Origin of the sequence: Brucella thiophenivorans (assembly GCF_002252445.1) — a bacterium.
Taxonomy (GTDB): domain Bacteria; phylum Pseudomonadota; class Alphaproteobacteria; order Rhizobiales; family Rhizobiaceae; genus Brucella; species Brucella thiophenivorans.
The window spans coordinates 115,343-161,443 of the sequence record NZ_NNRJ01000018.1 but is presented as its reverse complement, the minus strand read 5'-3'; the positions used below and the strand labels follow the sequence as shown (position 1 = coordinate 161,443).

Sequence of the window (46,101 nt, the reverse complement as noted above, 5' to 3'; positions counted from 1 at the left end):
CAATTTGAAAACCCAGTTTATGAGTGTGCGACCTAGTAAGATGAGCCCAGCTTGAGGCTCGCGAATTCCGGGGAATCCAGCAGATCCTGATGATGAGCGCGGGCAACATCGGGATGCGAACGCAGACGGCTCTTCAAATTATTCTGGCCGACTTCGCGAAAAAGCGTATTGAGCGGATCAACACTCACACCGCGTTCCTTCGTCTTCAATTCTTCTGGCAGATCAATAACAGGGATTGTCGCGTCATAACGTGCACCAAGGAAGAAGGCGACAGAGAAGCGTTCAGTTCCGGCTGGGGGCGCGGTAACGCCATGAACATCGGCACGCACGAAGCCATTGGTTGCAAGTTCAAGAAGCTCGCCGGTATTGATGACGAACGTTCCCGGCACAGGCGGCGCATCGATCCAGACGCCGTCTTCACGCTGAACACGCAGACCCGGCACAACGTCCTGAAGCAGGACAGTTACGAAACCACCGTCCTTATGCGCGCCGACGCCCTGCTCGCTTTCAGCCACATCACGACCGGGATAGCGAATGATTTTGAGAAGCTGCGAAGGACGTGGCTCGTAGATTTGTGCGAAGAAGTCTTCGCTCTGTCCGAGAGCCTGCGCAATAGCTTTGAGCACGTCAATACCGACACGCGTAACTTCAGCCTGATAGGCGAGCAGCAGAGGCTTTAGTTCCGGCAAAGCCTCCGGCCACTGGTTCGGTCCGATCAAACGCTTCCAAGCCGGGCTATCTGGACCAATTTCGATGGGCTCTAACTCGGTATTGATGTCGAGCTGTTCTCGCCAATCCTGCTCTCCCCGCGTGCGCTCCAGACCCGCACGATTATAGCCACGGAAATTCGATGTTTTGATCATCTCAATCTTGAGTTTTTCTTCGCTCGGCAGAGCGAAGAACCGCTTGGCTGTAGCGACAACATCTGCGATCAGCTGAGGGTCGACGCCATGTCCCGTAAGATAGAAAAAGCCATGATCATGAAGTGTTTGGCGTAGCTCATTAATAAAGCTTATCCGCTCTTCAAGCGTGCCATTATAGCGGGATATATCGAGCAGCGGCAAATTGATAGGATGTGTATGGAAAGTCATAGAAAATCTCCTTGGAGCGCCAACTTGAGTGATCGCCCGCTGAATCCCGATTATTCCATCAAAATCTACGGCTTATAGAACCTGCGAACAAAATAATAACGTGCTGATCTGCGTCACGTTTAGGAATTATTTTCTATTGAATGACATATGTAGAATAATTTTCGTTTTTTGCTTAAAAACCGTTATAAAACAGCGTGACGCGTGCGCCAGAGTTCCTCGGCTTTCTTGTGAAACTGACCATAACTTTCATTGTCAGCCCCGAGCACGGTCATCAGTGCCATAGCTGCTGACGCAATAATTGTAAGTTCGGCACGTTCATCAATAGCGGCACCCGACCAGACCGCAAGCCAATATTCAAAAGTGGTTAGACTTGCATGCTTATCCGTTCCGGCTTTTGATAAGGTGGGGAGTGTCAGGTCAGATTTCTGACCATCAACCCATCTGTAAATCGTATGTGCGTGAAATGGTACAAGCTCCGCCACATCGCGGCTTGTCGAAACTGCGGATACCGATTGCCAATCCAACAGTGCCGCCGTGTCACGATGCAATTCGCGATAGGCAGGCTGGGTTACACCGAGAAATGATGCAGAAAGCTGCATTGGATTGAGCAGATGCGCGAGGCTGTTGATTGATGATCGGGAATGAAACAGCGGGTAAAGTGCAAGCAAAGCATGAACTTGCGGCGAAAACCCCGCCAATGGTAGAAAGCAGATACCATGCGCGTTCAAGGCCTCTTCACCAAGCGACAATGAACCGCCAATCGGTATTTTGACCGCCTCTGCCGCGAGTTCCAGCTTGCCAGAGAGTTCGCCCATGCCACAACTGCCGTGCAACACGACTGGATAACCAGCGCGCGCGACAAGTATCGCAGCCAGCATGAACCATGGCGATTGATGCGAATTGGGCGAAAGATAAGCAGGCCAATCAAGAGCTGGCGTGCGTATTTTGGCATTCATGGAATAATATTTCTTTGCCGCCTGCGCCATGCCAGCAAGTTCAGGAGCCGTTTCGCCACGATAATGAATAAGCCGCAATAAGGCACTGATTTGCATGGGATCGGCTTCGCCCGCAAATATTGTCGTAAAAGCATCTTCGGCTTCATACATTTCCAGCGGGCGGGTATGCCCTATCTTACGCCCCGTTATGCCTATATATTTTGCAAGCCGTCGAACCGGGTCATTCTCATCCTGAATGTTGGCAAATTGTGCTGCAAGTTGTTCAGGCGTCGGATGGTTTTCCAGCTCCACAACCTTGCGGATACCAAGCGGTGGCGGTGCCGCGATAGCACTTGCCCGTTCCCAGCCATGACCTCTTTTACAATGAGTTTCGACGGCATTGATGCTGTCGAAACTCATCAAGGCTTCAGTCTCATTGGCCAAACGGCGCAGACGCCCGCGCAGTGCTTCTGCCTTAGGTGTCGCGATCATATTGCGACCAGAGCGCACAAAAATCGGATCGTTGAATTTTTCTCGAATCTGGCTAAGCAAGCGGCTCATGGCGGCAGTGCTCAGCCCCATTTGTTTGGCAGCTCCGCCAACACTGCCTTCCACAAGCAGTGCATCAAGCGCTATCAACAGGCGCAATTGACCAAGCCTGAGGCTTTCACCTTCCACGTCTGTCTGCGTTTTCATACGCTTGCCGGTCATTGCTGCATCATCCGTTCAGTTGCGTTTTCTGAAACTTGGAACTGTTATAAATCATGTCGATTGACGTCACGTTCTTGCCATACATAAGGAGAGCTGAAAACTCAACTTTAATGGTGATGAAAAATGACCAGCTTGTTTCGGGGATTGCGTACCCTTGGTTCGCAGAACAGGCAATTGGCCAGCAAATCGCTTTTTGCCAAAGCGATCCTAGCGGGTACATGCCTTTCGACTGCACTTCTTTTAAGTGGAACCGTTGCGCTCGCGCAGACGGCAACTACGGCAGAAGAGGACGCGGCAAAGAAGAAACAGGCCGCAGAGCAGGTGAATGCAGAAGGTGGAATCACGCTGAACCAGATCGTGATAAGCGCGACTGGTTTTGAACAAAATATCACCGATGCACCTGCAAGCATTTCGGTTGTTCCGGGTGAATCGCTTGAAAGAGGCGCTTATCGCGATCTTGGCGACGCGCTTCGCGATGTTCAGGGCGTTGCCGTGACGGGTGCTGCTGCGGAACGCGACATTTTCATTCGTGGCCTGCCGGGCACCTATACGCTCATTCTTGTTGACGGAAAGCGTCAGAGCACACGTGATGCCCGCACCAATGGCAATTCCGGTTTTGAGCAAAGCTTCCTGCCGCCAGCCAATGCGATTGAACGCATCGAAATCATCCGTGGCCCGATGTCTTCGCTTTACGGCTCAGACGCGATGGGTGGCGTTATCAACGTCATTACCAAGAAAGTTGCAGACACTTGGAGCGGATCGGTCAGCGTCGATACGACAGTGCAGCAGCATTCAAAATATGGGAATTCATATCAGGGTTCTTATTACATAACCGGCCCGCTCGTGCCCAACCTTGTTGGTGTGCAGCTGTGGGGACGCGGTATGAAGCGACAGGAAGACCAGATTATCAATGGTACTCCTGAGCAAAAGGACATCGATATTACCGGTCGTGTCACCCTCACGCCCAACGCCGATCACGATATTCAGATCGAAGCTGGCAAAACACGCCTGCGTCGTGATTCAACTGTTGGCAACAACATCAATCCAGTTCCGACAAGTGGCACTGCACCGATTGATGCTTATAATTACAATGATCGCAATCACTGGTCGATAAGCCATACAGGTCGTTGGGGGCCAACCACGTCTGATTTCTCGTTCTTGCAGGAAACCGCTGAAAGAACCAATTTTAGCTGGAACAAGGCCCGGGGAGAATTCGTCGAAAATCTTCGCTCGCCACACATTCGCAACTCCACGCTCGACGGAAAATTTACAACACCGTTTGAGCTTTATGGTAATCATACGCTAGTGACCGGTGGGCAATTTATCGAAGGCACCCTCACCGACCAGAATCCAGGTCGACGTACTGGGCTAGATGAACAGTTCACAATCAAGCAATGGGCGCTTTTTGCGGAAGATGAGTGGTGGCTGACGCCTGACTTCGCTTTGACCGCTGGCCTGCGTATGGACCATCACGAAATTTATGGCGCACATTGGAGCCCGCGTGGCTATGCCGTCTGGCACGCCACTGAGCAACTCACAATCAAAGGCGGTATTTCAACCGGCTTCCGCGCACCGGAAATTCGCACGATTGCGCCCGGATACGCTTATACGACCGGCGGCGGAAACTGTAGCTATGGCCCGAGCGGCACCTGTGGTGTCATCATTGGCGATCCAAATTTGCAGCCGGAAAAGAGCACGAGCTATGAAGCAAGTGCACTCTGGGATAACCAGCAGGGCCTGCGTTTAGGTGCAACCTACTTCTACACCGACTTTAAGGACAAGATTGCCAGCAATATTCAGTACGACCCAAATACAGGTCTGCCACTGCGTTGGGATCAGGATCCAAATTACGTGCTTTATTACAGCTACAACATTGATGATGCTGTGATTCAGGGAGTAGAACTGACTGCGGATTGGGAAGCGACGGATACGATTAAACTCCGTGCAAACTACACCTATACCCATTCCGAACAGAAAACCGGTGAATATGCCGGTCTGCCGCTGGCCCGCACACCAAAGCACATGGCCAGCATCCGCGCTGACTGGGAAACGCCTGTCGAGGGCTTAACGGCTTGGACCGCGGGTAACTATCATGGCGAGGAAATCAATGCAGGCTTGCGCATTGGTACAGTCGGCGAACCCTATGCATACAACAGCAGAGGTCAGGTGATTGCTCGTAAATACGCAGGCTATGCGACGCTTGATTTCGGTGGCTCTTATGAATTCAGTGAGAACGTGACGCTGAATGCCGCCGTCTACAACATCTTCGACAAAAAGGTGACCGTCGACGAAACAAACAATGTCGTCGAAGGCCGTCGTCTCTGGCTCGGTATGACATCACGCTTCTAAGACTATGTTTGACGCCAGCCTCACATGGCTGGCGTCATTTTTATGGAATGGGTGCTCCTGTGAGCAAAATCAATAACGCAATTCTGAAAGTCTGCCTTATGCTTGGAAGCCTTCTCCTGAACGCGACCGCGCAGGCAGAGCAGCCTATGGTCGGTTCTTTCGACATGCAGGCGAATGGCAGCGACTATCGGATTTTCACAGCTGCACCCGCAGAAAAAGCACCCTCTGAAGGCTTTCCCGTCATCTATATGACCGACGGCAATCGAATGTTGCCCATTGCGGCAAAGCTAATGGCGGAAAATCCGAAACTTAAAGCTGTTTTTGTCGGCATTGGTTATCCCACAGACGATAAGGATGAAATTGTTCGTCTACGCTATTTCGATCTGACACCGCCCACGCCTGACGAGCTGATCCCCGTTCAGACCAATATCCCCAAGACTGGCGGCCGCGATGCGTTCTTCAACTTTCTAAACCATCAGGTTAAAGCGGAAATTGAAGGACGTTTTCCCATTGATCCCAACAGACAGGCCTTGTTCGGCCATTCGCTTGGTGGGCTTTTCACGCTCTATGCACTCTTCAATCACACGGATTCTTTTCAAACATACAGCGCTGGCGACCCATCGATCTGGTGGAACAATCGAGCTGTCCTTGCTGATAAGGATCGGTTCTTGGAGGCGTTCAAAGCCAATCCAAAGCCGCTTCGCCTGTTAATCGAAAACTCAGGCAAGCGCGGTGAACGCCCGCAACAGTCCAAGCAGGAAACCGAGCGTCTCAAGACGCTGCGTGGCGGACCGTCCGGCGCGGACATTCACGATGAACTCAAGCAGTTATCGGGCTTTAAAGTCGCGTATCGGAAATTCGACGATGAAAGTCATGGCTCAATGATCCCGTTAAATGTCGAGGACAGCCTGAATTTCATCCTTCTCAACCAGATCCCAACAACCCAAAAAAACTGAAATTCATTGTTCGGGCTTTCACTGGAATAAAACCGGACTATAAAGCACAAGATTGACGAAAGGATTGAACGCCATGTTAAACTTTTCCCGTCTATGCGGCGCAGCACTTGTTGCAACCGCACTTGCGTCTGGCGCGAACGCAGCCGATATCGCGGTTAAGCATGCGCAGGGCGAAACGAGCGTTGCAGCCAGTCCGGCAAAAGTCGTGGTGTTTGATTTTGCCACGCTCGATAATCTCGACCGCCTTGGCGTCAAAATCATCGGCGTTCCCGGCAGCATCGCATTTCCCGAGTATCTCAAGAAATATGACAGCGCTGATTATGCAAAAGTCGGCACGCTTTTCGAGCCTGATTATGAAGCGGTCAATGCCGCAGAGCCGGATCTGATCATTGTCGGCGGTCGTTCGGCTGCAAAATACGGCGAGCTTGCAAAGATTGCTCCAACCATCGACCTGACAGTTCCTGCAAAGGGATTTATTTCAGGCACTGAAGCCAATATCGAAAAGCTTGGCGAGATTTTTGGCAGGCAATCGGAAGCCAAAGCAGAAGTTGACAAGCTCAACAGCGAATTGGCTGCACTGAACGAAAAGACGAAGGGCAAAGGCAAGGGGCTGATGATCCTGACCTCTGGTGGCAAGATCAGTGCCTATGGTCCTGGCTCGCGCTTTGGCGTGTTGCATGACAGTTTTGGTATCGAGCCAGCAGCAGCAGACCTTTCGGTCGGCAATCATGGTCAGCCGGTCAGCTCAGAATTTATTCTTGAAACCAATCCGGATTGGCTTTTCGTACTCGACCGTGATGCAGCCATCGGTCGTGAAGGCACATCTGCCAAGCAACTGCTTGACAACGAACTCGTGCGCCAGACCAACGCGTGGAAAAAAGATCAGGTCGTCTATCTCAACGGTCAGAACTGGTATCTCGTCGGAGGCGGTCTTGGTGCGTTGCACAACACGATTAAGCAGCTTTCCGAAGCCTTTGATAAAACTGAGTAATAAAGTCTTACCCAGTCAGCCGGCAAAAACCGGCTGACAAGGCAAAAATACAGGAATTCAGCGTGAAGGCACTTGCCGCAGCCATAATCACTGTCGTCATACTGGCTTTCATCAGCCTATTTATCGGCGTCAGCGATGTGTCACTCAGCACGCTTTTTGGCGCAAACAGCACTGATCGCGCCACGGAAGTGCTGCTGATCAGCCGCATACCGCGCACGCTCGCCATCATCCTCGCAGGCATGTCTATGGCCGTTGCTGGCATGATCATGCAGATGCTGACCCGCAATCGTTTTGTCGAGCCTTCAACGGCGGGAACCGTTGAATCGGCAAGCCTCGGGATTCTACTGGTTATTCTTTTTGCACCCGACACGCCGGTTTTCGGCAAGATGCTGGTGGCTTCGGTCACTGCCCTTGCAGGCACAGCGCTTTTCCTGCGTATCCTGCGCAGCATTCCCTTGCGTTCGATACTTGTGGTGCCGCTTGTTGGCATAATGCTGGGTGGCGTGATCAGTGCGGTAACAACCTTCATCGCCTATCGTTTTGATCTCCTGCAATCGCTCAACTCATGGACCACAGGCGACTTTTCCGGCGTTCTGCGCGGACGCTACGAACTACTCTATCTTTCGTTCTTTCTCACGGTGATTGCCTATATTGCCGCCGACCGATTTACGGTCGCAGGCATGGGCGAAGATTTCACCACCAATCTTGGCCTCAATTATCGCCGCGTGGTAACGCTCGGGCTGGTGATTGTATCAATGGTCAGTGCATCGGTGGTGGTTACGGTCGGCATGATCCCGTTTCTGGGGCTTATCGTGCCCAATGTGGTAAGCATGTTCATTGGCGATAATGTGCGCCGCGCCGTGCCTTGGGTGGCCGTGTTAGGTGCCGGGCTGGTTCTCGCCTGCGATATTATCGGCCGATTGATCCGCTTTCCTTATGAAATCCCAATCGGCACAATGATGGGCGTGGTTGGCAGCGCGATCTTCCTCTATTTGCTTTTGCGTCGGGGATCGCGCCTTGCTTAAACGTTCGAACCTTATCATCACATGTCTGTCGATTCTGGTCCTCATTTCCTGTGTCGCCTTCATGACACTGGGCGCAAAGGGAAGCTGGTCATTCATATTGAGCTTTCGTGGCACAAAACTCGCGGCCATGGTGCTCGTTGCCTATTCGATTGCTGTCTCGACAGTGCTTTTCCAAACCGTCACCAATAACCGCATTCTCACGCCATCCATCATGGGCTTTGATGCGCTTTATATCCTGATCCAGACATTGGCCGTATTTGCCTTTGGCGCAATTCATATCAACGGTCTTGGCCCCAATGTTCGCTTTTTTGCTGAAACCGCAATCATGGTAGTTTTTGCAAGCACACTTTATGCGTGGTTGTTTTCGGGTGCCGCACGCGGACTGCATCTCGTCATGCTGGTTGGTATTGTGTTCGGCGTTTTTTTCAGAAGCCTCTCGAACCTCATGCAGCGCATGATTGATCCGAATGAATTTGCAGTGCTTCAGGACCGCTTTTTTGCAAGCTTCAACAGCGTCAATGCCGATATTCTGCTGCTTGCCGCAATCATCGTGGCAGCTGTCACACTTTATGGCCTGCGCTTTGTAAACGTCTTCGATGTTTTGTCGCTGGGTCGTGATCCTGCTATCAATCTTGGTGTCGATCATAAACGCGTGGTGCATCGCATTCTGCTGATTGTCACGATCCTTGTTTCCGTATCAACTGCGCTTGTCGGTCCAATTACTTTCTTCGGCCTGCTTGTCGCCAATCTCGCCTATATGATTGCCGGGTCGTCCAAGCATCGCACCGTATTGCACATCGCGGTTCTGTTGGCGATCCTTTGCATTGTCGGCGGACAAACCATTCTTGAACGTGTTTTTTCGTTCAATACGGCACTAAGCGTCATCATCGAGTTTTTAGGCGGACTCGTCTTTATTATCCTTCTCGTCAGGGGAAATGCACGTTGATTGAAATAAGCCAGGTCAGCAAATCCTATAGCGATACGATTGTTGTCGATGATGTGACGCTGCAATTGCCTGCACGCGGCATTACCTCGATCATCGGACCCAATGGTGCCGGAAAATCGACGCTGCTTTCGATGGTCAGCCGCTTGCTGCCGATGGATAAAGGTCGCGTCACAGTCGACGGTCTCGATGTTTCCGCGACATCGGGCGATGTGCTTGCAAAACGGCTTTCCATTCTGCGACAGGATAATGCGATTAACTCGCGCCTCACCGTGCGCGATCTGGTGACTTTCGGGCGGTATCCGCATTCTAAGGGCCGCCCGACCCACGAAGACCTCAACCATGTGGATCAGGCAATCAGCTATCTCGGTCTTGAAGAACTTGGCGAGCGATTTCTGGATGAACTGTCCGGTGGACAGCGCCAGCGCGCTTTTGTGGCGATGGTTTTATGCCAGAATACCGATTATGTGCTTCTCGACGAGCCGCTTAACAATCTCGACATGAAGCATTCAGCATCAATGATGAAGCTGCTCAGGCGCGCAGCCGATGAACTGGGCAAGACGGTTGTTCTGGTGCTGCACGACATCAATTTTGCGTCGTGCTATTCCGACCATATCGTTGCCATGCGCAAGGGCAAGGTCGTGCATCAGGGACCGCCGGAAGTGCTTATTCGCCCGGATATTCTGCGCGATATTTACGAGATGGAGATTGCCGTCGAAATGATCGGCGGCAATCGCATTGGCATTTATTATCTCTGATTAGAGCACCGTGCACCCTCTTGGGCGAACAAAGGTCGCTCTAACACTTTAAAATTTGAGCATAATTTTAACTCAAACTGATCAAAGTTTAAGGAATTATGCTCTAGGCAACCGGCTCACCTGGAAAAAGCACCTGCAAGGCATCATAAGCCGAGAGAACCGTTTCCATCTGCGCCGTATGACCTTTGACGAAAGCATCGCCATAGATGGTTTCGTCCGGATATTCGGTGATCAGTGTCAACGGTACGGTGTGGCGATCATCGACACCCACAAGACATGGGAAGCCGTTGATAATGCGGAAACCTGTTTCGCCTGCATGTTGCTCAAAAAGCCTGATCTGCGCATCGTTGTACTCAAGAAGGCCATCAATGGCGCCAAGATGCCTGGTCACATGATCCATCAGCTGTTCCGCTTCTTTCTCCCATGACGCATGATGGCGAATAATCAGGAAGAAGCCCTTTGGCAGCGTCCACATGGCAAAGGAACGCGGCACATAACCCGACAGCGGTCGCGTCCATTCATGTGATGGATAGCCATGCAAATTGACATGCAGCTTCGCATCGGTGCGCGCCTCTGCCTCTACACGGATCGCTTTCTCATACAGCCCCTCGCCGGTGCGATATTCGAGATCATCGCCCAAAGCAGTGTATCGCGCCGCATGATGCATATGATGTGGCTGCAAAACGCACAGACGCTTATGGATTTCATATCCGTCGGGGTTTTCTTGCGGGGAGATTGTAAAATGTCCGCCATCGCGCGCGGCAAGTCGGCTGGCTGCCCGCAATGCACCGACGATGCCCGTTGTCTCATTGGCATGTTGACCGGCGCTGATCATCATCGGCGTCTCATAGCCCGAAACATAAGTCGCATGTACCGTTCGGCCTGAGCGGGTTTTGGCTTGAAAAGCCTCGCCGCCGAGCTTTGCGATTTCACGGCGGATCTGGTCAGCCGAAAGTGGCGCCTGCGCTTTTTCCAGAACCTGCTCGGCAGTCAGCGCATCGGCGGTTGCAAGCGGACGCGTTTCCACTTTCACAAAAGGTTTGGCATCGCGGAAGCGGACTTCGGGCACGATCTGGCCCGGCTGCAATCCCCGATCCCCGACCGGGCGATCTGACTTTTTCTGGAAGACTTCAAGCAGCGAGAAATAGATATCCTCGTGCAGAGCCTCAGTCAGGCTCAGTGCTTCCTCATCAAAAGGAAGGCGACGATCTGTAATCGGCAGGCTGACCGAAATGTTCAGCTCTTCGAAATAAGGTTCGCCCCTGCCCCAGTCATGGGTGGCAATGGTCAAAATCGTATCGTGAAACAGCTTTTCATAAGCAGTCTCAAAGCGTACGCTTTCGACATGACCTTCATGTTCGACGATCAGCCAGCCGGTTGGTGAGACAAGCGTTTCGCCAATGAAATCCTCATGCACCCGATTAGGTGCGAAGACGCGGTGGCTTTCATTGCGACCATCGGCAAATGTGAGATCGACTTCATAGAAAAAATCATCCTTGCCGGATGCACTGAAGCTGATCTTCGCCTCAGGCAGAAGTGCTGACAGCGGATAGGTTTCCAGCAAAAAGCGGTTCTCGACGCAATTATCATGGCGCGGATAGCGAATGGTTGCAGCCTTGAGTGCAGCACCGTCCACCTCTTCAAGGAAGAAGTGTAGAAGCGGCTTATAGGCCGAACGCAGATGCGCATCGATGCCCGCTTCACGTAGCTTCACTTCCGCAGCATAGCGGCTTGGCTGATCATCGAACAGCCAGGCTTCTAATTTCGCGCCACGCATTTCTGGCTTTGAGAAGCGATCAATGATGACTTCGATTGAACGCGGATATGTCTTTTCAAAAACCAAGCTCATCGCGAAGTCCTGCCAGTTGGATCAAGGCTGTCGCGCAGCCAGTCACCGAGAAGATTGAGACCAAGTACAGTGAAAAGGATAGCAAGACCTGGGAAAAGGCTGACCCACCATGCAGTCTGGAGGTAGGTGCGGCCATCAGCCAGCATTCCGCCCCAGCTTGGAATGGTTGAATCGATACCAAATCCAAGGAAGGTCAGACTGGATTCAAGCAGAATGTTGTTGGCAACATTCAGCGTCATCAAAACGATGACTGGCCCCATCAGGTTCGGCAACAGATGCTGGAAGATAATACGCCAGTCTTTAACGCCGATCGAGCGAGCTGAGAGGATAAACTCGCGCTCACGCAGCGAAAGCACAGAGCCCCGCACCAGTCGCGCATATTGCACGCATTGCGACACGATCAGCAGGATGATCGTGTTGACCAGTCCACCACCAAGAATAGCCATGAAGGTAATCGCAAGCAGAATGAACGGCATTGCAAGCTGCACATCGACAAAGCGCATCAGCGCCATGTCCCAGAAGCCGCGATAATAGCCTGCCACCAATCCCATAATTGTTCCGATAACCACCGAACCTATGACCGAAACAAAGCCGACGAAAAGCGAAATCTTACCGCCGATAATGACCCGAGCCAGCACATCGCGGCCGAGCGGATCAGTACCGAAAATATGTGCCGGATTAACGAATGGCGGCGTCAGTCGCGCCAGAAGATCGACCTTGTTCGCACCTGCGGGGAAGAGATAACCGGAGAAGATGACCGCAAAGCAAATACCGCCTGTCAGCAAAAATCCGACAATGAATTCCATGCTTGCAAAGCGTGAAAGCCGGAGGCTCGAAGTCTTTTTAATCGCTTGTGTAGCCATTGTTCTACTCCGTCCGGATACGCGGATCGACAAGGCCATAGGCAATGTCTACCAGAAGATTGACGCCGATAATCAGCATGGAAAGAATAGCGATTGTAGCCTGAAGAACCGGGTAATCACGACCACCGACAGCATCAAAAGCAAGCGTACCCATGCCCGGCCAGTTAAACACCTTTTCAATGACTACGATGCCGCCCAGAAGCCCGCCAAACTGAAGGCCAATAAAGGTAATCAGCGGAATGGCACAATTGCGCAGAGCGTGCTTGTAGAGCACCTTGTTTTCGCTGAGCCCCTTGGCGCGCGCGACCATAATATATTGGGACTGTAGCGTTTCGAGCATCGAAGTGCGCACCAGACGCACATTAGTTGCTGTCAGGATAATGCCCATCGTCATGGCGGGCATGATGAAGCTTGTAAAGCCACTCATGCCGCTTGGCGGCAGCCATTGCAATGAAATACCAAAAAGCAGGACCAGCATGGTCGCCAGCCAGAAATTCGGAAAAGACAGACCGACCAGCGAGCAGACGCGGATCAGCTGATCCGCCCATTTGCCACGGGAAACCGCAGCTTTGATGCCAAGCGGCACAGAAATCACAATTGAGATAAACAGCGAAGCGAAAGCGAGCATCAGAGTTGCAGGGAGCGCCTTACCAACCAAAACGGAAACCGGTGTGCCGCCAAGGAAGCTGCGCCCCAAATCAAGCGTAAACAGCCCTTTGAGGAACTGCCAATACTGAACGAGGAAAGGCTGATTGAGGCCAAGACCTTCGCGGATACGCTCAAGATCAGCTTCCGTGATACTGCCTGCACCCTGCGTCAGCATCAGTGCCGGATCGCCCGTCAGGCGGATCGCATATGCGACGAGCAACGTCATCGCAATCAGCACGAACAACGCTTGCAAAATTCGTTTTATAAGAAATCCGGCCACCAGAGCGCCTCCGAAATGCAGCGGCAAGCCGTTGACCGGCTTGCCGTATCAGTTTTGACTATTCTACAGTTACGTCTGTGAAGCGCAGGCGGTTATCCGGTGCAGGCACAAAGTTTTTAACGCGCTTGTTCATGCCATAAATCGCCTTGGAGCTGTAAAGCGGCATTTCATAGGCTTTATCAGCCGCGTACTTTGCAATTTCCTGTAGCAGCTTCTCGCGTTCACCACGGTCGAGAACAGAACGCTGAGCTTCGAGCATCTTGTCGAGCTGTTCGTCTTTTTCATACGGGTTCCACTTCTCACCCGAATGATACATCGAGTAAGCGGTGTTGTCGTAATCGAACGTCCAGCCGCCCCATTTCTGCTGGAACATAGCGCCGGTTTTACCCTGTGGAATGACATCGTTCAGGAGCACGTTCACGTCATATGGCTTGATGGTTGCATTGATGCCGACCATCTGCAGGAAGCTTGCAACAGCCTGTGTCACTTCATTGAAGGTCGCATCATTACCACGAACGTCAATCTGCACCGTTGCGCCGGGCTGAACACCTGCTTCTTCGAGGAGCTTCTTGGCCTGTTCCGGGTCATAAGGCAGTGGCTTGAGTTCAGGATCATAGCCAAATGACAAAGCGCCCTGGAAGCTGGCAATTGGCTCCGCCTGACCGGCGAGGATCGACTGGATGATCGCGTCGCGATCAACAGCCATAATCAGCGCTCTGCGTACGCGCTCATCCTTTGTGATGCCATCGCGCGTGTTAAAGCGCAACGCATCGACAGTTGGACCCGCCGTTGTAACCAACTCCAGATTTGCATCGCTTTCAATCGTAGGGATCATGCCGATTGGAATGGTGGGCGGAATGACGAGATCAACACGGCCAGCCTGAAGTTCAGCAACCGCAGTAGAAGGCTCTGTGATAAAGCGATATTCGAGTTCCGAAATCTTCGGTGCGCCACCCCAGTGATCAGCAAAAGCTTCAAGCTGAATATTGACCTTTGGCTCATATGAAACAAATTTGAACGGGCCGGTGCCAACCGGGTGCGTGTTGAAATAATCCTCGCCTTTCTCAGCGAGATATTTCGGCGGCACAATCATTGCGCCATAGCCTGCAAGCTTAGTGATCAATACCGGATCAGGCGTCTTCAAGTGAAAATCGACCGTCTTGTCATCAATGACTTCGACCTTCTCAATGGCGATATAGTTGGAACGCTGCGGACCTTTCGCGCCTTCCTCACCCAGCAAACGGTCAAAGGTGAACTTCACGGCTTCTGCATTGAATGGCTCACCATCGTGGAACTTCACGCCTTCACGCAGGTTGAAGCGAATACGCTTGCCTTCATCCAGTTCCTCCCACGAAGTAGCCAGTGCTGGAGCGATTTTCAGATCAGGGCCACGATAGACCAAACCGTCAAAAATATTGGTTGCGACTGAAGCCCAGTTGACGAGGAACGTATCTATCGGGTCCCAGCTTCCTGGATCCTGTGGCGACGAAACGGTAAGCTTTCCAGCGGCGAAAGCCGGAGCCGACGCAATTACAGCCGCCGAAAGAGCGGAAGCCAAAAGAGCGGCTTTCAGTGCTTTCTTTATCATTATTTTCCCCTTTGGGTTTCATTTAAGTTTAAGAAATCAGGCGCTTTCGGCAACGAAATGGCCTGATGAAATCTCGCGGTGATTGTAGATGATTGGCTTGTCATCGATCCGGCGTGTCGTGCTCGGAATTTCACCTTCGAGCGCTGTGCGCTCAGTCCGCGCCGATGGATCGGCAACCGGCACAGCTGACAACAAGCGCTGCGTATAGGGATGCGACGGCGTTTCAAACACCTGCCGACGCGAACCGAGTTCCATGATCTGACCAAGATAAAGTACCGCGACGCGATGGCTCATCTTTTCAACCACAGCCATATCATGGCTAATGAAGAGATAGGCTAGGCCCTGCTCTTTCTGAAGATCCATAAACAGGTTGATTACCTGCGCTTGAATGGAAACATCCAGCGCCGACAACGCCTCATCGGCGATAATCAGTTTCGGTTTTGAAGCAAGCGCGCGTGCAATGCAGATGCGCTGGCGCTGACCGCCCGAAAACTCATGCGGATAACGCGAAGCATGTTCCGGGCCAAGGCCCACACGCTCAAGCAGTTCTGCCACACGCGCATTGATCGCTTTGTTGTTGTCAAGAAGACCATGGGTACGGATCGGTTCTGCAATGGAGAAGCCGACAGTCTTACGCGGGTCAAGCGAGGCAAACGGGTCCTGAAAGATATATTGCACTTCGCGGCGCATCTTATAGCGCTCGGAAGAACTCATCTGCGAATAGGCTTTGCCGTTAAAGCGAATATCGCCGGAAAGCGGCGATTGAAGCTGTTGGATCGTACGGCCAATGGTCGATTTACCTGAGCCGGATTCACCTACTAGCGCCAGCGTTTCACCCGGATAAATGTCAAATGCGACCTTCGAGACTGCATTGCAGACATGGGTGACTTTGCCAAAAATATTCTTCTTGATTGGAAAGCGCACATAAAGATCATCGACCGCAAGCAGCGGTTTTTCACTATAACATGCTGTATCCTGAATGCGTTCTTCCCCGGAGAGAACCGGCACGCCATCGCGCATCATCATAACCGGCATGCGCTTGGGGAAAGCCTCTCCCGTCATACTGCCGAGTTTAGGGACCGATGACAAAAGAGTCTGCGTATAAGGATGCTGTGGTGCCTCGAAAATACGACCAACCGGGCCTTCTTCTACCTTTTTGCCCTTCCACATGACGACGACATCATCCGCCATTTCTGCCACCACGCCCATATCATGCGTGATGAAAATCACAGCCATTTCAAGCTCTTTCTGCAAATCCTTAATAATGTGAAGGATCTGCGCTTGAATGGTTACGTCGAGTGCAGTCGTTGGCTCGTCGGCGATCAGAAGTTTTGGACGGCAGGCAAGTGCCATGGCAATCATCACCCGCTGGCGCATACCGCCCGAAAGCTGGTGCGGATAACGCTTAAGCAGTCCTTCGGCATCCGGCAGACGCACCATTTCTAAAAGGCGCTTGCCCTCTGCAAGTGAAGCCGTTTTCGACAAGCCTTCATGCAGCATCAGGACTTCTGAAAGCTGATTGCCGATGGTGAAGACCGGATTGAGCGATGTCATCGGCTCCTGAAAGATCATCGCAATGTCTTTGCCGCGAATGCCGCGCATGGTTTTCTGATCAGCCTTCAGCAGATCACGCTCACCGTCAGGGCCGTTGAACAGAATGCGTCCGGTGGGAAATTTTGCACCACTCACATCAGCAAGACGCATGATCGAAAGCGACGTGATCGACTTTCCTGAGCCGGATTCACCGACAACCGCCAGCGTACGACCCGGCGACACGGAGAAACTCAGATCATCGACAACGCGATTGGAACCGAATTCAACACTCAGATTCTCGATATTCAGAAGAGGCTTTCGCACCGTTCCACTCAAACTTCTAACTCTCTTACAGGGTAATGGCAGACCGCGTGGCCTGATTGAATGCACCGGACATGAAGCGCAGCAATGCAGCAACTTCCGAAAGCGTTTCTTCTGAAGGGCGTGCATTCGCCGTGGATTCGACAAGCAGCCGTTCGCGAATTTCACGATAACGCGCGCAAGCCTCTGCACCCTTCTCGGTGATTTTGACCGTCTTTTCCTTGGACGCCTTACCTGTCGTCAGAAGCCCGGCTTTTTCCAGCTTGCGAATAGCATATGTGGCGATATGCGTGTCTTCGATGTCAAGCACCAGACAAATGTCGGCAAGCTTCTTTTCGCGATCACGATGCCGGATGGAATGCAGAATTAGAACTTCGATTGGTGAAAGTCCCGGCAAACCTGCCGCTGCCATGCAACGCACCATCCAGCGTGAAAAAGCATGTGATGCCAGAATAAGACCGTATTCGACCTCCGACATGCCGGGAGACCCACCTTCAGCGAGATGGGCAGAGGATACGATGGGACCAAGAGATGCGACAGAGCGCAGATGCTTTGGCAAGGTGACGTCATCGAAGCCCTGCTCCTGCACATCTGCTAGCGTTTCCGCCATTAGCTCCATATCTCTGTTATTCCCCATTTAGATTGCCCCCATTTTTTGTGTGTATTTTATGTCATCATCTTATCGACAATTTGTCAATAAAGTGGGGGTATAAAATCTGTGCTGGTTCGCTTTGTTGAAAGTGCGCCAGATACGGCAGAGCTGGAAACCAAAAATGAATGTGGCTGCGATTTTAGAACCAGAAATTGCCAATTTCCGCTATACGGATTCAGATTGCTTTTAAATACACAAAAACAGAAAAATTTTCTCAAACATTCATCATGCTGGCTATTTTCGACGCTTCATTAGAATGAAATTCCTGTATCTTGCGTTTCATCGAATAATTTTACAGGTGGCCTTAAAATGAAGTTCGCAAAAATCCTCGCTACAGTCGGTGTTCTCCAGGCTGCCCTGCTCTCATCCGCTTTTGCAGGCGAAAATCTCGACGCCATCAAGGCAGCCGGCGTCATCAAAATCGGCACAGAAGGCACCTATGCGCCATTCACCTATCACGACAAGGACAACAAGCTTGTTGGTTTCGATGTGGAAATCGGTGAAGCTGTCGCTCAGAAGCTCGGCGTAAAGCCGGAATTCGTTGAAGGCAAATGGGATGGCCTGATTGCTGGCCTCGATTCCAATCGGTATGACGCCGTTATCAATCAGGTTGGCATTACCGAAGAACGCCAGAAAAAGTTCAACTTCTCAAACCCTTACATCGTTTCCAAAGTCGTGCTGATCGTCAGCGACAAGGACGATACGATCAAAGATTTTGCTGATCTTAAAGACAAGAAGTCCGCGCAGTCGCTGACCAGCAATTACGGCAAACTTGCCAAGGACGCCGGTGCGGAATTGGTGGCAACGGACGGTTTTGATCAGTCGATCCAGCTTGTCCTGACAGGCCGCGCTGACGCTACGCTCAATGATAGCCTGTCTTTCCTTGACTTCAAGAAGCAGAAGCCAGACGCACTTGTGAAAGTTGTCGCTGAAAAGGAAAATGCCGATGCATCAGGCATTATCGTTCGCAAGGGCGATGACGATCTGGTCGCAGCACTCAATAAGGCTCTCGACGAAATCAAGGCTGACGGCACCTACGACAAGATTTCGCACAAATATTTCGGTCAGGACGTTTCCAAGTAAGTTTCAGATCTTTGTCTCAAAGAAGCCGGAACATGTTTCCGGCTTCCTTTCGTTGTGCATATATAGAAACCTCGTCATATCTACTTTCTGAATTTGATATTTAAGGACCGAAAACGTGCCCGATTGGCTTCAACTCATGGCGGATTCACTGCCGACCCTGCTCTGGGCCGGGCTCAAGTTCACCATCCCTCTGACAATTCTGTCGTTCATTTTCGGACTGTCACTCGGATTGCTGACCGCATTGGTGCGCCTATTTTCGCCAGTCTGGGTGTCTTTTATTGCGCGTTTTTACGTATGGATATTCCGCGGCACGCCTATGCTCGTGCAACTCTTCGTCATCTTTTACGGCTTGCCAAGCGCAGGTATCTATCTTGATGCGTTTACCGCAGCAGTCATCGGCTTTTCGCTCAATGTCGGCGCTTATAGTTCCGAAGTCATCCGCGCAGTTATCTCTTCGGTGCCGAAAGGTCAGTGGGAAGCCGCCTATTCCATCGGTATGAGCTGGCGTCAGGCACTGATCCGCACAATTCTACCCCAGGCGACCCGCACAGCAGTCCCACCGCTGTCGAATACCTTCATCTCTTTGGTAAAAGACACCTCGCTCGCTGCCGCTATCACCGTGCCAGAGCTTTTCCAGTCGGCACAGCGCATTGTTGCAACAACCTATGAACCGCTGATCCTTTATATCGAAGCTGCCCTTATCTATCTGGCACTCAGCACAATTCTTTCCAACCTTCAGGCAAGGCTTGAAAAGCGCTTCCGACGCTATGGTGGAACGCTGGAGACAAACGCATGATCGAGCTGAAAAACATCGTAAAAAGCTTCGATAACGTCGTGATCCTCAACGATATTAACGTGAAGATCGCCGAAGGTACTGTGACTGCTCTGGTAGGGCCATCGGGCGGCGGGAAAAGCACATTGCTGCGCTGCATCAACCTGCTCGAAATTCCGACTTCCGGTACGCTCATTCTGGGCGGTCAGAGCATCACGCTTGATCCAGATCGCAAACCAAGCTGGCAGTCGATCCAGTCAATCCGTCGCCAGACCGGCATGGTGTTCCAGAATTTCCAGCTTTTCCCGCATCAGACGGCACTTCAGAATGTCATGGAAAGTCTTTTAACCGTCCTGAAATGGCCAAAAGAAAAAGCCAGAGAACGCGCGATGGAACTGCTGACCAAAGTCGGCATGGCCCATAAGGCCGATGCATGGCCAGCAACGCTCTCCGGTGGTCAGCAGCAGCGTATCGCGATTGCACGTGCGCTTGCGCCCTCGCCGCGTGTTCTACTTTGCGACGAGCCGACGTCGGCACTCGATCCCGAACTTGCCTCGGAAGTGGTTGATGTTTTGAGCAAGCTTGCCAAAGAAGGCACGACAATGGTGATTGCTACGCATGATTTGCGCCTAGCTTCTAAACTCGCGCAGAATGTTGTCTTTCTGGAATCAGGCAATATTGTCGAAACGGGCAGTGCGCATGATGTTTTCGTTAATCCTGCACATCAACGCACAAAGCAATTTGTGGCGACGATCAACGCAGCACACAGCTACGACATTTGATTTTAGCCTGGGTTTCCATTCACGAAAGCCCAGGCTCATATGCGCATTTCCAAATTCATTCATGGTTTTATCAATTTTCCCAAGGCTCTTCTCTGACTGCCCCTTGGTAAATGCCCAAAGCGCTGTTACATTAAGGGCAACGTAAAAATTGAAGCGCCATGCTTGCGTCCTTTCAGGTTCGCGCGGCGCTATAAGGATAAAAACCTTGAAAAACCCCGAGGAGCGCCCGCAAGGAATGGCGCAACAAGGGGCGTCCGGCGGACAAACGGGCAATCCACAGACCCGAAATCCGTCCGAGAACGGCAAGCGCCAATCGCGCAAGCAAGCCGTTCCAGATGTCGGCAAGGCAACCAACGCCTCCGAACAAGGACGCTCAGACACCGAGAACAAGGGCTCACAAAGCCCGCGCAAACGTGCGCGTCGTCGCAATCGCGGCAAGGCATCGCGTGATGGTGAAGCTCGTCCGCAAAAGCCTTTAATTGCTGCTGCGCAAGCTGCAGACGCAAAATCAGCCGAAGGTAAGCCAGCCGGGAAATTATCGAATCGCCGCCGCCGTGCGCGTAAGAAAAAGCAGGCGCGGCAGCAGGTTGGTACGCCCCCCCATGCGGACAATGGAGCAAAGGCACAAAACGCCGCTCCGCGTTCCGATAGCACTCCGGCCCAGCCACCCAAGCGCTATAGCAGTGCGCCACAACATGTGCGCGCAAATGCACAGGAAGCGCCGCTTTATGCAGCGCTTGACCTTGGCACAAACAATTGCCGTTTGCTGATCGCATCGCCTACCCGTCCCGGCCAGTTTCGCGTTGTGGATGCTTTTTCGCGCATTGTTCGTCTTGGTGAAGGACTGAGTTCAACGGGACGCCTTAGCGAAAATGCGATGCAGCGTGCCATTGATGCACTCAAAATTTGTCACGATAAGCTTGCTGCCCGTAAAATCAGACGCGCACGTCTGATCGCAACTGAGGCTTGCCGCATAGCTGAAAATGGCGAGGAATTTCTCGTCCGTGTTCGTGAGGAAACAGGACTTGAACTTGAAATCGTTGATCGCCAGACAGAAGCTCGCCTGGCTGTTTCTGGCTGCGGAACGCTCATAACCCGCGAAACCGATGCGGTCGTGCTGTTCGACATAGGCGGTGGTTCATCAGAAATAGCGCTGATCGATGTTTCGCAACGTCGGTCGCCACGTCTTGCCGAACACATCATGGCCTGGACTTCGCTGCCTGTGGGCGTCGTCACACTCGCTGAGCGTTTTGGCGGACGAGATGTAACGCCAGAAAGTTTTGATGCAATGGTCGGCCACGTGACAGAGCTTCTGTCGGGATTTGCCGAGCGCCATTGTCTTGGCAATCTTGCAAAAAGCGCTCATTTTCATCTGCTCGGCACATCCGGCACCGTGACTACACTTGCGGGAATTCATCTTGGCCTGGAGCGCTATGATCGGCGCCGGGTCGATGGTATGTGGATGGGATCTGACGAAGTTACACAAATGACAAGCCGTCTGCTGTCTTGGGATTTTGAAGCACGTGTTGCCAATCCTTGCATTGGTGCTGATCGCGCTGATCTTGTGCTTGCAGGTTGCGCTATTCTTGATGCCATACGCAATGTATGGCCTAGCGAAAAACTTCTCGTTGCCGATCGCGGTTTGCGTGAAGGCATATTGACCGAACTCATGTCGCGTGACGGTGCCTGGCGCCATAACCGCGCCCAGACCGCCAAAACTGGCGGTAAAACCGACTTAAGAAACAGGCATTGAAGATGAGCAAATCAGGCGGAAAAGGCGGCGTTAAGACAGGCGGTCGCGGTGGTGCAGGAACGAGTAATCTTCGCGTCCGCGTAAAAAAGAAAGCCGGAACGATCAAGGAATCGTCACGCCGATGGCTGCTGCGCCATCTCAACGATCCCTATGTTCATCAATCAAAGAAAGATGGCTATCGCTCACGCGCTGCCTATAAGCTGATCGAAATCAATGATCGCTATGACCTTCTCAAAAAAGGCCAAAAGATCATCGATTTGGGTGCAGCTCCCGGCGGCTGGTCGCAAATTGCAGCCAAGATTGTCGGCTCAACGGATGAAAATCCGCAAGTGGTCGGCATTGACTATCTCCACGTCGATCCACTCGCTGGCGTCATTCTGCTTGAAATGGATTTCCTTGATGATGCTGCGCCTGAAAAACTCATAGAATCGCTTGGCGACAAACCGGATCTCGTTATTTCTGATATGGCGGCTCCTACCACTGGCCACCGCCGTACGGATCACTTGCGCACCGTGCATCTTTGTGAAGTTGCAGCAGACTTTGCTGTATCGGTGCTGAAGCCGGGTGGACACTTCCTGACAAAGACATTTCAGGGCGGCACCGAAACCGAACTGCTGGCGATGCTTAAACAGAAGTTCAAATCCGTGCATCATATCAAGCCACCAGCTTCTCGCGCGGAATCTGTCGAGCTTTATCTGCTAGCGCGCGATTTCAAAGGCTGATTTAGAACGCATTTTGCCAGAAGAATAATCTTATCGATCCTCGTTACACTCCGGTCGGATTATGCTCTATTTCCCCGCAGTGCTGTCTGCAGCTTCGGCTGCAACGGCTTCTCGCGTCTTTTTTCTGCTTGTTACGGGCGTGGATAATTCATGGCCTGCATCGGGCGCAAGCTTAGCAAACCAGAAAAATGCCGTTGCTGAAACAGCAGCGACTACAAAAAAGCCGATATGGAAATCCGAAAGCTGCAAAGACGTGCCGCGCAAACCAGTGCTTATTTCGAGAATGCCGCCCGCCAGGGCAACACCGAGCGCAATCGAAACCTGCTGCGCCACTGCTGTGATGGGCGTTGCCTGACTGGTTTTTTCATCCGGGATTTCCGCAAAAGCCAGCGCATTGACGCCTGTAAAGAACAACGAACGGAAAAACCCACCAATCAAAAGAAGCGCGATAATCAGGCCATAGGGCGTTTCGGGAAAAAAGAAGCCATTGGCAGCAATGAACCCTGCCGAGATCAGTGAGCCATACATCAGGGTACGACGAAATCCAAACAGATTGAAAACCCGCTTGGCACCAAATTTCATACTGATTGCACCGATTGCTGACACAAATGTCATCATGCCGGATTGAAACGGCGTCATGCCGAAACCGAGCTGAAACATTAATGGCAGCAGAAACGGAATTGCACCAATCCCAAGACGGAAAACGCTGCCACCAAATACGGCCGAACGAAATACCTGATTGTCGAAAAGCTTCAGATTGAGAAGCGCATACTCGTTGCCCCGCGCATGAATTATATAGGCAACCGCACAAGCCAATCCGATAGCAACGATGACAATGCCGACTATCGGAGGCAAGGCTGGCAAACTGACAACGGAAAGACCAAAAACCACACCTGACATTGCAATTCCTGACAGGAAGAATCCGGGCCAGTCGAGTGGCTTTAAAATACGCTCGTCATTGTCAGGCAAAAAGCGGGTTGCAAACCAGATACCTAAGATGCCGATCGGTACATTTATCAGGAATATCCAATGCCATGAGAAAAACGTTGTGATGAACCCGCCAACTGGCGGCCCGACCAACGGACCGACCATTGCCGGAATAGTCAGCCATGCCATGGCCGACACAAGTTCGCTTCTCGGAGTGGAGCGAATGAGAACCAATCGACCGACAGGTGTCATCATCGCGCCGCCCATGCCTTGCAAAAAGCGTGAGACCACAAATGACGAAAGCGAGTTTGAAGCGGCACATGCAACGGAGCCAACCACGAAGATCGCAATCGCTGCTCTGAAAACCTGTTTTGCGCCGAATCGATCTGCCATCCACCCACTGACGGGGATGAAAACCGCAAGCGAAACAAGATAAGCCGTCAATGCGAGCTTTAAAGCGATAGGGCTTGTTCCAATGTCGGCGGCAATAGCGGGAAGCGATGTGGAAATGACATTCGAATCCATCTGCTCCATGAAAAGAGCGATTGCCAGCACGAGAGGGACGATGCGGTTCACGATGAAAATCCGAATAAAAGCAGTCAATTAAGTGCTGCTATGAAAATATGTCTTCGGTTTCCTTATTTATCGCTAACTCAAAAATTTCCAAGCAATCTTGCGTCACAATACGGTGAGTGCCGCGTAATTGGTGGCATGACGGCGCAACTAGTAGCGCCTCACGCATCGTTACATTCGTTCACATTTCTGTAATATGGGTTGCGCACCCCGTAACAGGCTGTTACATTTCGTTATAGTTATCGAACTTTAGAATCCGATGTGGAGGCGTCGCGGTTCAAGGAGGTAGAAAATGAATGACATTACAAGAACAGCGCTCGTCTATGGAATGATGATCATTTCGCTAAACACAGCGCTAGCTATTGGTCTTCTTGGGTTGGATTTCCTGCGTTAAAGCATGTCATCTCGTAAGTGGACCTTGCTTTCGCGAGACAATCAGTCGACTGGATTGATTTGCAGTCCCGCCGTCATAAGTTAAAGACCTGCGCGAAATATAGCGCTGAGCCAAAGAATTGAATTTTGCCCTCCAGGCAAGCATAAAAAAGGTGCGCCCAACTTGGGCGCACCTTTTTCGTTTGACTATGAGAGCATAACCGAACCGAAGCGAGGATCGATAATATTGTGCTTCCAGTATTCCAGTAAGAGACTTTAGAACGCCAATACGAATCAATCAGATCGAAACGTGCTCTAACGAATACGCTGCTGGGTCTTCGGATCAAAAAACACCGACTTGTCGAGGTTAAACGCAAGGCGTGAGCGCTGTCCGGCGGCAATCCGCGCATCGGCACGTAAACGCGCGACAACCTGTTTTCCACCAATACGGGTGACGGCAAATGTATCGGACCCTGCAGGCTCCACCACATCAATCAGGCAATCCCCTTCGACAACCGATTGCGCATTACGGTCAGCGCCGTCAGGATCAGTCAGTGCCTCGGGGCGAATACCGAACATAATCTCTTGGCCGACACAATCTGCTAGACCTTGCGGCGCATGTTTGAGCGGCAGCTTCAGGGCTTCACCCTCACCTTGCGCAAGTACGATCGCAAGTTCCGAGCCATTCTTCTCGATGACTGCATGAAGCAGGTTCATAGCAGGAGAACCCATGAAATCGGCAACGAACATATTGGCCGGGTTGTTATAGATTTCTGCGGGTGTGCCAAATTGCTGCAAGATGCCATCTTTCAGAACTGCGATCTTGGTCGCAAGCGTCATAGCCTCAATCTGGTCATGCGTGACGTAAACAATCGTCGTCTTCATGCGATGATGCAGACGCTTGATTTCGGTGCGCATATCCACGCGCAGCTTTGCATCGAGGTTTGACAATGGTTCGTCAAAAAGGAAAACCTGCGGATTGCGCACCAGAGCGCGGCCCATGGCAACGCGCTGACGTTGGCCACCCGAAAGCTGGCTTGGCTTGCGGTCAAGAAGATGGCCAATTTGCAGAATGTCGGCTACTTCCTGAATGGCTTTTTCGCGTTCGGCCTTCGGCACTTTGCGGATTTCCATGCCGAAAGCGATATTTCCGCCAACTGTCATATTCGGATAAAGTGCATAGGACTGGAACACCATCGCAATATCGCGCTGCGATGGATGTAGGCCTGCAACGGATCGTCCATTGATCGAGATTTCGCCGGAGGTGATTGGCTCAAGTCCGGCAATCGTATTGAGCAAGGTGGATTTACCGCAGCCCGAAGGGCCAACCAGTACAAGAAACCCACCTTCTTCAATCTCAATATTGATGTCCTTCAGGACCGAGACGCTGCCGTAGGATTTATAGAGATCAGAAATTTTCAGAAATGACATGTGAGACTTATCCCTTAACAGCACCGGACATCAGACCGCGCACGAAGTAGCGCCCGGAAACGATGTAAACGATCAGCGTTGGCAGAGCGGCCAGAATAGCGCCTGCAAAGTGGACGTTGTATTCCTTGACGCCTGTGGAGGAGGAAACGAGGTTGTTGAGTGCGACCGTCATCGGCGTCGAATGCGCCCCTGAGAAAGAAGCACCGAACAGGAAGTCGTTCCAGATATTGGTAAACTGCCAGATGACCGAAACTACAATGATCGGACCGGATGATGGCAGAAGAATGCGCCAGAAAATCTGAAAGAAACTTGCGCCATCGATCTGCGCCGCCCGCACCAGTTCAGTCGGAAACGCCTCATAATAATTACGAAAATAAAGCGTCGTAAAGCCGATACCATAGACCACATGAACGAGGATCAGCCCCCATATTGTGCCTGCAATGCCGAGCATGCCGAGAACACGCGCCATTGGGATCAGAACGATCTGGAACGGCATGAAGCACGACAACAGCAACAATCCGAAGAAGATATTGGAACCGCGAAAGCGCCACTTCGTCAGTACATAACCATTGAGAGCGCCGACAATAGTCGAGATCGCAACCGCAGGCACAACCATCAGGATCGAATTGATAAAGAATGGCTTGAGGCCAGTTGGCTGCACGCCAATTTGTGCGGTTGACCATGCCGAAAGCCATGGCTCAATCGTCCATTGCTGCGGCAGGCTCAACATGCCGCCCTGACGAATTTCATCCAGCGGTTTGAACGAGTTCACCAGCATTACATATAGCGGTAGCAGATAATAGAAAGCGAAGAGCAGCAGCGCAGAATAGATTAACACGCGTGTCAGCTTACCACTGTTGATCGCATTTTCCTGGGTCTGGACACTCATGAGCGTGAGCCTCCGCGAAGTTCGGAATATAGGTATGGAATGATTATCGAGAAAATCATAACCAGCATAATGATTGCCGACGAGGCACCAATCCCCATCTGATTGCGGGTAAAAGTGTAGGAATACATGAAGGTCGCAGGCAGTTCTGTCGCCTGCCCCGGTCCGCCGCCAGTCAAAGCAATTACAAGATCATAGGCCTTGATCGCAAGATGCGCGAGCACCACGAAAGCCGACAGGAACACCGGGCGCATCAGCGGAATGATGATCCGGCGATAAATGGTCGTCGTTGAAGCGCCGTCGATCTGCGCCGCCTTAATGATTTCATTATCGACACCGCGCAAGCCAGCAAGGAACATCGCCATCACGAAACCCGACGACTGCCAGACCGCCGCAATCACAAGGCAATAAATGGCCATTGTGTTGCTCTTGATCCAGTTGAATGTAAAACCTTCCCAGCCCCAAACCCGCATCGTGTGTTCAAGGCCGATACCCGGATCGAGGAACCATTTCCAAGCCGTTCCTGTAACGATGAAGGAAAGCGCCATCGGATAGAGATAGATGGGGCGTAAGAAACCTTCGCCACGGATTTTCTGATCGAGCAAAATGGCCAGAAACAGGCCGATCACCGAACAGATAATGATATAAAGCGATGCAAAAATCGCGAGATTGGTGACAGCTCGCCACCAATGCGGCAAGGCCCACAGCTTTTCGTAATTCGACAGTCCGACAAAACCGTAAGACGGCAACATGCGGCTGTTTGTGAGCGAGAGAACGCCCGTATAGACGATAAAACCATATACAAAGACCAGAACGATCAAAAAGCTCGGCGCCAGAACCAGCTTGGGCACCAGTTCCTGTAGTCGGCTGTTACGCTTCATATTTGCGCCACCCATTTCTGCGCTGCGCACCCCGCTGCCGTTCATGGCGGCGCGCGTGATGCGGAGAATTGTTATAACGGCATCGTTGTCTGCCGTTCACTCTAATGAATATATATATCAGGCGAATAATGCGCCTTAATTTCAATGACTTATCAGATGCAAGAGATGTGCGCCCGGAGCAATTCCGAGCGCACTGAATGCTTACTTCGCGCCTTCAACAGCGGTAACAAGTTCCTTGACCGCGTCGTCAGACGAAAGCTGTCCGTTGAACTGACGGGTCACCACGTCATAGATCGCGTTCTTGACAGAGGCCGGATTTGCATAGCCGTGAGCCATAGAGCCGAGCATCGTGCCCTTCTCCGCAGCTTCCTTCACGTCAGCAATCGCCTTCTTTCCGCAAGCATCGAAAGCGGTATCCGGCACATCAGTGCGTGCTGGAGCCGATCCCTTTACAACGTTGAAAGCCGACTGGAATGCTGGGCTTTCAATTGCAGAAGCCATTTCAAGCTGTGCTGGCACCTTATCATCGGCAACTTTAAACATGGCAAACATGTCGGAGTTGAAGGTTACTGCACCCTGGGTTTGCGGATAACGTATGCAGACGAAATCTTCGCCCGGCTTCTTGCCCGCCTTTACAAACTCACCCTTTGCCCAGTCGCCCATGAACTGAACGCCAGCCTTGCCTTCGATAACCATGGACGATGCAAGGTTCCAGTCGCGGCCTGAGAAGTTGTCATCCACATAGGAACGAAGCTTGGTCATGCGGTCGAATGCCTGCTTCATCGTATCGCTGCCGAGAGCTTCCGGATCGAGATCGACAAAGGCTTTTTTGTAAAAATCGGGTCCGAATGAAAGCACGACCGCATCAAAAATCGTCGCATCCTGCCATGGCTGACCACCATGGGCGATGGGCGTGATGCCTTGCTCTTTGAAATTATCGAGCATTGCTACAAGTTCGTCCCAATTGGTTGGCTCTTTGCCACCAGCCTTGTCGAGAGCGGCTTTGTTGATCCACATCCAGTTGGTGGAGTGAATATTAACGGGCGCTGCAATCCAGTGGCCGTCATATTTTGCAAATTCCTGCAACGGCGCAGGGATAACCTTGTCCCAGCCTTCCTTACCTGCAATTTCATCGAGATTGCCGAGAGACCCCTGCTCAGACCAATCGCGAATATCAAAGCCAAGCATTTGAACGGCAGTTGGAGCATTGCCCGAAGTAACGCGGGCGCGAAGCACTGTCATGGCTTCCGTACCGCCGCCGCCTGCCACTGGCATATCTGTCCAGCTGATGCCTTTGCTCTCAAGGTCCTTTTTCAGAACGTCGAGTGCTGCGGCTTCACCGCCAGATGTCCACCAGTGCAGAACCTCAACATTCTGCTTGTCCTGTGCATTGGCAACAGGTGCCATTGCGGCGAGCATTGCGCATGCAGCCGTGCCCATTGCGGCCATTTTAAAAAATTTATGCATATGTCTACCTCCCGTAGAACTCTACAAAACAAAAATTCACCGGATGCTTTCGGCAAACTAGGCCGCTCATCCGCAAGAGCATTCAATCTGCTTTGAGACCTCCATCCCGCTATAATTCTCGCAGCTCCTCCTGCGATTGACAACGTTGTCTTTTTTAGCCGAAAAAACCGACCGAAACAACATATGCCCCTAGCATAGGCTCAAACACCGGATATGTGTCAATATGATTTCCGCAACGTAGGGTTAATAACAAAAGCTTGGCGTGAAAGAATCGACCCAAAACCATTGAAATATGAGAGGCTTAACCTCTCGAAAATATTTCTGGCGACAAAGTTTCACCTCGTTTAGAAAATGAGGAAAAAATCGATACTAGCATGCTTGACCGACAGCATAAATTTCCCGTGAAGTGACTGGACATTCCCTATCAGAATGCATAATTTCCACTCACTCGCACAATGGTGTGCGGGTTTGTTCTCGGGGCGGGGTGCAACTCCCCACCGGCGGTATGAAGAGAGATCTTTGAGCCCGCGAGCGCCTGAAATTAAAGGTCAATTCGACCATCAATTTCAGGGTCAGCAGATCCGGTGAGATGCCGGAGCCGACGGTTAAAGTCCGGATGGAAGAGAGTAAAAGAATGTTTGGCAGCGCTCAATCTGGCGCTGCTCGCGTTCCTTTGTGCGCCCTGATTCTAGTTTCGTGAGGAACCTATGAACCAGAGCTATCCGAACAAGACATCCTTCAAAATTGCCTTCATTCAGGCACGCTGGCATGCGGACATTGTCGATGAAGCACGCAAAAGCTTCATAGCAGAACTTGCCGAAAAGACCGGCAGCAATGTGGAAGTCGAAGTCTTCGACGTTCCCGGCGCTTATGAAATTCCACTTCATGCAAAAACGCTTGCAAAGACGGGCCGCTATGCTGCTATCGTCGGTGCTGCATTCGTGATCGATGGCGGTATTTATCGCCATGATTTCGTTGCCACTGCAGTCATTAATGGCATGATGCAGGTACAGCTCGAAACAGAAGTTCCGGTATTGAGCGTCTCGCTGACGCCGCATCACTACCATGACAGCAAAGAGCATCACGACTTTTTCTTTAACCATTTCAAGGTGAAAGGTGTTGAAGCTGCACATGCCGCCTTGCAGATCGTGAGCGAACGCGCGCGCATCGAAGCATTGGTTTAAGGACTCAGCCGGGCTAGAGCGGTTCCTATTGAAACGGAATCGTAAGAACCGCTCTATCTCTTTGTTTTTACGAATTTTCTGGTGCATCGAAGCAGGATCAAAAGTTAGTCCAGTGAACTGATTTCCCTGCGCAGACGCTTCGCACTTTTGCTGAAAATGCTCTTGCAAATGCAAGGTTGGCTATTCAATGATGATACGCTCTGGGTGGGTGTAGATGTCGAATTCATCCCCGCGCACAAGTGCAACGAGCGTCAGATTGGCCTCCTCGGCCGTGCGAATGGCAAGCGCTGTGGGTGCCGAAATCGCGGCCAACAGTGGCACACCAAGAATAACTGCCTTCTGCACCATCTCCACTGAAACACGGCTTGTGAGCACCACCAAACCGCTGGTTGCAGGAATGTTTGCTTGCGCCAATGCACCGATAAGCTTGTCGAGTGCGTTGTGCCGCCCAACATCTTCGCGAACCGTCAAAAGCCCCTCGCCCGGCACATAAAACCCTGTGCCATGCACCGCATGGGTCTGCGCATTCAATTGCTGCGCACTACCAAGGGCTACAATCGCGGTAATGATCGACCCCGCTTTAAATTGCGTCTTATCTGGCTTGATAGAGACAAGCGGACGGATAGCCTGATCAATTGAATCGATACCGCACAAGCCGCAACCGACAGGCCCGGCCATAAACCTGCGCCGCGCCGTGAGCATCTCGCTACGTTCATCGACAAGCCGCATCTGAACATCAATGCCCTTTTCGAGCACTTCTATGTTCAGAACTTCGATTTCCGAAATATGACTTATGATGCCTTCGGTCAGGCTGAAACCAACAGCAAAATCTTGCAAATCAGCGGGTGTAGCCATCATGACTGCATGTGTCGTGCCGTTATAGCTCATCGCCACCGGCACTTCCTCGGGAACCTCACGCGAACTTTCACGATAATCCGCATGACGGCGTATCAGGCGCGGTATATTCTGGCTGATCTTATGCATTGTCATTTATCTCGCCGCTAACTCATCCAAGATAACGACCTGTCTAATCATTTACGGGCCACAGCTCAATGTCTTTAGAGCGACAATGAGCGCCAAACCCTTGCGATAGGCCTCGCAAACAAGCTATATCAGCTAACCTCAAAAGGTCTTAGAAGACGAAGTTTAGCTTTAGGTGGAAATTAATGGACATTCGCCAGATCGACGACAATTATTCAGTCACAGGCCAAATTTCGCCGGATGACGTGCGGGATATTGCGGCTGAAGGCTTTCAGACGATCATTTGCAATCGCCCGGATGGCGAAGGCGGCGAAGAGCAGCCTTCTTTTGCCGAAGTTGCCAAGGTTGCCGAGAAGGCTGGCATCAAGACATATTACATTCCGGTGATCGGTGGACAGCTCACGCAAGAAAATGTCGATGAGATGGCCTCAGCACTTGCCGAGGCCGAAGGCCCTATTTTGGGATATTGCCGCTCTGGGACGCGCTCAACGAATATTTACGGGATCGTGCAGAACCAAAAGCGCGCATAAAGAACGAACGCAAACTATGCGGACGGTGCTGGCGCAAAGGCATTTGAACAGTCTTTGCAAACATAGCTATCACCGTCCGGAAGCGCGCGGGCCAGAAAAGCGCGCGTTTGTGAACTTTGTACGGCGACCATTATGCGCCGAATACTGGCGATAATAGCTCATGCCGGTGCGAACGGCGGTGGCAACGACACCGCCCGCTACCATCATCCAGCCAATGATTTGCGGCCAGTTGAAGCTTTCGATTCCGCTACTCAGAGCGACGATGACGACACCGGCCCAGAGAATTGCAGCAGTGCGACGCCAGAAGACGGGGTTGAGTTCATCAAAGACCGCCTTCCACAAAGAGTGCACAAGGCAGGCGAAGAAAACGGCGGCAGCCAAACCAATATTCAGCAACTCGACCGGGAGCCAGTGTTGCGTATCCAGCATTGTTTTCATCATCCAAGTCATGCCGGGATTTTATAAGACAAGCCCGAACGGCTATTGTGTCTAAATCCCTAGCGTTGTTTCCATGTGGCCATTCAGCTTCCGCTTTGTGGCGTCAGCGTGGTAAAAGCATGGAAACCCCGTTTAAATACAGTCACATATTATTGCGATCACGCGAAATATCGTGTTGAAATCATTGATTTATCTGAGTTGAACACTGCAATCACCCACGTCAAAACCCTTGATAGGCTTAGGTTTTACGGTTTTTGGAACTCGGGAAACAGGCAAGTATTTCCGTGTTAAAGCCACGTTACATAACAACTCTGTAACAATTTGATATTGCAGAACTTCCGTAGTTAGCGGCGAACACCGCTCAGACGGCGCCCGACGCGCGCAAGTAGAATGACAGGCAATATGCCCACCGCTACAATCGCCAGCGCTGCAACAGATGCTTCTTCATAAGTGCCACGCGCCGCTTCGCCATAAAGGTGCGTGGCGAATGTCTCGATGTTAAGCGGACGCAACAGGAGCGTTGCAGGCAATTCTTTCACACAATCCACAAAGACCAGCAGCCCGGCTGCAACAATTGCCGTTTTGGAGAGCGGAAGATGCACATGGCAGAATGTGGCGGTTACACCGCGCCCGAGCGTGCGGGATGCCTGATCAAGCGATTGTGGAATACGTTCCAGCCCCGCATCGACCCCCCCGGCAGAGATTGCCAGAAATCGCGCCACATAAGCATAGATAATTGCAGCACCCGAACCGATCAGCAACAATCCGGTTGATATTCCGAACAGTGCGCCGAACACCTGATCGAACAACCGATCAACCGTGCCCGAGACAATCATGATGCCAATGGCAATCACTGTACCGGGTGCCGCATAGCCCATGGTGGAAAAGCGGTAAAACCAACGCGACGCAGTTCCAGGAAAAAGCCGCATGGCATAAGCCACCACCATGCCGAACAGCAGCACAAGAATTGTTGCAACTGAAGCCAGCATGACCGTGTTGAAAGCCTCACCGGCCAAACGTGGCGAGATACCAGCAAAGCGCATCCGTTTGACTGCCTCGATCACGAGGTAAGTCGCAGGCATGATAAAACCGATGATGATCGGCAGAGCGCAAAATACAAATAACCAGAAACCTTTGAAGCCGCTGACTTTTAGTGGTTCGAATCCGCGCGAATGACGAATATTGGATGAGAAGCGCTGTTTGCGGCGCGCCCAGCGTTCAATCGATACGAGCGCCACAACCAGCAGCAAAAGTGCCAACGCAAGCTGTGCTGCGCCCGGCAGATCAAACCGTGTAACCCAGGTCGTATAGATCGAAACCGTCAGTGTCCGCACACCGAGAAACTCGGCAGCGCCCACATCGTTAAGCGTTTCCATGAGCGCAAGACTAACACCAACCGCCACGGCAGGACGTGCCAGCGGCAGCGCTACACGCCAGAAAATCCCTCTGCGGCTCACGCCCAAGGTACGTGCAGCTTCAATTAGGCTGGCCGACTGCGTCAGAAACATCGCGCGCGTCGGAATATAGACATAAGGATAAAGAACGAAACCAAGCAAAATGATACAGCCGGTCATCGATCTTATATCAGGCAGACGGAACTGGCGCGGCGTATCGAACCCAAGCACAAAGCGGATCGCACTTTGCACAGGACCAATCGGATGCAGAATATCGAGATAGGCATAGGCGATAATATAGGTCGGCACTGCGAGCGGCAGCAAAAGCGCCCATTCCAGCACGCCGCGTCCGCGAAAATCATAAGCCGTCACAAGCCATGCAGTGGACGTTCCCACAAAGGCTGTAATAAGCCCCACCCCAACCAGCAAAACAACCGTATCTTTGAAGGCTGTTGCAAAGATTGTTGAGAAAAGATGGCCCCACAAGCCCGAAGAGCCACCCATCGCCTCAATTATAAGAGCCACAACTGGCAGACAAACAAGCAGCGCGATCAATCCGGAAAGCCATAACCAGCCGCGCCCGGATCGGACGCGATACGGCAGGGATGACGATGCAGCTTGCACTGTTTCCGGCATGCTTTCCTCATAGTACAACGCCGGCGCAATGGCTTGCACCGGCGTCATTTTTATAATGCAAATCAGCTTTAGTTATCAAAGCCGACTTTGTCGACCAGTTCACTAGCCTGCTTGCGATGCTTGACGATTTCCGAAAGTGGAACAGTGTCGATCTTCAGTTCACCAAAGGATTCCACAATCGGATCAATCGGAGCTCCTGCCTTAACCGGATATTCGTAGTTCGCCTGAGCATAGAGCTTCTGCGCATCGTCCGAAGCAAGATATTCAAGAAGCTTGACGGCTTCTTCCTTGTTCGGTGCATTCTTGGCAACGGCTGCGCCACTGATATTTACCTGCGTGCCACCGTTTGCGAAGGTAGGCAGAATGACCTTGATGCTGTCGGCCCATGCCTTCTGCTCATCGCCACTTTTGCCCGAACGCATCAGACCAACATAGTAAGAGTTTGCAACGGCAATATCACAGATACCACCCGCAATATCCTTGGCACCGTCACGGTCGCCGCCAGCAGCCTTACGTGCCAGATTGTCCTTGAGGCCCGTCAACCACTCTTCGGTCTTCTCTGCACCATTGTGAGCGATATAATCGGCAATTAAAGCTGTATTATAAGGATGCTGACCGGCGCGGATGCAGATTTTGCCCTTCCACTTTGGATCAGCGAGTTCTTCATAGGTGATCTGGTCGAGGTCAAGATCCTTGTCGGCATAGACAACACGAGCGCGCATCGACAAGCCGTACCAGTTGCCATCGGCATCGCGAAGCTGTTCAGGAATCGCATCCTTCAAGGCTTGAGAATCGACCTTCTGCGTGAGACCCTTATCGACCAGGTCGACGAGATTACCTGCATCCACAGTCATCAAAATATCGGCTGGAGATTTGTCGCCTTCCGAAGCAACACGTTCTGCGAGGCCATCTTTAAGGAAAACTGTGTTGACGGTCGTGCCCGTCTTTTCCTTATAGGCATCAAGCAAAGGCTGAATCAGGCCTGGCTCACGCGTTGTATAGATATTCACCTCATTTGCATTTGCGGCACCTGAGAGTAACGTCGCAGCCATGAGTGCAAGTCCAGCACGCGCGATCTTGGGCATTTTACCTCCGATAAATATGGTTCATTTGGAACTATATGATATGCAATCGGAATATATGGACTGAGTTTTGCAGGGTCAATCGCAGTAAGTGTTAAATATGAGTAATTTACTCATTTTTCTTAAAAACCAGCGACCTATCCCAATTAATTTGGAGGAAAATCACCTTGGAGGCGTCCGGCACATGATGTTCAGTCCGAACACGCAGACAGTCTTTGTGCCCCTCGAGATTGACCAGCAGCTCTTCCATCTCACCAAGATAGGTGTGTGTTTCGATGTGACCACGCAATGATCCGGCATGCTCGTCAGGAACAATAGCTATGTCACGTGGACGCACATAAACCAGCACATCACCCGTTACAGCCAAATCATTCGGCATATCAAACGCACCAAAAGTAGTTTCTATCTTAAGTCCGCGAACGGTTCCCTCAAGCGCATTAAAATCACAGAAGAAATCAGCGGCATACCGGCTAGCTGGGCGATCATGAAGATCCCGCGCCGGGCCCTGCTGCACAATTTCGCCGGAACGCATCAAGACCACCCGATCACCGGTTGAAAGCGCTTCTTCGGCTTCATGCGTTACGATGATAACCGGCGTGCCAAGTGCGCGCAAAAGCGCCATGGTTTCACTACGCACCCGCGCACGCAGCCCACGATCAAGATTGGAAAAAGGTTCATCCATCAACAGCAGATCAGGCTTTGGCGCCAAGGCCCTGATGAGTGCGACACGCTGTTGCTCGCCGCCCGACAGCATATGAGGATAACGGTCGCCCATAGCCGAAAGCCCGACAAGTTCCAGCAGCTCATTGACGCGAGCCACCGCTTGCTCCTTTCGCAGTTTACGCAAGCCGAACAATACGTTTTCGCGCACGGTCAAATGTGGAAACAGTGCATAATCCTGAAAGACCACGCCGATGTTGCGCTTTTCCGGCTCAACGAAAACCAACGGCCCAACAAGGGTACGCCCACCCATGGTCAGTTTGCCTTCGTCCGGTGCATCGATGCCCGCAATGATACGCAGGAGCGAAGTTTTGCCACAGCCGGAATGCCCCACAAGACAAATAATCTCCCCCGGCAGCACATCAAGCGAGATATGATCGAGCGCCCGCACCGTGCCAAACCGACGGCCAACGCCGGAAAGTGTCAGCGCTGGAGCCGTTTCGTGATCAAGCTTTGTGTCTTGCTGTGTGCGTGCATCCATAGAAGAGGCCAAGAGTCCTGTTTTCATCAAATTGCATATAAAGGCACTTGAACCGCTTTGCCAATAAAACAAGAGCAAACATGTCAGGCATTTCCCTTTTCATCCTTTAAATCGGGATAATTTACCTCCTTATCCAGTTGAATAAGCTTGTAAATCGAGCAATGCTGCACTCACTTTTTTTGCATTGCAGGAGACTCACCATGGGGCCGATCATCGACAAAGTGGCAACTGCTGATCGTTTGCCACCGGAAACGAAGATCGCAGTCATCGGCGCGGGCGTGATTGGGGTCTCAACAGCGCTTTTTCTGGCTGAGCGTGGCATACCTGTCGCCTTGTTCGAAAAGGGCGACATTGCTGGTGAGCAATCGAGCCGCAACTGGGGCTGGTGTCGTCGCACGGGCCGCGATAGCCGCGAACTCCCGCTGATCGTTGAAAGCATGCGTCTTTGGGAGGGTATGAACGAACGCACCGGGCGCGAAACGGGATTTCGCACCACCGGCATTGTTTATACTGCCGAAAAAGAGGAGGAAGTTGAGCGTTATGCTCAATGGATCAAGATTGCCCGCGAACATGGTATTGAAACAGAACTTTTGAGCGGTCAGCAAGCAGCAGGCTTTACATCAGGTCTCACACGATCACTCAAAGGCGGAATGATTACACCGCTTGATGGTCGTGCGGAGCCACAAAATGCAGTTCCAGCAATTGCCGCAAAAGCGCAGGAACTTGGCGCAGTGATTTTGCAGAACTGTGCCATGCGTGGAATTGAAACTACCAATGGCCGGGTTTCGGGTGTTTTAACCGAAAAAGGCCGCGTCGCGTGTGAGGCAATTGTTGTTGCGGGTGGTGCGTGGTCACGACTGATCCTGTCTGATTTCGATGCACATCTGCCCCAACTTAAAGTGCGCTCGTCGGTCTTTCGCACTGCACCACTCGATGCTGGTGTCGATCCGGCAATCGCCTTTTCGGATTTCGCACTGCGTAAACGCATCGATGGCGGCTATACGGTTGCGAGTCTTGGAGGGTCGATAGCCGACATCGTGCCCGATAGTTTCCGTTTCTTCCGCGATTTCATTCCGTCGCTCTCGACCGAATGGCGTTCATTACGCTTTCGCTTTGGTGAAAGATTCTTTGAAGAAGCGTTTCAATGGAAGCTCAAACCCGCCGATCAGGTTTCTATCTTTGAGAAAATCCGCACGCTCGACCCAGAACCACATCGCACAGCCAATGCACAAGTTCTGACCAAGCTCAAGCAAGCAATTCCGTCGTTTGCTTCCGCAACCATTGCACAGGAGTGGGCCGGACTTATCGACACAATGCCAGATGTCATTCCGGTGATCTCACCCCTGCCCGGCATTGATGGTCTTATCGTTGCAACAGGTTTTTCCGGGCATGGTTTTGGTATCGGCCCCGGTGCAGGGCGACTGGTCGCTGATATGGTGAGCGGCGAAACGCCAGTCGTCGATCCTTCGGCATTCCATCTTTCGCGATTTTCGGACGGCTCAAAGCTGCGGATCGAAAACTGGGGTTAAACTTGGTTAAAGCCGGTTGATCGTTCCAGCGGCTGCCATCACCAAAGGCGCAAAATGACTGGCGAATGTTTCTTTATTCCACTCGCTGAGTGAACCACCCACATGAAGCGCCGCTACCGGACGACCATCCGGTCCGCGAATGGCAGCGCCAATAGCGATTTCGCCCTGCAGAACTTCTTCCGACGCAAGCGCATAGCCATTTTCACGCGCTTCTAGAACTTTATCCCATATTTCCTGTGGATCGGTGATTGTGCGCGGCGTAAACTTACGACGATTTGAGCGTTCAATAATCTCATTGACTTCATCGTCACCCAATTGTGCCATCACTGCCCGGCCACCAGACGTACAATAAAGCGGCACGCTGTTACCGATAAGCGTTGCAAAAAAAGCCTCGCGTTTACTTTGCAGTCGCAGCGCATAAACCAGCCGCAAATTGTCACGAACGCTCAAATCGACGCGCTCGCTGGCATCGCGCCGCAGTTCCAGCAGCGATGGCAGCGCACGCACGATCACAGAATTCAGACGCAGATAGTCGAGTGTATGGTCGAGTATGCGAATACCAGGAACATAACCGCGATCATTCGGGTCGCGTTCGATATAGCCCTGTTGGCGCAATGTATGAACGATGCGCTGAACAGCACTTTTCCCCATTCCGCATATTTTGGCGATCTCGTTAAGGGTCAGCGGCTTACTGGTTCCGTGAAAAGCGGAAAGCACCTGCATAGCCCGCGCTATGGCGTTTACGAACAGCGGATCGTCCGCCTCCGTATCAGGAGCCGAACGCACTCCATATTCCACTCTTTCAACATCGCGCATAGCCCCTCCTTTTAGAGCGCATTTCGTTCTGATCTATCAGATCTACGCCCTAAACCTTTGTTTTAACGCGCATCCTTTCCGAAAACCGTTTCACACTTTTCGGGATGCGCTCTAAATCCCCTTGACACCCTAGCAAAATGCCAGCTATCGTCAATAACAATACTACCGTATCGACTATCGATACCATTGTCAATCGCGGGGAGTGATTGGCTGGTAGAGGAGGAGGAAAGAATGCGCGGAACAAATGTGAATTTCGACGCGAGCAAAAAGGTTGGATGTCAAAGCCACCAGACAGCAACATTGCTGTCAGAAAAAATAACGGAACATCATTTGCAAATGGGAAAAACAATGTTTTACGGACACAACTCTCAGCCTTCATTGAAGGCGAAAGTGCAGCCAAAGCGCAGCCTCAACAGATTCCGCTCTGCTCTCGCAGGCATGGCAGCGGTGCTGCTTGCAAGCTCCACGGCGTTTTCGCTGCCTGCTCAGGCACAGACGATTACGGCAGTCATGGAAGGGCTGCGGGTTCTCGATCCGGTCATCACAACTGCGCATATCACACGCAATCATGCCTACATGATCTATGACGTGTTGGTAGCGGTTGATGACAAGTTCCAGCCACAGCCACAAATGGCGAGTTGGACCGTTTCCGACGACAACAAGACCTATACATTCACGCTGCGCGACGGATTGAAATTCCATGATGGCGCGCCTGTTACTGCTGCCGATGCGGTTGCTTCGCTCAAGCGTTGGGGTCAGCGCGATTCCGGTGGTCAGACAATTTTCAAGTTGACAGAAAGTCTTGAGCCAAAAGACGACAAGACTATCGTCTGGACATTGACCAAGCCTTTCCCACCGCTTCTTGACACCATCGCCAAGCAGTCGGCCCTTCCGCCATTCATCATGCCAGCACGTATTGCAGCAACACCTGCTGATACCGCAATCACCGAACATGTTGGATCGGGCCCGTTCAAATTCGTGCCAGAGGAATTCCAGCCGGGCGTAAGTGCGACCTATGTCAAGTTTGAGGATTATGTCCCGCGTGACGAGCCGCCAAGCTGGATGGCCGGCGGCAAAAAAGTAAACGTCGAGAAGGTCAAATGGGTCACGATGGCTGACTCACAGACTGCTGTGAATGCCATCATGTCTGGTGAAGTCGATTTCATCGATCAGGTTCCAGTTGATCTTCTGCCGATCCTTGAAACCAGCGAAGATATTGCAATCGAACTGCGTGATGATCTTGGTTATCAGGCCATTGGACGCATGAATTTCAAGCATCCGCCATTCGATAACAAGAAAGTCCGTCAGGCCGCTCTTAAAGCTCTGAACCAGAAAGACTTCTTGGCCAACATCGTTGGCAATCCTGAGTATTTCAAGGTTTGCGGCGCGATTTTTGGCTGCGGAACACCACTCGGTGATGAAACCGGCGGTGAATCCCTTATCAATGGCGGCGACATTGAAGGCGCAAAGAAGCTCCTCGCAGAATCTGGTTATGATGGAACACCTGTCGTTATTCTTCAGCCTACCGATGTTCGCGTGATTGCATCGCAGCCTATCGTTGCAGCACAGGCTCTTCGTGCAGCAGGATTCACTGTCGATTTGCAGCCGATGGATTGGCAGAGCGTTGTCACCCGTCGCGCCAATAAGGCAAAGCCAAGCGAAGGCGGTTGGAACATGTTCTTCACCAACTGGATCGTGCCGGAAGTTGATAATCCGCTGATCAGCCCTATGCTGAACGGTCGTGGTGATCAGGCATGGTTCGGCTGGCCGCAGGATGACGAAATCGAAACCATGCGTCAGGAATTCATTGACGCGACGACGCCTGAACAGCGCAAGGAAATTGCGAAGAAGATTCAGATCCACGCGATGGACACTGTCAGCTACCTGCCGCTTGGCCAGTTCTATTCGCCACATGCACGCAGCAAAGCCCTCGAAGACATGGTCATGTCTCCGGTACAGGTCTTCTGGAACGTGAAGAAGGCCGAATAGGCTTTCGAAACTACCGCGCACAAAAGCGGCAGTTACCAAACAGGCGGCAGTTCTGAGTGTTACGAATTGCCGCCTTACAGGATCAGACAAGTATATGAAGTGAGTACTGCTTGGGTGTAACAAGCTTCACACATGCTTGACTATTTTTTCGACAAGGACAACTCGATGTTCGGTTTCATCCTGCGTCGCATTCTTGCCGTCATTCCGGTGATGGCAATCGTAGCGATCTTTGTTTTCCTGCTTTTGCGCCTGACGCCGGGTGATCCGGCTGCGATCATTGCAGGTGATGCTGCAACGAGCGAACAGCTTGACCGCATTCGTGAATCGCTGGGACTTAACCTCCCGCTTCACATCCAGTTCATCACATGGCTGGGCCATCTGCTTCAGGGTGATCTTGGTACATCACTGATCTCGGGAACTTCGGTTACGGCGATGATCGGGCAGCGCATCTGGCCTACCCTGAATATCGCGCTTCTGACGATTGTTCTGTCGGTTGTCATCGCTGTTCCGCTCGGCATTCTTGCGGCATGGCGTCATCGCAGCTGGATCGATTATGGGGTTATGACGCTATCGGTTATGGGTTTTTCCATACCGGTTTTTGTAATTGGCTATCTCTTCATCCAGTTCTTTTCCATCGACCTGCGCTGGTTCCCAGTTCAGGGATATACGGCACCGTCCGAAAACTTCGGCAAGTTTCTGTCACGCGCAGCACTGCCCTGTTTCACGCTTGCCGTCATTTATGTGGCGCTGATTGCCCGCATGACACGCGCATCAATGCTCGAAGTGCTTGGTGAAGACTATATTCGCACGGCACGCGCCAAAGGTGTGCGCGAGAATGTTGTACTTTTTCACCATGCGCTGCGCAATGCAGCAGTTCCAATCCTGACTGTGATCGGAACCGGCTTCGCTTTGCTTATTGGCGGCGTGGTGGTGACGGAGAGCGTCTTCAACATTCCGGGTATCGGACGCCTGACAGTAGATGCAGTTCTTGCGCGCGACTATCCCGTTATTCAGGGCATGATCCTGCTCACCAGTGCGCTTTACGTGTTCGTCAATCTGCTGATTGACCTCTCATACACTCTCTTCGACCCAAGGATTCGTTACTGATGACAGCCTCACATCGCCCGGCAGCACGCCTGCAATGGCTGCTCAATTCCTTATCCTTTTCCAAGGCCACGCGGCTCGGAATCGGCCCGGTGGTCGCGGCCATCGTCCTCATTGCCATCGTTGCAATGACACTGATTTCGCCATGGATTGTTCCGCATGATCCAATGAGCATGGATGCGCTGCAACGCCTCAAGCCCCCTTCGGATACTTATCCATTGGGTACAGACGGCTATGGTCGTGATCTCTTGTCACGTGTACTGATGGGCGGACAGGTTTCACTGCTCATCGGTATAGGGGCTGCCATTGTCAGCGTGTTGCTCGGCTTGTTTATTGGCCTGATTGCCGGGTTCTTCCGCTTTGCGGATGCAATCATCATGCGCATCATGGACAGCCTTATGGCAATCCCATCAATCCTGCTCGCCATCGCACTTATTGCACTCAACGGCCCAAGCATTTGGTCTGTTCTCGCAGCTATCACCATCCCGGAAATTCCGCGCGTGGTACGCCTGGTGCGTTCGATTGTGCTTTCAGCACGTGAAGAGCCTTATATTGAGGCAGCGCTTTCGCTTGGTTCTTCGACACCAAAGATAATCTGGCAGCATCTGATGCCAAACACTTTGGCACCGCTAACAGTGCAAGCCACCTATGTCTGCGCATCTGCAATCCTGACCGAAGCAATTCTGTCCTTCCTTGGTGCGGGTGTTTCGACCGAAATTCCGACATGGGGTAATATCATGGCAGAGGGAAGGCTCTATTTCCAGCTCAAGCCGTCGCTGATCTTTTGGCCGGGTCTGCTGCTGTCACTGTGCATCCTTTCCATCAACCTTCTGGGCGATACGGCGCGCGATCTGCTCGATCCACGCCTGAAGAAACGCGAGGGCTGATCATGATTTTCAAGAACCGCAATTTTGAAAATGAGCCGACAGTGCTCAAAATATCCGACCTGACCGTCAGGCTTGCAGGCAATACCAATGCGGCACCAGTTCTCAATGGTATTTCGCTTAAAATCCGCAAAGGCGAGACGGTCTGTCTTGTCGGTGAAAGTGGCTCAGGCAAGTCTGTGACCTCACTTTCGATCATGGGGCTTTTGCCAAAAGGTGCGCTTGAACCTGCTGGCGGGCGCATTGATCTGGAAGGCAAAAACCTTCTCGATCTTGGACCGCAGGCAATGCGTGCCATTCGTGCACGAAAAATATCCATGATCTTTCAGGAACCGATGACAGCACTTAATCCAGTGTTGCGCGTTGGCGAACAGATCGAAGAAGTGCTGCGGACGCATTTAAATTTGTCTGCGAACCAACGAAAAACTCGCGTTCTCGATATTATGGAGCAGGTACATCTGCCGGATATTGATCGCGTCTATCGTTCTTATCCGCATCAGCTTTCAGGTGGTCAACGTCAGCGGATCATGATTGCCATGGCTCTGGTTCTTGAACCACAATTGCTGATTGCCGATGAACCGACGACTGCACTCGATGTCACCACACAAAAGCAAATCCTCAGCCTGATTTCCGAATTGCAGGAGAAGCACGGAACGGCTGTGCTTTTCATCACGCATGACATGGGGGTTGTCGCAGAAATCGCCGACACTGTGCATGTGATGAAACATGGCAGCGTCGTCGAGCATGCGCCCGTTGAAACGCTTCTGCGTGCGCCACAGGAAGACTATACCAAGAAGCTGCTGCAATCGGTACCAAGTCTGACGCCGCGTGCGGCCCGCGACGAGGCTTCCGAAAAAATGGCGCTTCGCGTCAATGATCTTCAAAAGAGCTATGGAACGCATTCCGTCTTCAAAAAGGGCGATCAAACCTTTGCTGCAAGCGATGTGAATTTCACGATCAAACGCGGTCGAACGCTCGGGATTGTTGGCGAAAGCGGCTCGGGAAAATCGACTGTGGCGCGTTGCGTCATGCGGCTGATTGAGCCGACATCTGGTGAGATTAAGGTAGCGGAATTTGATATTGCGCAACTCTCACAGCGTCAGCTTAAACCCCACCGTAAACATATCCAGATCATCTTTCAGGATCCGTTTCGTTCGCTTAATCCACGCTGGACAATTGGCAGGAGTCTGATTGAAGGCCCGGTCAATATGGGCGTGGACAAGCGTAAGGCAACTGCGCGTGCCGCAGAGCTTCTGCAATTGGTCGGATTGCCGGAAGATGCCATCAATCGCTATCCGCATCAGTTCTCCGGCGGACAGCGTCAGCGTGTTGCTATTGCCCGCGCCGTTGCCATGGAACCTGAAGTTCTGGTCGCCGATGAAGCAGTTTCAGCGCTCGACGTTTCGGTTCAAGCGCAGGTGCTGCAACTGCTTGACGAATTACAGGAAAAACTCGGCATTGCCATTCTTTTCATCACCCATGATCTGCGCGTCGCAGCTCAGATTTGCGACGATGTACTGGTGATGCAACATGGACGCATCGTCGAATACGACACCGCATTCAATGTGCTTTCCGAGCCAAAACATGCCTATACGCGCAGCCTTATTGATGCGGCTCCCGGCAGAGAATGGGATTTCGCCCAGTTCCGGGAACTCCACAATGCCTGAACCGGCATCCTGCGAACCGGATTTCTACATTCACTTATTATGGACCGATCTCAATCATGACTAAACTTAATGCTCTCAATGTCCAAGAAATGGTCGACGGCTATCAAGCTGGCACTTTTTCTCCGGTGGATGTTACCCGAGACGTTCTTGAACACATTGAGCGTCGCGAACCGCAACTCAATGCGATGTGGTTTGTTGATGCCGAAGGCGCAATGGAATCCGCACGCGCTTCTGAAGCACGCTGGCAAGCCGGAGAGCCGATCCGTTTGAGGGGCGTGTCGTTAGACGGCATTCCTGTAACGCTTAAGGAAAATATCGCGACAAAGGGCGTGCCAATGCCGCTTGGCACCGCGTCCGGTGATATGACACCTAAGACTGCGGATTCACCGCCGGCTGCTCGTCTGCGTGAAGCAGGGGCGGTCTTTCTCGGACGAACGACAATGCCAGATTTCGGGATGGCGTCATCGGGGACATCAAGTTTTCACAAGCTTGCCCGCAATCCGTGGAATCTGGAAAAAAATCCGGGCGGATCGAGTGCAGGTGCTGCAGCAGCCGGAGCCGCTGGCTATGGCCCCATCCATCTTGGCACGGATATCGGTGGGTCCGTTCGTCTACCAGCCGCATGGTGTGGTTTGGTCGGACATAAGCCCAGCCTGGGGCGTATACCTATCGAACCACCATTTATGGGACGTGCTGCAGGACCGATGACGCGTAGTGTGAGGGACGCTGCCATTGCAATGGCGGTTCTTTCACAACCGGATTGTCGCGATCATATGAGCCTTCCTGACGCTGAGATTGACTGGCTCAATCTGGAACGTGACGTTCGTGGTCTTAAAATCGGCTTGCTGCTCGATCCGGGCTGCGGGATGCCTGTCGATCCGCAGGTAACAGAGGCCGTGCAGGCTGCTGCTAAGGTTTTTGAAAATGCGGGAGCACATGTCGAACTGCTTAAACCGTGGATGACACCTGAAATGCTTCATGGCCTCGATCATTTCTGGCGCACAAGGTCCGGTCTGGACGTGCAGGCCCTGCCTGCGCATACGCGAGAGAAAATTCTGCCGATAATGCGCGAATGGGCTGAATCTGGCCTCGGAAAGTCAGGCGAAGAAGTATTTCATAATTATCTGATGACACTGGAGATCCGCTCTAAAACAGTGTCAGCGACAGCCGGATATGACTTCATTCTGACGCCGATTTCACCCAATGTCAGCTTTCCCGCGGAATGGACTTATCCGAACGGCAATACTGTAGAGGGTGCGCAATCACACATTAATTTTACACTGCTTTTCAACATGAGCGAACAGCCAGCCATTTCGGTCAATTGCGGCTATGACAGCGCGGGTGTGCCGATTGGACTGCAGATAGCCGGTCGTCGTTTCGATGATCTCGGCGTGTTGCAAATGGCGCATGCGTGGGAAGAAATGCGCGGCGCGCAACGCGCTTGGCCTTTCTAAAACAGAGATCCGATCGGACAGTGATGATAAGTCTCTGCCCGCCTTCTCGTACCCCTTGTCGAAAGTCAGA

General features: G+C 52.0%; 38 protein-coding genes and 1 riboswitch. Of the genes, 19 read left to right on the top strand and 19 right to left on the bottom strand.

Annotated elements, in window-relative coordinates; genetic code table 11:
• Positions 1-32: 32 nt before the first annotated feature.
• The gene (locus CEV31_RS09445) at positions 33-1,091 is read right to left on the bottom strand and encodes an isopenicillin N synthase family dioxygenase (protein WP_094506812.1); all 1,059 of its coding nucleotides are present in this window, start codon (positions 1,089-1,091) and stop codon (positions 33-35) included.
• Positions 1,092-1,273: 182 nt separating this feature from the next.
• Positions 1,274-2,737 (bottom strand): glycosyl transferase family protein, encoded by a 1,464-nt coding sequence (locus CEV31_RS09440; RefSeq protein WP_094506811.1) that lies wholly within the window; start codon positions 2,735-2,737, stop codon positions 1,274-1,276.
• Positions 2,738-2,860: 123 nt separating this feature from the next.
• On the opposite strand from CEV31_RS09440, the gene CEV31_RS09435 reads away from it, so the two are divergent.
• The 6 genes from CEV31_RS09435 (at position 2,861) to CEV31_RS09410 (ending at position 9,759) form a co-directional block, all read left to right on the top strand.
• Positions 2,861-5,086: a TonB-dependent receptor domain-containing protein gene (locus CEV31_RS09435; RefSeq protein ID WP_235818065.1), complete on the top strand. Its 2,226-nt coding sequence runs from the start codon at positions 2,861-2,863 to the stop codon at positions 5,084-5,086.
• A 59-nt stretch (positions 5,087-5,145) separates the two neighbouring features.
• Positions 5,146-6,042, top strand: coding sequence for an alpha/beta hydrolase (locus CEV31_RS09430; protein ID WP_094506829.1), 897 nt, complete (start codon positions 5,146-5,148; stop codon positions 6,040-6,042).
• A 73-nt stretch (positions 6,043-6,115) separates the two neighbouring features.
• On the top strand, positions 6,116-7,033 hold the full coding sequence (locus CEV31_RS09425; protein WP_094506810.1) for a siderophore ABC transporter substrate-binding protein: 918 nt from the start codon (positions 6,116-6,118) through the stop codon (positions 7,031-7,033).
• Between the two features lie 62 nt (positions 7,034-7,095).
• On the top strand, positions 7,096-8,058 hold the full coding sequence (locus CEV31_RS09420; protein ID WP_094506809.1) for an ABC transporter permease: 963 nt from the start codon (positions 7,096-7,098) through the stop codon (positions 8,056-8,058).
• 61 nt (positions 8,059-8,119) lie between these two features.
• Entirely contained in the window at positions 8,120-9,004 is an 885-nt protein-coding gene (locus CEV31_RS09415) for an iron chelate uptake ABC transporter family permease subunit (RefSeq protein ID WP_235818067.1), read from the top strand.
• Complete coding sequence (locus CEV31_RS09410) at positions 9,001-9,759, top strand: iron ABC transporter ATP-binding protein (protein ID WP_094506807.1); 759 nt, start codon at positions 9,001-9,003, stop codon at positions 9,757-9,759. The genes CEV31_RS09415 and CEV31_RS09410 overlap by 4 nt, the downstream gene beginning before the upstream one ends.
• A gap of 103 nt (positions 9,760-9,862) precedes the next feature.
• Here CEV31_RS09410 and CEV31_RS09405 read toward each other — a convergent pair whose 3' ends face one another.
• The 6 genes from CEV31_RS09405 to CEV31_RS09380 are packed head-to-tail and all read right to left on the bottom strand — an operon-like array spanning position 9,863 to position 17,478.
• Positions 9,863-11,608, bottom strand: a complete 1,746-nt coding sequence (locus CEV31_RS09405) for a M14 family metallopeptidase (RefSeq protein ID WP_094506806.1) — start codon at positions 11,606-11,608, stop codon at positions 9,863-9,865.
• Entirely contained in the window at positions 11,605-12,471 is an 867-nt protein-coding gene (locus tag CEV31_RS09400; protein ID WP_094506805.1) for an ABC transporter permease, read from the bottom strand. The genes CEV31_RS09405 and CEV31_RS09400 overlap by 4 nt, the downstream gene beginning before the upstream one ends.
• 4 nt (positions 12,472-12,475) lie before the next feature.
• Positions 12,476-13,399 (bottom strand): ABC transporter permease, encoded by a 924-nt coding sequence (locus CEV31_RS09395; protein WP_094506804.1) that lies wholly within the window; start codon positions 13,397-13,399, stop codon positions 12,476-12,478.
• 58 nt (positions 13,400-13,457) lie between these two features.
• Positions 13,458-14,987 (bottom strand): ABC transporter substrate-binding protein, encoded by a 1,530-nt coding sequence (locus CEV31_RS09390; RefSeq protein WP_094506803.1) that lies wholly within the window; start codon positions 14,985-14,987, stop codon positions 13,458-13,460.
• Between the two features lie 36 nt (positions 14,988-15,023).
• Positions 15,024-16,844 carry an ABC transporter ATP-binding protein gene (locus tag CEV31_RS09385; protein WP_235818064.1) on the bottom strand — a complete coding sequence of 607 codons (1,821 nt, stop codon included), beginning with the start codon at positions 16,842-16,844 and terminating at the stop codon, positions 15,024-15,026.
• Positions 16,845-16,869: 25 nt separating this feature from the next.
• Positions 16,870-17,478, bottom strand: coding sequence for a winged helix DNA-binding protein (locus CEV31_RS09380; protein WP_169717326.1), 609 nt, complete (start codon positions 17,476-17,478; stop codon positions 16,870-16,872).
• A gap of 324 nt (positions 17,479-17,802) precedes the next feature.
• On the opposite strand from CEV31_RS09380, the gene CEV31_RS09375 reads away from it, so the two are divergent.
• The 5 genes from CEV31_RS09375 to CEV31_RS09355 all read left to right on the top strand — a co-directional run bounded on the left by CEV31_RS09375 (position 17,803) and on the right by CEV31_RS09355 (position 22,605).
• Entirely contained in the window at positions 17,803-18,576 is a 774-nt protein-coding gene (locus CEV31_RS09375; protein WP_094506800.1) for an amino acid ABC transporter substrate-binding protein, read from the top strand.
• A 115-nt stretch (positions 18,577-18,691) separates the two neighbouring features.
• Positions 18,692-19,372, top strand: coding sequence for an amino acid ABC transporter permease (locus CEV31_RS09370; RefSeq protein ID WP_094506799.1), 681 nt, complete (start codon positions 18,692-18,694; stop codon positions 19,370-19,372).
• A complete protein-coding gene (locus CEV31_RS09365; RefSeq protein ID WP_094506798.1) occupies positions 19,369-20,130 on the top strand; it encodes an amino acid ABC transporter ATP-binding protein in 762 nt (253 codons plus the stop codon). The genes CEV31_RS09370 and CEV31_RS09365 overlap by 4 nt, the downstream gene beginning before the upstream one ends.
• 205 nt (positions 20,131-20,335) lie before the next feature.
• A complete protein-coding gene (locus CEV31_RS09360; protein WP_235818063.1) occupies positions 20,336-21,883 on the top strand; it encodes a Ppx/GppA phosphatase family protein in 1,548 nt (515 codons plus the stop codon).
• Between the two features lie 2 nt (positions 21,884-21,885).
• Positions 21,886-22,605, top strand: coding sequence for an RlmE family RNA methyltransferase (locus CEV31_RS09355; protein WP_094506796.1), 720 nt, complete (start codon positions 21,886-21,888; stop codon positions 22,603-22,605).
• 66 nt (positions 22,606-22,671) lie between these two features.
• On the opposite strand, the gene CEV31_RS09350 is transcribed toward CEV31_RS09355, so the two are convergent.
• The 5 genes from CEV31_RS09350 to CEV31_RS09330 all read right to left on the bottom strand — a co-directional run bounded on the left by CEV31_RS09350 (position 22,672) and on the right by CEV31_RS09330 (position 29,142).
• A complete protein-coding gene (locus CEV31_RS09350) occupies positions 22,672-24,108 on the bottom strand; it encodes an MFS transporter (protein ID WP_094506828.1) in 1,437 nt (478 codons plus the stop codon).
• Positions 24,109-24,792: 684 nt separating this feature from the next.
• The gene (locus tag CEV31_RS09345; protein ID WP_094506795.1) at positions 24,793-25,908 is read right to left on the bottom strand and encodes an ABC transporter ATP-binding protein; all 1,116 of its coding nucleotides are present in this window, start codon (positions 25,906-25,908) and stop codon (positions 24,793-24,795) included.
• A 7-nt stretch (positions 25,909-25,915) separates the two neighbouring features.
• Positions 25,916-26,797, bottom strand: coding sequence for a carbohydrate ABC transporter permease (locus CEV31_RS09340; protein WP_094506794.1), 882 nt, complete (start codon positions 26,795-26,797; stop codon positions 25,916-25,918).
• Complete coding sequence (locus tag CEV31_RS09335) at positions 26,794-27,675, bottom strand: carbohydrate ABC transporter permease (RefSeq protein WP_094506827.1); 882 nt, start codon at positions 27,673-27,675, stop codon at positions 26,794-26,796. The genes CEV31_RS09340 and CEV31_RS09335 overlap by 4 nt, the downstream gene beginning before the upstream one ends.
• Before the next feature lie 201 nt (positions 27,676-27,876).
• Complete coding sequence (locus tag CEV31_RS09330; protein WP_094506793.1) at positions 27,877-29,142, bottom strand: ABC transporter substrate-binding protein; 1,266 nt, start codon at positions 29,140-29,142, stop codon at positions 27,877-27,879.
• A 466-nt stretch (positions 29,143-29,608) separates the two neighbouring features.
• A riboswitch (FMN riboswitch) is annotated at positions 29,609-29,774 on the top strand.
• A 75-nt stretch (positions 29,775-29,849) separates the two neighbouring features.
• Here CEV31_RS09330 and CEV31_RS09325 point away from each other — a divergent pair.
• Positions 29,850-30,326, top strand: a complete 477-nt coding sequence (locus tag CEV31_RS09325; protein WP_094506792.1) for a 6,7-dimethyl-8-ribityllumazine synthase — start codon at positions 29,850-29,852, stop codon at positions 30,324-30,326.
• 180 nt (positions 30,327-30,506) lie between these two features.
• Here the strand turns inward: CEV31_RS09325 and fdhD are convergent, their stop codons facing one another.
• Positions 30,507-31,316 carry a formate dehydrogenase accessory sulfurtransferase FdhD gene (fdhD, locus tag CEV31_RS09320; protein ID WP_094506791.1) on the bottom strand — a complete coding sequence of 270 codons (810 nt, stop codon included), beginning with the start codon at positions 31,314-31,316 and terminating at the stop codon, positions 30,507-30,509.
• A gap of 176 nt (positions 31,317-31,492) precedes the next feature.
• Between fdhD and CEV31_RS09315 the strand changes: the two genes are divergently transcribed.
• Complete coding sequence (locus CEV31_RS09315) at positions 31,493-31,837, top strand: TIGR01244 family sulfur transferase (RefSeq protein WP_094506790.1); 345 nt, start codon at positions 31,493-31,495, stop codon at positions 31,835-31,837.
• A 69-nt stretch (positions 31,838-31,906) separates the two neighbouring features.
• Here CEV31_RS09315 and CEV31_RS09310 read toward each other — a convergent pair whose 3' ends face one another.
• The 4 genes from CEV31_RS09310 to CEV31_RS09295 form a co-directional block, all read right to left on the bottom strand.
• The gene (locus CEV31_RS09310) at positions 31,907-32,287 is read right to left on the bottom strand and encodes a hypothetical protein (RefSeq protein ID WP_210190905.1); all 381 of its coding nucleotides are present in this window, start codon (positions 32,285-32,287) and stop codon (positions 31,907-31,909) included.
• Positions 32,288-32,619: 332 nt separating this feature from the next.
• Complete coding sequence (locus tag CEV31_RS09305; RefSeq protein WP_094506825.1) at positions 32,620-34,305, bottom strand: ABC transporter permease; 1,686 nt, start codon at positions 34,303-34,305, stop codon at positions 32,620-32,622.
• Positions 34,306-34,373: 68 nt separating this feature from the next.
• Complete coding sequence (locus CEV31_RS09300) at positions 34,374-35,390, bottom strand: Fe(3+) ABC transporter substrate-binding protein (protein ID WP_094506789.1); 1,017 nt, start codon at positions 35,388-35,390, stop codon at positions 34,374-34,376.
• A 106-nt stretch (positions 35,391-35,496) separates the two neighbouring features.
• Positions 35,497-36,588: an ABC transporter ATP-binding protein gene (locus tag CEV31_RS09295; RefSeq protein WP_094506788.1), complete on the bottom strand. Its 1,092-nt coding sequence runs from the start codon at positions 36,586-36,588 to the stop codon at positions 35,497-35,499.
• Positions 36,589-36,788: 200 nt separating this feature from the next.
• Here CEV31_RS09295 and CEV31_RS09290 point away from each other — a divergent pair, with 200 nt between their 5' ends.
• The gene (locus CEV31_RS09290; RefSeq protein ID WP_094506787.1) at positions 36,789-38,117 is read left to right on the top strand and encodes an NAD(P)/FAD-dependent oxidoreductase; all 1,329 of its coding nucleotides are present in this window, start codon (positions 36,789-36,791) and stop codon (positions 38,115-38,117) included.
• 6 nt (positions 38,118-38,123) lie between these two features.
• Here the strand turns inward: CEV31_RS09290 and CEV31_RS09285 are convergent, their stop codons facing one another.
• Positions 38,124-38,933, bottom strand: coding sequence for an IclR family transcriptional regulator (locus tag CEV31_RS09285; protein ID WP_094506786.1), 810 nt, complete (start codon positions 38,931-38,933; stop codon positions 38,124-38,126).
• A 438-nt stretch (positions 38,934-39,371) separates the two neighbouring features.
• On the opposite strand from CEV31_RS09285, the gene CEV31_RS09280 reads away from it, so the two are divergent.
• From CEV31_RS09280 to CEV31_RS09260, 5 genes are all read left to right on the top strand, one after another.
• Positions 39,372-40,922: an ABC transporter substrate-binding protein gene (locus CEV31_RS09280; protein WP_210190906.1), complete on the top strand. Its 1,551-nt coding sequence runs from the start codon at positions 39,372-39,374 to the stop codon at positions 40,920-40,922.
• Positions 40,923-41,087: 165 nt separating this feature from the next.
• Positions 41,088-42,029 carry an ABC transporter permease gene (locus CEV31_RS09275; protein WP_094506823.1) on the top strand — a complete coding sequence of 314 codons (942 nt, stop codon included), beginning with the start codon at positions 41,088-41,090 and terminating at the stop codon, positions 42,027-42,029.
• Positions 42,029-42,913: an ABC transporter permease gene (locus CEV31_RS09270; RefSeq protein ID WP_094506785.1), complete on the top strand. Its 885-nt coding sequence runs from the start codon at positions 42,029-42,031 to the stop codon at positions 42,911-42,913. Before CEV31_RS09275 ends, CEV31_RS09270 begins: the two co-directional genes overlap by 1 nt.
• Before the next feature lie 2 nt (positions 42,914-42,915).
• Positions 42,916-44,577, top strand: coding sequence for an ABC transporter ATP-binding protein (locus CEV31_RS09265; RefSeq protein ID WP_094506784.1), 1,662 nt, complete (start codon positions 42,916-42,918; stop codon positions 44,575-44,577).
• Positions 44,578-44,633: 56 nt separating this feature from the next.
• Entirely contained in the window at positions 44,634-46,031 is a 1,398-nt protein-coding gene (locus tag CEV31_RS09260; protein WP_094506783.1) for an amidase, read from the top strand.
• The last annotated feature ends 70 nt before the right edge of the window (positions 46,032-46,101 follow it).

Bases quoted from the DNA above. Each gene is read 5' to 3' on its own strand.
- CEV31_RS09340 (WP_094506794.1), bottom strand. From the start codon at position 26,797: ATGAGTGTCCAGACCCAGGAAAATGCGATCAACAGTGGTAAGCTGACA.
- CEV31_RS09275 (WP_094506823.1), top strand. From the start codon at position 41,088: ATGTTCGGTTTCATCCTGCGTCGCATTCTTGCCGTCATTCCGGTGATG.
- CEV31_RS09400 (WP_094506805.1), bottom strand. From the start codon at position 12,471: ATGGCTACACAAGCGATTAAAAAGACTTCGAGCCTCCGGCTTTCACGC.
- CEV31_RS09260 (WP_094506783.1), top strand. From the start codon at position 44,634: ATGACTAAACTTAATGCTCTCAATGTCCAAGAAATGGTCGACGGCTAT.
- CEV31_RS09335 (WP_094506827.1), bottom strand. From the start codon at position 27,675: ATGAAGCGTAACAGCCGACTACAGGAACTGGTGCCCAAGCTGGTTCTG.
- CEV31_RS09345 (WP_094506795.1), bottom strand. From the start codon at position 25,908: ATGTCATTTCTGAAAATTTCTGATCTCTATAAATCCTACGGCAGCGTC.
- CEV31_RS09375 (WP_094506800.1), top strand. From the start codon at position 17,803: ATGAAGTTCGCAAAAATCCTCGCTACAGTCGGTGTTCTCCAGGCTGCC.
- CEV31_RS09330 (WP_094506793.1), bottom strand. From the start codon at position 29,142: ATGCATAAATTTTTTAAAATGGCCGCAATGGGCACGGCTGCATGCGCA.
- CEV31_RS09405 (WP_094506806.1), bottom strand. From the start codon at position 11,608: ATGAGCTTGGTTTTTGAAAAGACATATCCGCGTTCAATCGAAGTCATC.
- CEV31_RS09290 (WP_094506787.1), top strand. From the start codon at position 36,789: ATGGGGCCGATCATCGACAAAGTGGCAACTGCTGATCGTTTGCCACCG.
- CEV31_RS09310 (WP_210190905.1), bottom strand. From the start codon at position 32,287: ATGACTTGGATGATGAAAACAATGCTGGATACGCAACACTGGCTCCCG.
- CEV31_RS09355 (WP_094506796.1), top strand. From the start codon at position 21,886: ATGAGCAAATCAGGCGGAAAAGGCGGCGTTAAGACAGGCGGTCGCGGT.
- CEV31_RS09380 (WP_169717326.1), bottom strand. From the start codon at position 17,478: ATGGGGAATAACAGAGATATGGAGCTAATGGCGGAAACGCTAGCAGAT.
- CEV31_RS09365 (WP_094506798.1), top strand. From the start codon at position 19,369: ATGATCGAGCTGAAAAACATCGTAAAAAGCTTCGATAACGTCGTGATC.
- CEV31_RS09305 (WP_094506825.1), bottom strand. From the start codon at position 34,305: ATGCCGGAAACAGTGCAAGCTGCATCGTCATCCCTGCCGTATCGCGTC.
- CEV31_RS09265 (WP_094506784.1), top strand. From the start codon at position 42,916: ATGATTTTCAAGAACCGCAATTTTGAAAATGAGCCGACAGTGCTCAAA.
- CEV31_RS09300 (WP_094506789.1), bottom strand. From the start codon at position 35,390: ATGCCCAAGATCGCGCGTGCTGGACTTGCACTCATGGCTGCGACGTTA.
- CEV31_RS09280 (WP_210190906.1), top strand. From the start codon at position 39,372: ATGGCAGCGGTGCTGCTTGCAAGCTCCACGGCGTTTTCGCTGCCTGCT.
- CEV31_RS09425 (WP_094506810.1), top strand. From the start codon at position 6,116: ATGTTAAACTTTTCCCGTCTATGCGGCGCAGCACTTGTTGCAACCGCA.
- CEV31_RS09325 (WP_094506792.1), top strand. From the start codon at position 29,850: ATGAACCAGAGCTATCCGAACAAGACATCCTTCAAAATTGCCTTCATT.
- CEV31_RS09440 (WP_094506811.1), bottom strand. From the start codon at position 2,737: ATGACCGGCAAGCGTATGAAAACGCAGACAGACGTGGAAGGTGAAAGC.
- CEV31_RS09270 (WP_094506785.1), top strand. From the start codon at position 42,029: ATGACAGCCTCACATCGCCCGGCAGCACGCCTGCAATGGCTGCTCAAT.
- CEV31_RS09285 (WP_094506786.1), bottom strand. From the start codon at position 38,933: ATGCGCGATGTTGAAAGAGTGGAATATGGAGTGCGTTCGGCTCCTGAT.
- fdhD (WP_094506791.1), bottom strand. From the start codon at position 31,316: ATGACAATGCATAAGATCAGCCAGAATATACCGCGCCTGATACGCCGT.
- CEV31_RS09435 (WP_235818065.1), top strand. From the start codon at position 2,861: ATGACCAGCTTGTTTCGGGGATTGCGTACCCTTGGTTCGCAGAACAGG.
- CEV31_RS09445 (WP_094506812.1), bottom strand. From the start codon at position 1,091: ATGACTTTCCATACACATCCTATCAATTTGCCGCTGCTCGATATATCC.
- CEV31_RS09415 (WP_235818067.1), top strand. From the start codon at position 8,120: ATGACACTGGGCGCAAAGGGAAGCTGGTCATTCATATTGAGCTTTCGT.
- CEV31_RS09295 (WP_094506788.1), bottom strand. From the start codon at position 36,588: ATGGATGCACGCACACAGCAAGACACAAAGCTTGATCACGAAACGGCT.
- CEV31_RS09390 (WP_094506803.1), bottom strand. From the start codon at position 14,987: ATGATAAAGAAAGCACTGAAAGCCGCTCTTTTGGCTTCCGCTCTTTCG.
- CEV31_RS09315 (WP_094506790.1), top strand. From the start codon at position 31,493: ATGGACATTCGCCAGATCGACGACAATTATTCAGTCACAGGCCAAATT.